Annotated in this window: 58 protein-coding genes and 2 pseudogenes (1 of these 60 only partly in view); 43 read left to right on the top strand and 17 right to left on the bottom strand. The window is 65.3% G+C overall.

Features of this window, described 5'->3' with window-relative positions:
- Positions 1–1,125 carry the 3' portion of an APC family permease gene (locus ACV22Z_RS03650; protein ID WP_448074934.1) on the top strand. The gene continues 531 nt to the left of window position 1, outside the view, so 1,125 of the gene's 1,656 nt are visible here — the last part of the coding sequence; its start codon lies off the left edge, out of view; it ends in the stop codon at positions 1,123–1,125.
- Between the two features lie 151 nt (positions 1,126–1,276).
- Here ACV22Z_RS03650 and purU read toward each other — a convergent pair whose 3' ends face one another.
- Entirely contained in the window at positions 1,277–2,146 is an 870-nt protein-coding gene (purU, locus tag ACV22Z_RS03645) for a formyltetrahydrofolate deformylase (RefSeq protein WP_448074933.1), read from the bottom strand.
- 200 nt (positions 2,147–2,346) lie between these two features.
- Here purU and ACV22Z_RS03640 point away from each other — a divergent pair.
- Positions 2,347–2,484: pseudogene (locus ACV22Z_RS03640) on the top strand (glycine/betaine ABC transporter substrate-binding protein); the annotation flags it as partial.
- A gap of 254 nt (positions 2,485–2,738) precedes the next feature.
- Positions 2,739–3,878 (top strand): porin, encoded by a 1,140-nt coding sequence (locus ACV22Z_RS03635; RefSeq protein ID WP_448074932.1) that lies wholly within the window; start codon positions 2,739–2,741, stop codon positions 3,876–3,878.
- A 94-nt stretch (positions 3,879–3,972) separates the two neighbouring features.
- Here ACV22Z_RS03635 and ACV22Z_RS03630 read toward each other — a convergent pair whose 3' ends face one another.
- Positions 3,973–4,983 (bottom strand): AraC family transcriptional regulator, encoded by a 1,011-nt coding sequence (locus tag ACV22Z_RS03630; protein WP_448074931.1) that lies wholly within the window; start codon positions 4,981–4,983, stop codon positions 3,973–3,975.
- A gap of 147 nt (positions 4,984–5,130) precedes the next feature.
- Between ACV22Z_RS03630 and ACV22Z_RS03625 the strand changes: the two genes are divergently transcribed.
- The 3 genes from ACV22Z_RS03625 (at position 5,131) to ACV22Z_RS03615 (ending at position 8,773) form a co-directional block, all read left to right on the top strand.
- Positions 5,131–6,600: an aldehyde dehydrogenase family protein gene (locus tag ACV22Z_RS03625; protein ID WP_448074930.1), complete on the top strand. Its 1,470-nt coding sequence runs from the start codon at positions 5,131–5,133 to the stop codon at positions 6,598–6,600.
- Positions 6,601–6,687: 87 nt separating this feature from the next.
- Complete coding sequence (locus ACV22Z_RS03620; protein WP_448074929.1) at positions 6,688–7,818, top strand: NAD(P)-dependent alcohol dehydrogenase; 1,131 nt, start codon at positions 6,688–6,690, stop codon at positions 7,816–7,818.
- Positions 7,819–7,945: 127 nt separating this feature from the next.
- Positions 7,946–8,773 (top strand): alpha/beta hydrolase, encoded by an 828-nt coding sequence (locus tag ACV22Z_RS03615; RefSeq protein ID WP_448074928.1) that lies wholly within the window; start codon positions 7,946–7,948, stop codon positions 8,771–8,773.
- Positions 8,774–9,001: 228 nt separating this feature from the next.
- Here ACV22Z_RS03615 and ACV22Z_RS03610 read toward each other — a convergent pair whose 3' ends face one another.
- The 3 genes and pseudogenes from ACV22Z_RS03610 to ACV22Z_RS03600 form a co-directional block, all read right to left on the bottom strand.
- Positions 9,002–9,367, bottom strand: a complete 366-nt coding sequence (locus tag ACV22Z_RS03610) for a YbjQ family protein (protein ID WP_448074927.1) — start codon at positions 9,365–9,367, stop codon at positions 9,002–9,004.
- Between the two features lie 141 nt (positions 9,368–9,508).
- Positions 9,509–10,453 carry a GlxA family transcriptional regulator gene (locus tag ACV22Z_RS03605; protein ID WP_448074926.1) on the bottom strand — a complete coding sequence of 315 codons (945 nt, stop codon included), beginning with the start codon at positions 10,451–10,453 and terminating at the stop codon, positions 9,509–9,511.
- 80 nt (positions 10,454–10,533) lie between these two features.
- Positions 10,534–10,749, bottom strand: a pseudogene (locus ACV22Z_RS03600) (helix-turn-helix domain-containing protein); the annotation flags it as partial.
- A 222-nt stretch (positions 10,750–10,971) separates the two neighbouring features.
- Between ACV22Z_RS03600 and ACV22Z_RS03595 the strand changes: the two are divergent.
- The 5 genes from ACV22Z_RS03595 to ACV22Z_RS03575 all read left to right on the top strand — a co-directional run bounded on the left by ACV22Z_RS03595 (position 10,972) and on the right by ACV22Z_RS03575 (position 15,484).
- On the top strand, positions 10,972–11,925 hold the full coding sequence (locus ACV22Z_RS03595) for a choline ABC transporter substrate-binding protein (protein WP_448074925.1): 954 nt from the start codon (positions 10,972–10,974) through the stop codon (positions 11,923–11,925).
- Between the two features lie 70 nt (positions 11,926–11,995).
- Complete coding sequence (locus tag ACV22Z_RS03590) at positions 11,996–12,925, top strand: 3-keto-5-aminohexanoate cleavage protein (protein WP_448074924.1); 930 nt, start codon at positions 11,996–11,998, stop codon at positions 12,923–12,925.
- A 153-nt stretch (positions 12,926–13,078) separates the two neighbouring features.
- On the top strand, positions 13,079–14,044 hold the full coding sequence (locus ACV22Z_RS03585; protein ID WP_448074923.1) for an L-carnitine dehydrogenase: 966 nt from the start codon (positions 13,079–13,081) through the stop codon (positions 14,042–14,044).
- A 3-nt stretch (positions 14,045–14,047) separates the two neighbouring features.
- Complete coding sequence (locus ACV22Z_RS03580) at positions 14,048–14,539, top strand: thioesterase family protein (RefSeq protein ID WP_448074922.1); 492 nt, start codon at positions 14,048–14,050, stop codon at positions 14,537–14,539.
- 15 nt (positions 14,540–14,554) lie between these two features.
- Entirely contained in the window at positions 14,555–15,484 is a 930-nt protein-coding gene (locus ACV22Z_RS03575) for an alpha/beta hydrolase (protein ID WP_448074921.1), read from the top strand.
- A 220-nt stretch (positions 15,485–15,704) separates the two neighbouring features.
- Here ACV22Z_RS03575 and ACV22Z_RS03570 read toward each other — a convergent pair whose 3' ends face one another.
- The 3 genes from ACV22Z_RS03570 to ACV22Z_RS03560 form a co-directional block, all read right to left on the bottom strand.
- Entirely contained in the window at positions 15,705–16,007 is a 303-nt protein-coding gene (locus tag ACV22Z_RS03570) for a DUF4148 domain-containing protein (protein ID WP_448074920.1), read from the bottom strand.
- 206 nt (positions 16,008–16,213) lie between these two features.
- Positions 16,214–16,480 (bottom strand): hypothetical protein, encoded by a 267-nt coding sequence (locus ACV22Z_RS03565; RefSeq protein WP_448074919.1) that lies wholly within the window; start codon positions 16,478–16,480, stop codon positions 16,214–16,216.
- Between the two features lie 208 nt (positions 16,481–16,688).
- The gene (locus ACV22Z_RS03560; protein ID WP_448074918.1) at positions 16,689–16,979 is read right to left on the bottom strand and encodes a DUF3331 domain-containing protein; all 291 of its coding nucleotides are present in this window, start codon (positions 16,977–16,979) and stop codon (positions 16,689–16,691) included.
- Between the two features lie 586 nt (positions 16,980–17,565).
- On the opposite strand from ACV22Z_RS03560, the gene ACV22Z_RS03555 reads away from it, so the two are divergent.
- The 12 genes from ACV22Z_RS03555 to ACV22Z_RS03500 all read left to right on the top strand — a co-directional run bounded on the left by ACV22Z_RS03555 (position 17,566) and on the right by ACV22Z_RS03500 (position 29,801).
- Positions 17,566–18,339: an SDR family oxidoreductase gene (locus ACV22Z_RS03555; protein WP_448074917.1), complete on the top strand. Its 774-nt coding sequence runs from the start codon at positions 17,566–17,568 to the stop codon at positions 18,337–18,339.
- A gap of 52 nt (positions 18,340–18,391) precedes the next feature.
- Complete coding sequence (locus ACV22Z_RS03550) at positions 18,392–19,234, top strand: ureidoglycolate lyase (RefSeq protein ID WP_448074916.1); 843 nt, start codon at positions 18,392–18,394, stop codon at positions 19,232–19,234.
- 23 nt (positions 19,235–19,257) lie between these two features.
- A complete protein-coding gene (locus ACV22Z_RS03545; protein ID WP_448074915.1) occupies positions 19,258–20,535 on the top strand; it encodes an L-fuconate dehydratase in 1,278 nt (425 codons plus the stop codon).
- A gap of 132 nt (positions 20,536–20,667) precedes the next feature.
- Complete coding sequence (locus ACV22Z_RS03540) at positions 20,668–21,444, top strand: SDR family oxidoreductase (protein WP_448074914.1); 777 nt, start codon at positions 20,668–20,670, stop codon at positions 21,442–21,444.
- A gap of 33 nt (positions 21,445–21,477) precedes the next feature.
- A complete protein-coding gene (locus ACV22Z_RS03535; protein WP_448074913.1) occupies positions 21,478–23,052 on the top strand; it encodes a sugar ABC transporter ATP-binding protein in 1,575 nt (524 codons plus the stop codon).
- A 19-nt stretch (positions 23,053–23,071) separates the two neighbouring features.
- Positions 23,072–24,109 (top strand): ABC transporter permease, encoded by a 1,038-nt coding sequence (locus ACV22Z_RS03530; protein ID WP_448074912.1) that lies wholly within the window; start codon positions 23,072–23,074, stop codon positions 24,107–24,109.
- 79 nt (positions 24,110–24,188) lie between these two features.
- A complete protein-coding gene (locus tag ACV22Z_RS03525; RefSeq protein WP_448074911.1) occupies positions 24,189–25,130 on the top strand; it encodes a substrate-binding domain-containing protein in 942 nt (313 codons plus the stop codon).
- A gap of 263 nt (positions 25,131–25,393) precedes the next feature.
- Positions 25,394–26,266: an amidohydrolase family protein gene (locus ACV22Z_RS03520; RefSeq protein ID WP_448074910.1), complete on the top strand. Its 873-nt coding sequence runs from the start codon at positions 25,394–25,396 to the stop codon at positions 26,264–26,266.
- A gap of 121 nt (positions 26,267–26,387) precedes the next feature.
- Positions 26,388–27,149: a FadR/GntR family transcriptional regulator gene (locus tag ACV22Z_RS03515; protein ID WP_448074909.1), complete on the top strand. Its 762-nt coding sequence runs from the start codon at positions 26,388–26,390 to the stop codon at positions 27,147–27,149.
- A gap of 362 nt (positions 27,150–27,511) precedes the next feature.
- A complete protein-coding gene (locus ACV22Z_RS03510; RefSeq protein WP_448074908.1) occupies positions 27,512–28,408 on the top strand; it encodes a LysR family transcriptional regulator in 897 nt (298 codons plus the stop codon).
- A gap of 126 nt (positions 28,409–28,534) precedes the next feature.
- Entirely contained in the window at positions 28,535–29,167 is a 633-nt protein-coding gene (locus ACV22Z_RS03505) for a LysE family translocator (protein WP_448074907.1), read from the top strand.
- A gap of 382 nt (positions 29,168–29,549) precedes the next feature.
- Positions 29,550–29,801 carry a hypothetical protein gene (locus tag ACV22Z_RS03500; protein ID WP_448074906.1) on the top strand — a complete coding sequence of 84 codons (252 nt, stop codon included), beginning with the start codon at positions 29,550–29,552 and terminating at the stop codon, positions 29,799–29,801.
- Between the two features lie 228 nt (positions 29,802–30,029).
- Here the strand turns inward: ACV22Z_RS03500 and ACV22Z_RS03495 are convergent, their stop codons facing one another.
- Positions 30,030–30,338, bottom strand: a complete 309-nt coding sequence (locus ACV22Z_RS03495; protein WP_448074905.1) for a hypothetical protein — start codon at positions 30,336–30,338, stop codon at positions 30,030–30,032.
- Positions 30,339–30,518: 180 nt separating this feature from the next.
- Positions 30,519–31,820: a PAS domain-containing protein gene (locus ACV22Z_RS03490; RefSeq protein WP_448074904.1), complete on the bottom strand. Its 1,302-nt coding sequence runs from the start codon at positions 31,818–31,820 to the stop codon at positions 30,519–30,521.
- 193 nt (positions 31,821–32,013) lie between these two features.
- On the opposite strand from ACV22Z_RS03490, the gene bufB reads away from it, so the two are divergent.
- Positions 32,014–32,874, top strand: a complete 861-nt coding sequence (gene bufB / locus ACV22Z_RS03485; RefSeq protein WP_448074903.1) for an MNIO family bufferin maturase — start codon at positions 32,014–32,016, stop codon at positions 32,872–32,874.
- Complete coding sequence (locus tag ACV22Z_RS03480) at positions 32,858–33,682, top strand: HvfC/BufC N-terminal domain-containing protein (RefSeq protein WP_448074902.1); 825 nt, start codon at positions 32,858–32,860, stop codon at positions 33,680–33,682. The genes bufB and ACV22Z_RS03480 overlap by 17 nt, the downstream gene beginning before the upstream one ends.
- A gap of 70 nt (positions 33,683–33,752) precedes the next feature.
- On the opposite strand, the gene ACV22Z_RS03475 is transcribed toward ACV22Z_RS03480, so the two are convergent.
- Together ACV22Z_RS03475 and ACV22Z_RS03470 are read right to left on the bottom strand one after the other, a co-directional pair.
- Positions 33,753–34,805, bottom strand: coding sequence for a sensor histidine kinase (locus ACV22Z_RS03475; protein ID WP_448074901.1), 1,053 nt, complete (start codon positions 34,803–34,805; stop codon positions 33,753–33,755).
- A gap of 7 nt (positions 34,806–34,812) precedes the next feature.
- Positions 34,813–35,520 carry a winged helix-turn-helix domain-containing protein gene (locus ACV22Z_RS03470; RefSeq protein WP_448074900.1) on the bottom strand — a complete coding sequence of 236 codons (708 nt, stop codon included), beginning with the start codon at positions 35,518–35,520 and terminating at the stop codon, positions 34,813–34,815.
- A gap of 260 nt (positions 35,521–35,780) precedes the next feature.
- Between ACV22Z_RS03470 and ACV22Z_RS03465 the strand changes: the two genes are divergently transcribed.
- From ACV22Z_RS03465 to ACV22Z_RS03385, 17 genes are all read left to right on the top strand, one after another.
- Positions 35,781–36,107: a BufA1 family periplasmic bufferin-type metallophore gene (locus ACV22Z_RS03465; RefSeq protein WP_448074899.1), complete on the top strand. Its 327-nt coding sequence runs from the start codon at positions 35,781–35,783 to the stop codon at positions 36,105–36,107.
- A 92-nt stretch (positions 36,108–36,199) separates the two neighbouring features.
- Positions 36,200–36,709, top strand: coding sequence for a DoxX family protein (locus tag ACV22Z_RS03460; protein ID WP_448074898.1), 510 nt, complete (start codon positions 36,200–36,202; stop codon positions 36,707–36,709).
- Positions 36,710–36,760: 51 nt separating this feature from the next.
- Positions 36,761–37,543, top strand: a complete 783-nt coding sequence (locus ACV22Z_RS03455) for a 3-hydroxybutyrate dehydrogenase (RefSeq protein WP_448074897.1) — start codon at positions 36,761–36,763, stop codon at positions 37,541–37,543.
- Between the two features lie 10 nt (positions 37,544–37,553).
- Positions 37,554–38,606, top strand: coding sequence for a patatin-like phospholipase family protein (locus tag ACV22Z_RS03450; protein ID WP_448074896.1), 1,053 nt, complete (start codon positions 37,554–37,556; stop codon positions 38,604–38,606).
- A gap of 40 nt (positions 38,607–38,646) precedes the next feature.
- Positions 38,647–38,973, top strand: a complete 327-nt coding sequence (locus tag ACV22Z_RS03445; RefSeq protein WP_448074895.1) for a hypothetical protein — start codon at positions 38,647–38,649, stop codon at positions 38,971–38,973.
- On the top strand, positions 38,970–39,257 hold the full coding sequence (locus ACV22Z_RS03440; RefSeq protein WP_448074894.1) for a BufA1 family periplasmic bufferin-type metallophore: 288 nt from the start codon (positions 38,970–38,972) through the stop codon (positions 39,255–39,257). Before ACV22Z_RS03445 ends, ACV22Z_RS03440 begins: the two co-directional genes overlap by 4 nt.
- A gap of 11 nt (positions 39,258–39,268) precedes the next feature.
- Positions 39,269–40,630, top strand: a complete 1,362-nt coding sequence (locus ACV22Z_RS03435; RefSeq protein WP_448074893.1) for an adenylate/guanylate cyclase domain-containing protein — start codon at positions 39,269–39,271, stop codon at positions 40,628–40,630.
- Positions 40,631–40,735: 105 nt separating this feature from the next.
- Positions 40,736–42,151: an NAD(P)/FAD-dependent oxidoreductase gene (locus tag ACV22Z_RS03430; protein WP_448074892.1), complete on the top strand. Its 1,416-nt coding sequence runs from the start codon at positions 40,736–40,738 to the stop codon at positions 42,149–42,151.
- 49 nt (positions 42,152–42,200) lie between these two features.
- Positions 42,201–42,968: an acetoacetate decarboxylase gene (locus ACV22Z_RS03425; protein WP_448074891.1), complete on the top strand. Its 768-nt coding sequence runs from the start codon at positions 42,201–42,203 to the stop codon at positions 42,966–42,968.
- 274 nt (positions 42,969–43,242) lie between these two features.
- On the top strand, positions 43,243–43,410 hold the full coding sequence (locus ACV22Z_RS03420) for a hypothetical protein (RefSeq protein ID WP_448074890.1): 168 nt from the start codon (positions 43,243–43,245) through the stop codon (positions 43,408–43,410).
- 605 nt (positions 43,411–44,015) lie between these two features.
- The gene (locus tag ACV22Z_RS03415) at positions 44,016–45,137 is read left to right on the top strand and encodes a branched-chain amino acid ABC transporter substrate-binding protein (protein ID WP_448074889.1); all 1,122 of its coding nucleotides are present in this window, start codon (positions 44,016–44,018) and stop codon (positions 45,135–45,137) included.
- 204 nt (positions 45,138–45,341) lie between these two features.
- Positions 45,342–46,268, top strand: a complete 927-nt coding sequence (livH, locus tag ACV22Z_RS03410; protein WP_009687599.1) for a high-affinity branched-chain amino acid ABC transporter permease LivH — start codon at positions 45,342–45,344, stop codon at positions 46,266–46,268.
- An 11-nt stretch (positions 46,269–46,279) separates the two neighbouring features.
- Positions 46,280–47,551, top strand: a complete 1,272-nt coding sequence (locus ACV22Z_RS03405) for a high-affinity branched-chain amino acid ABC transporter permease LivM (protein ID WP_448074888.1) — start codon at positions 46,280–46,282, stop codon at positions 47,549–47,551.
- Positions 47,548–48,321: a high-affinity branched-chain amino acid ABC transporter ATP-binding protein LivG gene (gene livG / locus ACV22Z_RS03400; RefSeq protein ID WP_448074887.1), complete on the top strand. Its 774-nt coding sequence runs from the start codon at positions 47,548–47,550 to the stop codon at positions 48,319–48,321. Before ACV22Z_RS03405 ends, livG begins: the two co-directional genes overlap by 4 nt.
- A complete protein-coding gene (locus tag ACV22Z_RS03395; RefSeq protein ID WP_096501694.1) occupies positions 48,321–49,022 on the top strand; it encodes an ABC transporter ATP-binding protein in 702 nt (233 codons plus the stop codon). Before livG ends, ACV22Z_RS03395 begins: the two co-directional genes overlap by 1 nt.
- A gap of 263 nt (positions 49,023–49,285) precedes the next feature.
- A complete protein-coding gene (locus ACV22Z_RS03390) occupies positions 49,286–49,885 on the top strand; it encodes a nucleotidyltransferase domain-containing protein (RefSeq protein ID WP_448074886.1) in 600 nt (199 codons plus the stop codon).
- Positions 49,857–50,303, top strand: coding sequence for a DNA-binding protein (locus ACV22Z_RS03385; RefSeq protein WP_448074885.1), 447 nt, complete (start codon positions 49,857–49,859; stop codon positions 50,301–50,303). The genes ACV22Z_RS03390 and ACV22Z_RS03385 overlap by 29 nt, the downstream gene beginning before the upstream one ends.
- 150 nt (positions 50,304–50,453) lie before the next feature.
- Here the strand turns inward: ACV22Z_RS03385 and ACV22Z_RS03380 are convergent, their stop codons facing one another.
- On the bottom strand, positions 50,454–50,927 hold the full coding sequence (locus ACV22Z_RS03380; RefSeq protein WP_448074884.1) for a MarR family winged helix-turn-helix transcriptional regulator: 474 nt from the start codon (positions 50,925–50,927) through the stop codon (positions 50,454–50,456).
- Positions 50,928–51,023: 96 nt separating this feature from the next.
- Here ACV22Z_RS03380 and ACV22Z_RS03375 point away from each other — a divergent pair, with 96 nt between their 5' ends.
- Entirely contained in the window at positions 51,024–51,392 is a 369-nt protein-coding gene (locus tag ACV22Z_RS03375) for an antibiotic biosynthesis monooxygenase family protein (protein ID WP_448074883.1), read from the top strand.
- Between the two features lie 161 nt (positions 51,393–51,553).
- Here the strand turns inward: ACV22Z_RS03375 and ACV22Z_RS03370 are convergent, their stop codons facing one another.
- From ACV22Z_RS03370 to ACV22Z_RS03355, 4 genes are all read right to left on the bottom strand, one after another.
- Positions 51,554–52,189 (bottom strand): LysE family translocator, encoded by a 636-nt coding sequence (locus ACV22Z_RS03370; protein WP_448074882.1) that lies wholly within the window; start codon positions 52,187–52,189, stop codon positions 51,554–51,556.
- A gap of 103 nt (positions 52,190–52,292) precedes the next feature.
- Positions 52,293–53,210: a LysR family transcriptional regulator gene (locus ACV22Z_RS03365; RefSeq protein WP_448074881.1), complete on the bottom strand. Its 918-nt coding sequence runs from the start codon at positions 53,208–53,210 to the stop codon at positions 52,293–52,295.
- 138 nt (positions 53,211–53,348) lie between these two features.
- The gene (locus ACV22Z_RS03360) at positions 53,349–54,566 is read right to left on the bottom strand and encodes an MFS transporter (protein ID WP_448074880.1); all 1,218 of its coding nucleotides are present in this window, start codon (positions 54,564–54,566) and stop codon (positions 53,349–53,351) included.
- A gap of 179 nt (positions 54,567–54,745) precedes the next feature.
- Positions 54,746–55,348: a hypothetical protein gene (locus ACV22Z_RS03355; RefSeq protein WP_448074879.1), complete on the bottom strand. Its 603-nt coding sequence runs from the start codon at positions 55,346–55,348 to the stop codon at positions 54,746–54,748.
- Positions 55,349–55,499: the final 151 nt, after the last annotated feature.

Below are 55,499 nucleotides of genomic sequence, written 5' to 3'. Positions count from 1 at the left end.
CTGCTCCTCATCACGTTCAAGCTGCAGCACAGTGGCGCATCGAAGGCCGCGCGCACGCAGCGGATTCTCGGCATCGCGTCGCTCACGCCGCTGTTGATCGTCGGCATCGTGCCGTTCGTGACCGGCGACGTGCCGATGTCGAACCTGCTGCCGTTGCTGCCGCTCGGCCATGACGCGCAAGGCAACCTGACGGCCGCGACGTTCGGCTCGTGGAACGGCCAGGGCGTCGTGATGGCGCTCGGCGCGATGTTCATGGCGGGCTGGGCTTCATACGGCTTCGAGACGGCCGTCTGCTATACGCGCGAATTCCGCGATCCGCGCCGCGACACCGCAAAGGCGATCTTCTGGTCGGGCGCGCTGTGTCTCGTCGTGATGACCCTCGTGCCGATGGCGTTCCAGGGCGCGCTCGGCACGCAGGCGATGCTCGATCCGGCGATCGGCGACGGCACTGGCGTGGCGGCTGCGATGGCGAAGATCGTCGGCGGCGGCGCGTGGGTCGCGAATGCGGTTGTCGTGATGCTGATGCTGTCGATCCTGCTGATCGTGATGACGTCGATGATGGGCTCGTCGCGCACGCTGTACCAGGCGTCGGTCGACGGCTGGCTGCCGAAATACCTGTCGCACGTGAACGAGCACGGTTCGCCGACGCGCGCGATGTGGACCGATCTCGGCTTCAACCTCGTGTTGCTGATGATGTCGGATTACATGACGGTGCTGTCGATCTCGAACGTCTGCTACATGTTGTTCGTGTTCCTGAATTTGCAGTCGGGCTGGATCCACCGGATGGACCGCGGCAACTGGGATCGCCCGTTCCGCTGCCCGACGTGGCTGCTCGTCGCGGGCTCGCTGTGCGGCTATGCGAACCTCGTGTATGTCGGCGCGGGCGCGAACCTGCAGGGCGAGGGCACGCTGCGCAACGGGCTGATCGCGATGCTGCTGATCGTGCCGGTGTTCCTGTATCGGCACTACTGGCAGGACCGCGGCCGCTTCCCCGCGCAGATGCAGCGCGACATGGAGCTCGAGGTGCCCACGCGCAGCACGTGGCTCAATCTGGCGCCGTACGCGGCGTTGATCGGCGCTGCGCTGACGATCTGGCTGTCGTATTACTTTGCGTGGGTAAAGTAAGCGCATAGCGCGCGCAGCGATTCACGTGCCGGGCTCGCATACCGCACACGGGCCCGGCGCACACATCGCTTCTTGCGACAACAGGCCACAGAATGAAGGCCCGACCGGCTTGCGCCGGTCGGGCCTTTGTCGTTGTTACGCGTGCCCGCGCTTACGGAAACACCACCGTCCGATCCCCGTTCAGAAACACCCGCCGCTCGATGAACGCCTTCACCGCACGCGCGAGCGTGATGCACTCGACGTCGCGGCCCACCGCGAGCAGTTGCTCGGGACGCAGCGCATGATCGACGCGCTCGACGACCTGCTCGATGATCGGGCCTTCGTCGAGATCGTCGGTGACGAAGTGCGCGGTTGCGCCGATCAGCTTCACGCCGCGCGTGTGCGCCTGGTGATACGGCTTCGCGCCCTTGAAGCCGGGCAGGAACGAGTGGTGGATGTTGATCGCGCGGTTCGCGAGTTTCGCGCTCGTTTGCTGCGACAGCACCTGCATGTAACGCGCAAGGATCACGAGTTCCGCGCCGCTTGTCTCGAACACGTCGAGCCATTGCGCTTCCTGCTGCGTCTTGGTTTCCGCGGTGATCGGGAAATGGCGGAACGGCAGCCCGTGCTGCGCGGCGAGCGGTTCGAAATCGGGATGGTTCGACACGATGCCGACGATGTCCATCTTCAGCTCGCCCATCCGCCAGCGGAACAGCAGGTCCGCGAGGCAGTGCTCGAGCTTCGACACCATGATCAGCACCTTCGGCCGCGCGTTGACGTCGTGGATCGCCCACTGCATGTCGAAGCCGGCCGCAATCGGCGCGAATTCATGGCGCAGCGCATCGATGTGCAGCGTCTCGTCGGTCGGATGGAACACGCAGCGCACGAAGAAGCGGGCGCTGAGATCGTCGTCGAATACGTTCAGCGCATCGACGTAGCAGCGGTGCCGGTCGAGAAAGCCGACGACGGCGGCGACCTGGCCGGCCGCGCTCGGGCACGACAGCGTCAGGACGAATTGATCGGGGCGTTGAACGTCGCTCATGGGGCTCCTCTGGTCTCGGTAAGCGCGGTGCGGCATCTTGCGGGCAGGGGGCACGATGGCTCGCCGCACGCCGCAACGCGCGATGCTCAAGTAAATCAGTCCAGATTCGGAGCGGATAGAACCGGCCCGCCATGTGGCTGGTATCGGCGCGTCAGTGCGCCGATGGGGGGAGGCCGGGGTGAACGGCGTTCGGCCATGACAAGACGCCGGCCCCGCTCGCCGCGCAGCAGGCGCTGAAGGCCGCCCCGTCGCTCGTCGCGGGCTGGCTGGACGGCGTGACGACGGCCGCCGGCGCGCCCGGGCTGCCGGCCGTGCGCGCGGCGCTGGACAGCCGTTGACGGCCGCTGAAGGCCCGCGCAGCGGGGTCGCCGGTCATCCGTGTTTTCCCGACCAGTCGTAACCAGACCATTTGATGTCGCCTTCAGACGGGTGACTCGAAATATGGGTTTGTATTTTTCGCCAATGGCTCCGCTATTGCGAAAGACGAAATGGCGAAGCCGTCAGACGTACTGAATTCGAATCAAGCGACGCGCGGCGTCGTGAATGAGGTCTGGGGTTCTTTCCATCGAATGGTCAGGGAGGGTGGTCGACAATGAAGAAATCGAATGTTGCCGTGGCAGCCGCGCTTGCATGCGCGGCGTGTATTCCCGCGGTCAGCCATGCGCAGAGCAGCGTGACGCTGTACGGGATCCTCGATGCGGGCATCACGTATGTGAACAACACGGGCGGCTCGCACGTGGTCAAGTTCGACGATGGCGTCTCCTACGGCAACCGCTTCGGGCTCAAAGGCACCGAGGATCTGGGTGGCGGCCTGAAGGCGGTGTTCGTGCTTGAGAGCGGCTTCCACCTCGGCAACGGCCAGCTCGGCTTCAACGGCGCCGAATTCGGGCGGCAGGCATATGTCGGTCTGCAGAACGACTGGGGTACGCTGTCGTTCGGCAACCAGCTCGACATCACCAACGAACTCGTGTCGATCTACAACATCTCGGCGTGGGGTAGCGGCTACGCGATCCACCAGGGCGACTTCGACCGCTTCAACGGCGACCGCCTGCCGAACTCGGTGAAGTTCATGTCGAACGACTACAACGGCTTCAAGGTCGGCGCGATGTATTCGTTCGGCAACGTCGCCGGCAACTTCCACCGCAACAGCGCGTGGAGCGCGGGCGCGAGCTTCACGAAGGGCGACTTCTCGATCGGCGCCGCGTACACGCGCTTGAACAACCCGAACGGCATCTACGCGTTCGATCCGTACGCGATGATCGGCACGCACACGTTCCTTGGCCAGCAGACGGTCACCGTCGATCCGGCGACCGGCGCGCGCACCGACCTGTTCGCGAACACGCCGATGGACGTCGACAGCCAGGGCACGTTCGGCGTCGGTGCGAGCTATGCGATCGGCAACCTGACGCTGGACGCCAACTACTCGTACACGACAATCAAGGGCTTTGGCCAGTCGTCGCACATGCAGGTGTACGAAGGCGGCGGCTCGTACCAGTTCACGCCGGCGTTGAGCCTGATCGCGGGCTACCAGCACACGCGCTTCGAAGGCCATCACTGGAACCAGGGCACGGCGGGGCTGCATTACCTGCTGTCGAAGCGCACCGACGTGTACATCTCGGGCGATTACCTGCGCGCGTCGCAAGGTGTCGATGCGGTGATCGGCTACAGCTTCACGCCGTCGACGACGCAAACCCAGGCCGACGTGCGGATCGGGATGCGGCATTCGTTCTGAGCGAGCAGAACGACGCGGTACTCAGTCTTCAGCGAGGTCTCTCTTGGGCGCGAACTCCGGTTCGCGCTTTTTTTTTGTGGGGCGCGCCGCGTGCTCAGCGTCGCGTGCGCGTGTCGGACGGCCGCTCGCCGAATGCGTTCCGATAGTCCGCGGCGAACTGCCCGAGATGGCCGAAGCCCCAGCGCGTCGCGATCTCCGTGATCGAGGCGGTGTTGTCCGACTCCAGCAGCGCCGCTCTCACGCGTTGCAGGCGGACCTCCTTCAGATAGCGCATCGTGCCGATGTCGCGCCACTGTTGAAACGTGCGCTGCAGCGTGCGCACGCTGCAATGCGCGGCAGCCGCAATGTCGGACAGCGTCAGCGGCCGATCTGCATGTTCGTCGATGAATTCGATCGCGCGCCTCACGCAGGCCGGCGCGATGCTACCGACGGCGGGCGTCGTGTCGGCCAGTTGTTCGCCGATGAGACTGACGATCAGCATTTCTTCTGCCAGCGGCAACTGCATCGCTTTCAAGGCGGGCGGCGTGTCGGGATGCAGCAGCTGCCGGAGCGTCTGCACCGACGCGAGCCAGAGGTCGCGGCGCCGTGCTTCGATCAGCGCGCACGATGGCAGCGCGGACGGCGGCTCGCGCCCGGACATGCGGCGCCAGACTTCTGCAATACGCTGCGCGTCGATGCGCACACCCATCTGTACGTTGTCCTCGCTGTAGCGGAATCTCGACGACTCGTCCGATGCGATGACCACCGTCGAACCGGGCCCGCCCGCGTGCGCGAGCCTGCCGCTGCGGGCGTCCGAATGCCCGGCCAGCGTGGTGAGCACGAGCACGAAATTGCCGAAGACCTCGGGCCTGATGGAGATCTCCGTTCCGTATGCGAACCACGAGAGCGCGACGCTGTCGCCGTCGAGGTTGAACATGGTCGCCGGCATCGTGCGGCGGCGCGCCGCGCTGAACCGATACGGACGGTAGATCCTGCCGATTTCCCGGCACGCATGTTCCAGATCGTCGGACTCGAACAGCATCGCGGTGCGGGGGAGGTCGTGACCGGACAGCAGCGGCGGGAAGGACAGCGGCGGCATGCCGGATCGGGAGAGCAGCGGGTTCAAGTTCGTCCCTCCTTGTGGAAACGGCACGGGGCCGCAGCGTCAAAGAATGGCGCGTTTCAGATGCTGATGGCGCGGAATCGATAGTCGCTCGCACGCGCTCCGGCAATCATGGTTGCGTGTTCAACGGTGAACGGAGCGTGCACAGCCATGAAGCATTCAGCAAGCGGAAATTATACGGCGTACATCAACGGCGGGTTCGCGCGGCCGGGCGGCGCGACCTTCGCCGCGGTCAACCCTGCGACCGGCGAGCATCTCGCGGACATCGCACGATGCGGCGCGGTTGACGTCGCAGCGGCTGTCGAGGCCGCGCAACGGGCGCTGCCCGCGTGGAAGGCGACGAGCTGCGAGACGCGGGCCGCGCTGCTGAACCGGCTCGCCGATGCACTGGAAAGCGCGCTGCCTCGGCTCTCGACGATCGACGCAATGGATATCGGCCGGCGCATTACCGAGACCCGCATCGACCACGAGAAGGCCATTGCTCAGTACCGCTATTTCGCGGGTGCGATCCTGACGCATGAAGGTTACGGAAGGCCGATCCCCGACGGTTATCTCGTCGTGAAGCGCGAACCGGTCGGCGTCGTCGGCCAGATCATTCCGTGGAACGTGCCGGCGCTGATGGTCGCGCTGAAGGTTGCGCCGGCCGTGGCGGCCGGCAACACGGTCGTGCTCAAGCCGGACGAGAACGCGTCGCTGTCGACGCTCGCGTTCGCGGAAATCGCCGGCGGCATTTTCCCGCCGGGCGTCATCAACGTGGTGCCGGGGTTCGGTGACGAGGTCGGCGCCGCGCTGACGTCGCATCCGGGCGTGGCGAAGCTTGCGTTCACGGGCAGCCCGGAGGTCGGCCGCATCATCGGCCGCGCGGGCGCGGACCGGCTGGTGCCGGTATCGCTCGAACTCGGCGGCAAGAGCCCCAACATCGTGTTTCCGGACGTGGAGAACATCGATGCGGTCGTCGATAACGCGCTGTTCGCGGCGATGTACTGCAATGGGCAGTCGTGTCTCGCCGGCACGCGTCTTTTCGTGCACGACGACATTTATGCGCCGTTCGTCGACAAGCTGACGTCGGCAGCCGCAAGAATGAAGGTCGGCGATCCGCTCGACGAGACGGTGCACCTGAGCTGTCTCGTGTCCGCGAAGCAGGGCGAGCGTGTGCTCGACTACATCCGCATCGGCAAGGCCGAGGGCGCGACGGTGCTGTTCGGCGGCGAGCGCGTGAAGGTGCCCGGCTGCGACGCCGGCTACTTCATCCCGCCCACCCTGCTGGAGGCGCGCAACAGCATGCGTGTCGCGCAGGAAGAGATCTTCGGGCCGGTGCTGAGCATCATTCGCTGGAGCGACGTCGATCGGATGCTGAAGGAAGCGAACGACGTTCCGTACGGGCTTGCCGCGGGAATCTACACGTCGAATCTGGACAACGCGATGCGAACGGCCGATGCGCTCGAAGCGGGTTCGGTCTGGATCAACCAGTATTTCAATCTCGCGAGCGGTGTGCCGTTCGGCGGCATCAAGGAGAGCGGCATCGGCGTCGAGCATTGTCATGAAACGCTCAACCTGTATTCGCATCTGAAATCCGTGACGATCCGCAATCGCGTCGGCGATCCCTGGTTCGTCGCGTGACGACTCGCGCGGTGCGCTGACTGCGTCAGGGCATCTGCGTCAACTCAACTGCATCAGGGCTGTGCAATTCGATCCGGAGACACTTCGATGAATCAGACCGAGTTTCGCGACATCGTCGCCGCCGTCACCCGCACAAAGGGGGCGCCGTTCGTGCTGGAACCGGCGCGGCTGCGTGCGCCGGTGGAAGACGAGGTGCAGGTGCGCATCGTCGCTGCCGGCATGTGCCATACCGACCTGATCATCCGCGACCAGTACTATCCGGTGCCACTGCCCGCGGTGCTGGGACATGAAGGCGCCGGCGTCGTCGAAGCCGTCGGCCCTCGTGTCAGGTCGCTGGCGCCCGGCGATCACGTGGTGCTGTCTTACGGACATTGCGGCCATTGCATGACCTGCGCTACGGGTCATACGTCGTACTGCACGGACTTCTATTCGCAGAATTTCGGCGGCAGCGGGCACGACGGGCAATGCGCGATCACGACGCCCGACGGGATGCCGATCCACGATCATTTCTTTTCCCAATCCTCGTTCGCGACATTTGCGCTGACCCGCGAACGCAGCGCGATCAAGGTGCCCAAGCACGCACCGCTGCGGTTGCTGGGGCCGCTCGGATGCGGGATACAGACGGGCGCCGGTGCGGTCATCCATTCGCTGAAAGTGACGCCCGGCAGTCGCTTTCTCGTGCTCGGTGCGGGGGCGGTCGGGATGTCCGCGGTGCTCGCGGCCCGGCTCTCGGGCGCCGCGACCATCATTGCGGTCGACATCGTGCCGGGCCGGCTGGCGCTCGCGCGCGAGATCGGTGCGACGCACGCGCTCGACAGCCGCGAGCCCGGTTGGGTCGAGGCCGTTCGCGACATCACCGGCGGTGGCGTCGGGTTCGCGCTCGAAACGACCGGTCGGCCGGAGATTCTTTCTCAAGGCGTGTCGGCGCTGGCGCCGCTGGGCGTGCTTGGCGTCGTCGGCGCATCACGGCAAGGCACGAAGGCGGCATTCGACCTCAACGACCTGATGATCGCGGGCAAGCGCATTCAAGGGATCTGCGAAGGGGACAGCGTGCCTCGCAGGTTGATTCCCGAGCTGGTGGAACTGCATTTGCAAGGCCGCTTCGCGTTCGACAAGCTGGTGAAGTTCTACCCGTTCGCGGACATCAACCGGGCGGCGGCGGACAGCGAAGCCGGCGCGACGCTGAAGCCGATCCTGCTGATCGACGACCACCCTTGACATCGGCCGGGCGACCGTATGGGCGCCGCGATGGCACGAGACAGCTGCAAGTCGTCGACATCGCGGCCAGCCGTGCTGCCGCCATTCTGGCTAACAACGAAACGACGGCTTTCACAGGAACATCAGCATGACCACGCTCTATCGCGGTATGGATCGCGCAATACTCGACGCCGCTTACGACAACACCAAGGCCGTTCCGGACTTTCCGGCCGTGCTGGCCGATTTTCAGGCCCGTAGCGCGGCACTTTATGCGGCAGCGTCGGCACGACGCGATCTCCGCTACGGCGACCGTCCTCGCGAACGCTACGACTGGATCGCATGCCGCAAACCCGATGCGCCGACCTTCGTGTTCATCCACGGCGGCTATTGGCAGGCCTGCGCGAAGGAGGATTTCGCATTCATCGCAAGCGGGCCGCTTGCGAAGGGTTTCAACGTCGCGCTGGCCGAGTACACGCTGGCGCCCGACGCGTCGATGACGCAGATCGTCGGCGAGATCGGCCGGCTGCTCGACCATCTGGCGGCAGACCGCGATGGTCTCGGTGTCGCGGGCAGGCCGCTCGTGCTGAGCGGGCATTCGGCGGGCGGGCACCTGACGGCGATGTATCGCGCGCATCGGGCCGTGACGGCCGCGCTGCCGATCAGCGCGCTCGTTGATCTGGAGCCGATCGCACTGTCGTGGCTCGACGACAAGCTGAAACTCTCCGTGCAGGAAATCGACGCGTATAGCCCGCTGCGGCATGTCGGCAAAGGTGCGCCGACGGTTGTTGCGGTCGGCGGCTCGGAGCTGCCGGAACTCGTGCGTCATTCGGACGACTATGTGGCGGCGTGCGTCGCGGCCGGCGAGCCGGTCGAGCTGGTTCACGTGCCGGATTGCACGCACTTTTCGGTGCTCGATGATCTGGCGCGTGCCGACGGCATGCTGTTGCAGTCGCTGTCGACGCTCACGGGGCGCTGAAGGGGCGCACTGCGTTCTGCTTCGCCGGCGCTCCTTGCCCAGGTTGCCGGCGCGAGCGCAACGCGCGGCCGCGCCGCGTGCTTCGCGTGCCGTGTCCAGCAATCATTGCCGAAACGCCGCCAGTTTCGGTCGGTGTAGCGCGCTGCTGCGGCACGAGACGAAGTGCGCTCCCGTCCGGGCGCCGCCGTATCGAGAATCAGCGGCCACACAATGCGCGATTACCGGGCCTCACGCCGGTTCACGTGTCACGCGCACTGCCGTCCCGTAGCAGATCACTTCCGTGACCCCCGCCCCGATCTCGGTCGAGTCGTAGCGCATCGCGACGACCGCGTTCGCGCCGAGCTTGCGTGCGTCGGCGAGCATCTTGTCGAACGCCTGCTGGCGTGCCTTCTCGCACAGCGACGTGTAGAGCGTGATGTTGCCGCCGAACAGCGTCTGCAGCGATGCGCCGAACGAGCCGACGATCGAGCGCGAGCGGACCACGATGCCTTGCGCGACGCCGAGCGAGCGGACGGTCGGGTGGCCGGGCAAGTCGAACGCGGTCGTGACGCGGTCCGGCGTGAGGTCGTCGAGAGAGCGGGTGGAGTCTTGCATCGGATGAAGGCGCGCGGCGGCGCGAGGTGATCGAGCGACGATTCTAGCCGGACGCACGGTATGCCGTGCGGCAACGTTGCCGGATCGTGTCATGCTCCGCTGCTTTGTGCGCAGATTTAACGACTGCGTGTGTGGCGCGTGTCAGCGCAGCACACGGCGATCGCTGCGCGGGCTGATGCCGAAGCGCGTGCGATACGTGCGCGAGAAATGCGACGGCGATTCGAAGCCGCACGCGACGCAGATATCGGTGATCGTCATGTCCGTCTGCTGCAGCAGTTCGCGCGCGCGGTCGAGCCGCAGGTTCAGGTAGAAGCGTGTCGGCGTGTCGTTCAGCATCGCGCTGAACAGCCGTTCGAGCTGGCGCCGCGTGATCGCGACTTCGTCGGCGAGCGCGTCGGGCCCGAGCGGATTCTCCATGTGCCGCTGCATCGTGCCGATCACCTGGATCAGCTTGCGGTTGTGCACGCCGTAGCGCGCGGCGATCTCGAGCCGCTGGCTGTCCGAGCGCTGGCGGATCCGGCTGACGACGAACTGCTCCGAAATCGCGGCCGCGAGATCCGCGCCGTGCCGCCGGCCGATCAGGTCCAGCATCATGTCGATCGATGCGGTGCCGCCCGCGCACGTGATGCGCCGCTCGCCGATCTCGAACAGCTCCTGCGTTGCCTTCAGGTCCGGATAGCGCTCGCGGAATGCGGCGAGCGCTTCCCAGTGCAGCGTGAGCGTGTCCGACGGACCGAACAGCCCGGCCTCGGCCAGCACGAAGCTGCCGGTATCGATCCCGCCGAGCGTCGCGCCGTGCCGGTGCTGCCGCCGCAGCCAGTCGCCGAGCCCGCGTGTGTAGCAGTCGAGCGGATCGAATCCGGCGACGACGAACACCGTGCCGACGTGCTCGACGTCCGCATACGCGGCTTCCGCAGCGAGCGGGATGCCGTTGCTCGCGGGCACCGGTGCGCCGTCCGCACTGAGCACGTGCCACCGGTAGAGTTCGGTGCGAAAGCGGTTCGCGACGCGCAGCGGTTCAAGCGCGGACATGAAGCCGAGCGCGGAGAAGCCGGGCAACAGCAGGAAATGGAAATCCTCGGGCATGGGGGCGGGGCTGGATCAGATGCGTGTGTGGCTTGCGAGCGGAGCGGTTGTGAGGCTTTGTGTGGCTTCGGGGTGTCGTATCAGGGCTGCTCCGGCGCAAACGCCTGGCGTTTGCGATATTCGGCAGGCGTTATCCCGACATGCTTCGAAAACGAGCGTCGCAGGGTGTCGACATTGGCGAAGCCGCATTTTGCGGCGACCTGCTTCGGCGTATCGTGCCCATTTTCGAGCAGTTTGCGGGCCGTGGCTATGCGGGTTGTCTCGACCAATGCTGCGGGCGGCACCCCGATTGCCGCGGCGCAACGAGACAAGCAAAAACGATCCCCAATAACCCGCCAGGCCCTGCCCCGCAAGGGATCCACAAGATCTAGTGGTTTTTACGCATAGTCGCACCCGGTCAAGAACAGGTCGCCGGCGGTCGCTTTGCCGCGAATATGGCTCGTTACTTTTGATGCCACGATGCAGGCCGGGACGCATCCCGCCAACCACCTGCTCGCTCCATCGAACCGGGAGGAACCATGAAGTCGAGAAAGTTTGCCGCGCTGGGCGCGGTGTGGCTGGCGGCCTGTGCGTGGTCGACCGCGTCGCTCGCCGGGCAGGATTCCGAGAGCTGCCGCAACGTGCGCTTCGCGGACATTGGCTGGACCGACATCACGTCGACCACCGCGATGGCGTCGACGGTGTTCGAGGCGCTCGGCTACAAGCCGACCACGACGATTTCGTCGGTGCCGATCTCGTTCGCGGGGCTCAAGAGCAAGCAGCTCGACGTTTCGCTCGGCTACTGGTGGCCCGTGCAGCAGAAGCAGCTCCAGCCGTTCCTCGACAGCAAGTCGATCAACGTCGTCGAGACGCCGAACCTGTCCGGCGCGAAGGCGACCCTCGCAGTGCCGAGCTATGAATACCAGGCAGGCCTGAAGACCTTCGAAGACATCGCGAAGCACCGCGCGGAACTTGACGGCAAGATCTACGGGATCGAGCCGGGCAGCAGCGCGAACGCGACGATCCAGAAGATGATCGACACGAACCAGTACGGGCTCGGCGGCTTCAAGCTCGTCGAATCGAGCGAAGCGGGGATGCTCGTCACCGTCGATCGCGCGATCCGCGACAAGAAGTGGGTCGTGTTTCTCGGCTGGGAGCCCCATCCGATGAACATCCAGATCAGCATGAATTACCTGTCGGGCGGCGACGCATCGTTCGGGCCGAACTACGGCGAAGCGCGCGTGTACACGCTCACCGCGCCCGACTTCATCGCGCGCTGCCCGAATGCCGGCAAGCTCGTCACGAACCTGCGCTTCACGACGCAGCTCGAGAACCAGCTGATGCAGTCGGTGATGAACAAGACGAAACCGTCCGAGGCCGCGAAGGCGTACCTGAAGAAGAACCCGCAGGTGCTCGATCCGTGGCTCGCGGGCGTGAAGACGTTCGACGGCAAGGACGGCCTGCCGGCAGTGAAGGCATATCTCGGCCTGTGACGACGATGGGCACCGTGATCCGGTGTCCTGACGATCCACGAAGCAACCAGAACCCAACGAGGCAATCAGCATGAACCACGAAGTCATCGTGACGTGCGCCGTGACTGGCGCGGGCGATACGGTCGGCAAGCATCCGTCGATTCCGGTCACGCCGAAGGAGATCGCGGCCGCCGCGATCGAGGCGGCCAAGGCAGGCGCGACTGTTGCGCACTGCCATGTGCGCGATCCGCAGACGGGGCGCGGCAGCCGCGACCCGAACCTGTACCGCGAGGTGGTCGACCGGATCCGCTCGGCCGACGTCGACGTGATCATCAACCTGACGGCCGGCATGGGCGGCGATCTCGAGATCGGCGCGGGCGAGGACCCGATGCGCTTCGGCAAGGGCACCGACCTCGTCGGCGGCCTCACGCGCCTCGTGCACGTCGAGGAGCTGCTGCCGGAAATCTGCACGCTCGATTGCGGCACGCTGAATTTCGGCGACGGCGACTACATCTACGTGTCGACGCCCGCGCAACTGCGCGCCGGCGCGAAGCGCATCCAGGAACTTGGCGTGAAGCCGGAGCTGGAGATCTTCGACACGGGGCACCTGTGGTTCGCGAAGCAGTTGCTGAAGGAAGGCCTGCTCGACGATCCGCCGCTGTTCCAGCTGTGCCTCGGCATTCCGTGGGGCGCGCCGGCCGACACCGGCACGATGAAGGCAATGGTCGACAACCTGCCGCCGGGCGCGCACTGGGCCGGTTTCGGCATCGGCCGGATGCAGATGCCGATGGTCGCGCAGGCGATGCTGCTCGGCGGCCACGTGCGCGTCGGCCTCGAGGACAACCTGTGGCTCGATCGCGGCGTGCCTGCGTCGAACGGCTCGCTCGTCGAGCGTGCGCGCGAAATCGTCGAGCGTCTAGGCGGCCGTGTGCTGACGCCGGCCGAAGGTCGCCGCAAGCTCGGCCTGCCGGCGCGCGGCGAGCGTCCGCTCGAACGCCGCGCGATCGCCGAATTTGCCTGAGGTCCGAATGCAGCACGGCGGCTGCATGGATGCGGCCGCCGCCCGAATGCAGCACGGCGACTGCCTGGATGCGGCCGCCGCCCGAATACAGCACGGCGGCTGCATGGATGCGGTCGCCGCCCGATTCCACTCGATTTGAAGGATGCGTTTGTCATGGCTGTGATTACCGACATCAAGACGTTCGCCGCAATCGGCACCGGCGTGATCGGCAGCGGTTGGGTTGCCCGCGCGCTCGCCCACGGTCTCGACGTGGTGGTATGGGATCCCGCGCCCGGCGCGGAAAAGCAACTGCGCGCGAACATCGCGAATGCGTGGCCCGCGCTCGAACGCGTCGGCCTCGCGCCGGGCGCCGATCCCGCGCGCCTGCGCTTCGTTTCGACGATCGACGAATGCGTCGCCGGCGCGGACTTCATCCAGGAAAGCGCGCCCGAGCGCGAAGCGCTGAAGCTGGAACTGCACGAGCAGATCAGCCGCGCGGCGAAGCCGGACGCGATCATCGCGTCGTCGACGTCGGGGCTCCTTCCGACCGATTTCTATGCGCGCGCGACGCATCCGGAGCGCTGCGTGGTCGGCCATCCGTTCAATCCCGTGTACCTGCTGCCGCTCGTCGAGGTGCTCGGCGGCAAGCGCACTGCGCCCGAAGCGGTGGAAGCGGCGATGCAGATCTATCGCCGTCTCGGCATGCGGCCGCTGCACGTGCGCAAGGAGGTGCCGGGCTTCATCGCGGACCGGCTGCTCGAGGCGCTGTGGCGCGAGGCGCTGCATCTCGTCAACGAAGGCGTCGCGACGACGGGCGAGATCGACGACGCGATCCGCTTCGGCGCGGGCATCCGCTGGTCGTTCATGGGCACGTTCCTGACCTACACGCTCGCCGGCGGCGACGCAGGCATGCGACACTTCATGCAGCAATTCGGCCCGGCGCTCGAGCTGCCGTGGACGAAGCTCGTCGCGCCGCAACTGACCGACGCATTGATCGACAGCGTCGTCGACGGCACGACCGAGCAGCAGGGCACGCGCAGCATCAAGGAACTCGAGCGCTATCGCGACGAGTGCATTACCGAGGTGCTGCGCGCGATCGCCGCGGTGAAGGCGCGGCATGGCATGCGATTCGAGGACTAAGCAATGACGGGCGATACCCCGCTGACGATATACCGCGACGTCGTGCGGCCCGAATGGGTCGACTACAACGGGCACCTGCGCGATGCGTTCTACCTGCTGATCTTCAGCTTCGCGACCGATGCGCTGCTGGACCGCATCGGTCTGGACGACGCGGCGCGCAAGTCGCGGGGACGCTCGGTCTACACGCTCGAGACGCACATCAACTACCTGCACGAGATCAAGGAGGGGCGGCGCGTGCGGGTCGACGCGCGCGTGCTCGCGCACGACGCGAAGCGGCTGCACGTGTATCTGGAGCTGTTCGCGGACGGGCTCGACGAGCCTGTGTCCGCGAGCGAGCAGATGATGCTGCATGTCGATACGCGCGACGGCGCGAAGTCGGCGCCGTTCGATGCCGATGTCGCCGAGCAGGTCGCGGCGCTGCACGCGTTGCAGCGCGAGTGCCCGCCGCCTGCCTATGCGGGGCGCGTGATCGGCCTGCCGCCGTCACGCCGCTGACGCCGGACGCGAACGATGCTCGAAGCGGAAATCGCGGCGTTCGTCGCGGCAGTCGGCAAGTGGTATCCGGCGGATGCGGCGACGCGTTCGCCGGCGGAGCAGCGCCGCGTGTACGAGCGCTTTGCGGCCGCGTGGACGCCGGCGTCGCTGCCGCCGGGCATCGTGCAGGACGACCGCGCGTATTGCGCGCCGGACGGCCGCGTGATTCCGCTGCGCCGCTACCGGCCCGCGCACGGTGCGTCGCGCGGCACCGTGCTGTTCTTTCATGGCGGCGGCTTCGTCGTCGGATCGCTCGACAGTCATGCGCTGATCACGGCGCGCCTCGCAGCCGATTCGGGGCTGGAGGTCATCGCGGTCGATTACCGTCTTGCGCCCGAGCATCCGGCGCCGGCTGCGCTCGACGATTGCGTGGCCGTCGCCCGCGCGGCGCTGGCCGCGCAATTGCCGTTCGGGCCGTGCACGCGGCCGTTGACACTCGCAGGCGACAGCGCGGGCGGCATGCTCGCGGCGGCCGTCGCGACGACGCTGCGCGACGCGGGGGAGAACGGGATCGACGGCATCGCGCTCGTCTATCCGATGCTCGGCAGCGAGCCGCAGCGGCCGGCGCGCGACACCGAAGCGCACGCGCCGATGCTGACGCTCGACGACGTCCATCGCTATCGCGCGCTGTATTGGGGGGATCGTTCGCCGCCGCGCGTAGCGGTGCCGCTCGACGCCGCACGCTTCGACGGCTTGCCGCCGGTGCTCGCGATCGGCGCGGAGCACGATCCGCTGCGGGACGATGCGCGCGTGTACGCCGAACGGATCCGCGACGCGGGCGGCGTCGCGCGTTTCTGGCTTGGGGAAGGGCTCGTGCACGGCTGCTGGCGCGCGCTCGATACGAGTCCGCAGGCGGCGCGGATGCATCGCGAGATCGCGGCGTTCCTCGTCGCGCCGCGCGCGTGATCCGTCGCGCGCAACGGCGGGCGGTCGCACGCACGAACCGGTGACATCGGTAAATTCGCTGCACCCAGCGAAAAAGCGCCCGGACGCCAGGCGCCCGGGCGAAGCCGCCCCTTGCGGAGCGGCGGAGGTTTGCGGTTCACAAAAAAAGACGAGCCCGACAGAAGGGCTCGTCCGGATACTGGGTGCGCGATGCGCGGCGCCCGCAACGGGCGCGTGATGCTTATTGGCCGAAGAAGATCGAGTCGCGCGGGTTCGACTTCGTCTCGGCAGCCGGGCTGCCTGCGCGAACGACCGGCGCGGCTTGTGCGCCGTAGCCGCTCGTGTCGTCACCATGCACGCGCGCTTGTGCAGCCTGGATGTCTTGCGGGTAGTACGGGCTCGACACACCCGGCTTGTAACCGGCCTTCTCGAGCTGGACCAGTTCGTTGCGCACTTGCGCGCGGGTCACGGTGCTTTGCGCGAATGCGCCGAACGAAGCGGACAAAGCGGTAGCGGCAACGACTGCATAAACGAGCGATTTCATGATGACCTCCGATGTTTTATTGAGTTCGCTGTCGACACCACGTCTTAAGCGATTGACGAAATCTTAGACACCGGGGTCTTCAGGGTAAACGCCGATTTTGATTAAAGATTGTTTCCTGATTGGTAAAAATACGGCGTTGAATCAGTCTTTCATTATGCTTTCGTTTCGCGCTGCGCAATAAGCGTGAAGCGTTGGCGAGCGGCCGATCAGCGGACGTCCGGTGCGGCGGCAGTGGCGCCATACGGTCTGGCCGCCATGCAATCCGCTGCAACGCCCAAGTCGAGATAACGCCCGCCCGTCGCGGCTTGCGAAGCTTTTCGCAGCAGCGCTGCGCGGCCGGCGTCACGCGCGGCGCGCGGCACGCTTGCGGCCGCCGGCAGCCCGCGCGTCTCGAACCAGCCCGACGGGCCGATGGTCGAGGTGCGGGCCAGATCGGGCGGCGTGGCTGCAAAGATCGCGGGCAACGCGCCCATGCCGGCCGGTTGCGCCAGATAGCGAGCGGTTCGCAATTCGCATCAGCGTGGCGCGCACGGCCGCGCGATCCATCTCTGGGCCGGCGGCGAATTGCAGGCCGGTCGCCGCCGCGTAGCCGCGGTGCGCAAGAGACGGACAAGCGATGGCGATAGACGGGCGCTTCCAGGATCTGTCATGGCGAGAACAGGCCCTGTCGACGGATCGGTATTACTTGCCGCCCGACAGGCCGAGCACTTCGGCGGCGGAGATCATCGCGGCCGCGTTCGCCGGCGCCGGGCGTTCGGCGGGGCGGAACACTTCGTCGCCGCGCTCGATGATCTGGCGCGACAGCGCGCAGGTGCCGGTGCGCTGCGCGAAGCGGCGGCGCCAGCGCTGTTCACCGTAGTGACAGCGGCCGGGTTCGACCCAGCGGACGACGAGCAGCGTATCGGAACGTTCGAGGATTTCGACGTGGACGTCGGCGGGATCGAGCGCAGGCAGGGAATTGGAGGCCTTCATTTTGCCGTTTCCTAAAGCTCGTGCGGAACCGGCCCGGCCAGTGGATCTCACTGCCCGATGGCGATTCCGTAGCGGTTTCCATGAGTGGTCCGCTAAATGTAAGCGTCTGTGACCGGAAAAAACATCCTGTCTGGCTCAAATTACCTTTTGCCGAATCAGAAACAATCCACGCTTACTTTCTTCGAAAACCGTAGACAAAAGCGCCCCGGACGGGACGCGTCCGGGGCGACAAAACAGGCCGCGCCGTCGTGCCCTCTCGCCAGGGCACGGGGACGCCGCGCAGGACGGAGTGCCCGCCGGGATCGGAGGCGGGCGGGTGCGGCGTCACCATCGGCGGGCCATGCAGGTCATGATGGCGGGAGCAGACCGTTGGGACGCTGACGCGAAGATGACTTCCCTGTCAGATCCGTCCAAGGCCAAGCGGCGCGGGCCTGGCACCGCCCTCCGACTCCCTCCGGCCTCGTCCGATTCCCGATTTCCACGCTCGGGAAAACACTGAATCCCATTTCCGTGACAAGTCGAAATCCGTTTCCTAACATTGGTTGGACCTTTGGGCCTTTAAGCCAATCCGACAGGAGTGGAACCCATGAGACTGCAGGGCAAGCGCGCGCTCGTCACGGCGGCCGGACAGGGCATCGGCCGCGCCACCGCATTGCGCTTCGCACGCGAGGGCGCCGACGTGCTCGCGACGGATATCAACGACGCGACACTCGCGCGGCTCGCGGCCGATGCAGCGGATGCGCGGGACGCGGGCGGCCGGCTGACGACGCGGCGTCTCGATGTGACCAGCGCGCACGACGTGACGGAGCTGGCCGCCACCGAGGCCGCGTTCGACGTGCTGTTCAACTGCGCCGGCTACGTGCACCACGGCACGATCCTCGATTGCGACGACGACGCGTGGGCGTTCTCGTGGCACCTGAACGTGACGTCGATGGTCCGGCTGATCCGCGCGCTGTTGCCCGCGATGATCGCCGCGGGCGGCGCGTCGATCGTCAACATGGCGTCGGCCGCGTCGAGCGTGAAGGGCGTGCCGAACCGCTTCGTGTACGGCACGACCAAGGCCGCGGTGATCGGCCTGACGAAATCGGTCGCCGCGGATTTCGTCGAGCAGCGGATCCGCTGCAACGCGATCTGTCCGGGCACGATCGAATCGCCGTCGCTGGAGGTGCGGATCGCCGAGCAGGCGCGTGTGTGCGGCGTGTCGACGGATGTCGTGCGGCAGGGCTTCATCGCGCGCCAGCCGATGGGGCGGATCGGCACCGCGGACGAAGTGGCCGCGCTCGCGCTGTACCTGGCGTCGGACGAATCGTCGTTTACGACCGGCGCCATTCATTTGATCGACGGCGGCTGGTCGAACTGACGCCGACAGCGCGCCGCGTTCTCCATCCGTTGCTTTCTTCTTTACCAACGACATGAAACTGCTGAGATACGGCCCGCAGCACCACGAAAAGCCCGGCCTGCTCGACGCGCAAGGCCGGATCCGCGACCTGTCCGGCGTGGTCGACGACATCGCCGGCGACGTGCTGACCCCGGCGTCGCTCGCGCGCCTGTCGCGCATCGCGCCGTCCGACCTGCCGTTCGTCGACGGCACGCCGCGGCTCGGCGCGTGCGTCGGCCGGGTCGGCAAGTTCATCTGCATCGGGCTCAATTACTCCGATCACGCGGCCGAATCCGGCATGGAAGTGCCCAAGGAGCCGGTCGTGTTCGGCAAATGGACGAGCGCGATCTGCGGACCGAACGACGACGTCGAGATTCCGCGCAGCTCCGAAAAGACCGACTGGGAAGTCGAACTCGGCGTCGTGATCGGCGCAGGCGGCCGCTACATCGCCGAAGCCGACGCGCTGTCGCACGTCGCCGGCTATTGCGTCGTCAACGACGTGTCGGAGCGCGAGTACCAGCTCGAGCTCGGCGGCACGTGGGACAAGGGCAAGGGTTGCGACACGTTCGGCCCGCTCGGGCCGTGGCTCGTGACGGCCGACGAGGTGCCCGATCCGCATGCGCTGCGGCTGTGGCTCGACGTCGACGGCCGGCGCTACCAGGACGGCACCACCGCGACGATGATCTTCCGCGTGCCGTTCCTCGTCAGCTACCTGAGCCGCTTCATGAGCCTGCAGCCGGGCGACGTGATCTCGACCGGCACGCCGCCTGGCGTCGGCCTCGGGCAGAAGCCGCCCGTCTATCTGCGCGCGGGCCAGACGATGTCGCTCGGCATCACGGGGCTCGGCGAGCAGCGCCAGCGCACCGTGCAGGGCTGATTTCCTTTATCGGACGATTCGTCATGCATATCATTCGATCGATGCGCGTCCTCGACGTGCGCTTTCCGACCTCGCGCCAGCTCGACGGCTCCGACGCGATGAATCCGGACCCCGATTACTCGGCGGCCTACGTGATTCTCGAAACGGACCGCGACGGGCTCGAGGGTCACGGGCTTACGTTCACGATCGGGCGCGGCAACGAGATCTGCTGCGCGGCGATCGACGCGCTGCGCCCGCTCGTCGTCGGCCTCGATCTCGACTGGATCAGCGAGGACATGGGCCGGTTCTGGCGACACATGACGTCGGACAGCCAGCTGCGCTGGATCGGGCCGGACAAGGGCGCGATCCATCTGGCGACCGGCGCCGTCGTCAACGCGGTGTGGGACCTGTGGGCGAAGGCCGAGCGCAAGCCGCTGTGGCGGCTCGTTGCGGACCTGTCGCCGGAGGCGTTCGTGCGCGCGATCGATTTCCGCTACCTGCGCGACTGCCTGACCGAGGAAGAAGCGCTCGGGATCCTGCGGCGGCAGGCGCCGGGCAAGGCCGAACGCATCGCGGTGCTGGAGCGCGACGGCTACCCGTGCTACACGACGTCGGCGGGCTGGCTCGGCTACGCGGACGACAAGCTGCGGCGCCTGTGCCAGGAGGCGGTCGACGCGGGGTTCGATCACGTGAAGCTGAAGGTCGGCGCGAACCTCGAGGACGACATCCGCCGCGTGACGATCGCGCGCGACGTGATCGGCCCCGAGCGCAAGTTGATGATCGACGCGAACCAGGTGTGGGAAGTGGACGAGGCGATCGACTGGGTACGCGAGCTGGCGTTTGCACGGCCGTGGTTCATCGAGGAACCGACGAGCCCCGACGACATCGAAGGACATCGCAAGATCCGCGAGGCGATCGCGCCGGTGCAGGTCGCGACGGGCGAGATGTGCCAGAACCGCGTGATGTTCAAGCAGTTCATCGCGCGCGGCGCGATCGACGTCGTGCAGATCGATGCGTGCCGGATCGGCGGCGTCAATGAGATTCTCGGCGTGATGCTGATGGCCGCGAAATACGGGCTGCCGGTCTGCCCGCATGCCGGTGGCGTCGGGCTGTGCGAATACGTGCAGCATCTGTCGATGATCGATTACGTGTGCATCTCGGGAACAAAGGAGGGACGCGTGACCGAGTATGTCGATCATCTGCACGAACATTTCGTCACGCCGTGCGTCGTGCGCGGCGCGGCGTACATGCCGCCGACGGCGCCCGGCTTCTCGATCGAGATGAAGCGGGAGTCGCTCGAACGGTATCGCTTCCAGGGCTAGGGCCTGTTCACGGCAGTGCGGGGCTTGCGTTGCGCGCCGGAAGGGCCGAGCGCAAGGAGTGGGACGCAGTGAATGAAGCCGCAAGCACCGCGACGCGGGATACGGCCATATCAGGAACGACGGAGACGTAACTTGGATTTACACCTGCAACACAAGGTCGTGATCGTGACGGGCGGCGCGTCCGGCATCGGGGCCGCGATTTCGCTGCGGCTCGCTGACGAAGGCGCGATTCCGGTGGTGTTTGCGCGCCACGCACCGGATGACGCGTTCTGGCGCGAACTGCAGCAGCGGCAGCCGCGCGCGGCATTTTTCGAAGTCGAGCTGCAGGACGACGCGCGGTGCCGCGATGCGGTCGCGCAGACTGTCGCGCAATTCGGCCGGCTCGACGGCCTCGTCAACAACGCGGGGATCAACGACGGCGTCGGCCTCGATGCGGGCCGGGACGCGTTCGTCGCGTCGCTCGAGCGCAACCTGATCCATTATTACGTGATGGCGCATTACTGCGTGCCGCACCTGAAGGCGGTGCGCGGCGCGATCGTCAACGTGTCGTCGAAGACGGCCGTCACCGGGCAGGGCAACACGAGCGGCTATTGCGCGGCGAAGGGCGCGCAACTCTCTTTGACGCGCGAATGGGCAGCGGCGCTGCGCGAGGACGGCGTGCGCGTGAACGCGGTGATTCCCGCGGAAGTGATGACGCCGCTCTATAGCAAATGGATCGCCGGTTTCGACGACCCCGACGCGAAGCTGGCCGAGATCGCCGGCAAGGTGCCGCTCGGCCGGCGCTTCACGACCGCCGACGAGATTGCCGACACGGCGGTGTTCCTGCTGTCCGAACGCGCGTCGCATACGACGGGGCAATGGGTGTTCGTCGACGGCGGGTACACACATCTCGACCGTGCGCTTGGCTGATCCGCGCGACCGCACTCCGATCGAGGACCGCTCATGCCACCCGACCCGACTCCGCAGCCGACTCCGCCGGCAGACCCGCACCGCGCGGCGGCCGGGCGTGCGCCGCTGCTCGCGCTGAGCGGCGTCAGCAAGCGCTTCCCGGGCGTGCAGGCGCTCGACGATTGCCGCTTCGACCTGCTGCCGGGCGAAGTGCATGCGTTGATGGGCGAGAACGGCGCCGGCAAGTCGACGCTGATGAAGATCGTCGCGGGCGTCTACCAGAAGGATAGCGGCGAGATCCTGCTGGACGGCCGTGCGGTCGATATCGCCGATCCGCGCGCCGCGCAGGCGCTCGGCATCGGCATCATCCATCAGGAACTGAACCTGATGAATCACCTGAGCGTCGCGCAGAACATCTTCATCGGCCGCGAGCCGCGCGGCCGGCTCGGCGTGTTCATCGACGAGGAGCGCCTGAACCGCGACGCGGCCGCGATCTTCGCGCGCATGCGGCTCGCGCTCGACCCGCGCACGCCGGTCGGACGGCTGACGGTCGCGCGCCAGCAGATGGTCGAGATCGCGAAGGCGCTGTCGTTCGATTCGCGCGTGCTGATCATGGACGAGCCGACCGCCGCGCTGAACGACGCGGAGATCGCCGAGCTGTTCCGCATCATCCGCGACCTGCGCGCGCACGGCGTGGGCATCGTCTACATCTCGCACAAGATGGACGAGCTGCGCCAGATCGCCGACCGCGTGACCGTGATGCGCGACGGCAAGTATGTTGCGACCGTGCCGATGGCAGGCACGTCGATGGAGTCGATCATCGCGATGATGGTCGGCCGCCAGCTCGATGCGCAACACCGCGCGCCGCCCGACACGTCCGCGAACGACATCGCGCTCGAAGTGCGTGGCCTGACGCGCGGCCGGACGATCCGCGACGTCGGCTTCACGCTGCGGCGCGGCGAGATCCTCGGCTTCGCGGGGCTGATGGGCGCGGGCCGCACTGAGGTCGCGCGGGCGATCTTCGGCGCCGATCCGGTCGATGCGGGCGAGATCCGCGTGCACGGCGCGAAGGTCACGATTCGCACGCCGGCCGACGCGGTCGCACACGGCATCGGCTACCTGTCCGAAGACCGCAAGCATTTCGGGCTCGCGGTCGGCATGGACGTGCAGAACAACATCGCGCTGTCGAGCATGCGCCGTTTCGTGCGCCGCGGCGCGTTCCTCGATGCGCGCGCGATGCGCGACACCGCGCACGGGTACGTGCGGCAGCTGGCGATCCGCACGCCGTCGGTCGCGCAGCCGGTGCGGCTGCTGTCGGGCGGCAACCAGCAGAAGATCGTGATCGCGAAGTGGCTGCTGCGCGACTGCGACATCCTGTTCTTCGACGAGCCGACGCGCGGCATCGACGTCGGCGCGAAGAGCGAGATCTACAAGCTGCTCGATGCGCTCGCAGCCGACGGCAAGGCGATCGTGATGATCTCGTCCGAGCTGCCGGAAGTGCTGCGCATGAGCCATCGCATCGTCGTGATGTGCGAAGGCCGCGTCACCGGCGAGCTGAGCGCGGCCGACGCCACGCAGGAAAAGATCATGCACCTTGCCACGCTGCGCGATTCGTCCGCAGCAAGCTGATTCCGACGCCGACACGATCATGTCCAACGATACGCATCCCGTTCCGCCCATGGCTTCCAGCGACACGCCGGCCGGCGCCTCCGGCTTCCGGGCGCGCTTCTTCAATCCGGCCGCGCGGCAGAAGCTGCTCGCGTTCGCGAGCCTGCTGCTGCTGATCGTGTTCTTCAGCATCGCGTCGCCGAACTTCCTCGAGGTCGACAACCTCGTCGCGATCCTGCAGGCGACCGCCGTCAACGGCGTGCTGGCCGTTGCGTGCACGTACGTGATCATCACGTCGGGCATCGACCTGTCGGTCGGCACGCTGATGACGTTCTGCGCGGTGATGGCCGGCGTCGTGCTGACCAACTGGGGGATGCCGCTGCCGGTCGGCATCGTCGCGGCACTCGGCTTCGGCGCGCTGTCCGGCTGCGTGTCGGGCATCGTGATCGCGAAGATGAAGGTGCCGCCGTTCATCGCGACGCTCGGCATGATGATGCTGTTGAAGGGCCTGTCGCTCGTGATCTCCGGCACGCGGCCGATCTATTTCAACGACACGCCGGGCTTCACGTCGATTGCGCAGGATTCGCTGATCGGCAACGTGATTCCGGCGCTGCCGATTCCGAACGCGGTGCTGATCCTGTTCCTCGTCGCGATCGGCGCGTCGATCGTGCTGAACCGGACGATCTTCGGCCGCTACACGTTCGCGCTCGGCAGCAACGAGGAAGCGCTGCGGCTGTCGGGCGTCAACGTCGACGCGTGGAAGATCGCGGTGTACACGTTCAGCGGTGCCGTGTGCGGGATCGCCGGCCTGCTGATCGCGTCGCGCCTGAACTCCGCGCAACCCGCGCTTGGTCAGGGCTACGAACTGGATGCGATCGCCGCGGTCGTGATCGGCGGCACGTCGCTGTCGGGCGGCGCGGGCAGCATCCTCGGCACCATCATCGGCGCGTTCATCATGAGCGTGCTGACCAACGGCCTGCGCATCATGTCGGTCGCGCAGGAGTGGCAGACGGTCGTGACGGGCGTGATCATCATCCTGGCCGTCTACATGGACATCCTGCGCCGGCGCCGCCGCTGAGGCGGCGTGCGGCACGGATGGCGTTCTCTCGCGGCCGCGCGCCGCGTTCATCCCGGTCGATAGAACAAGGAGACACGAAGTGATCAGGAACAGGTTGCTCGGCATCGCGCTCGGCCTGTCGCTCGCGCTCGGCGCATCCGCCGCCGCGTACGCGCAGGAAACCTACATCCCGCTGATTTCGAAGGGCTTCCAGCACCAGTTCTGGCAGGCCGTGAAGTCGGGCGCGATGCGGGCCGCGAAGGATTACCACGTGAAGGTCACGTTCGAAGGCCCGGAAACCGAGGCGATGGTCGACAAGCAGATCGACATGCTGTCGGCCGCGATCGCGAAGAAGCCGGCGGCGCTCGGCTTCGCAGCGCTCGACAGCAAGGCCGCGCTGCCGCTGCTGAAGAAGGCGCAGGCGGAGAAGATCCCGGTGATCGCGTTCGACTCCGGCGTCGACAGCGACATTCCGGTGACGACGGCGGCGACTGATAACAAGGCCGCCGCCGCGCTCGCCGCCGACAAGCTGGCCGCCGCGATCGGCGGCGAAGGGGAGGTCGCGGTGGTCGCGCACGACCAGACGAGCCGCACCGGGATCGATCGACGTGATGGTTTTCTCGAGCGGATGAAGAGTGCGCATCCGAAGGTCAGGGTGGTGACTGTGCAGTATGGGGAAGGCGATCAGTTGAAGTCGACTGAAGTGACGAAGTCGATCCTGCAGGCCTATCCGAACCTGAAGGGCATCTTCGGCACGAACGAGGGCTCGGCGATCGGCGTTGTCAACGGCGTGCGAGAGATGAAGCGCAAGGTCGTGATCGTCGGCTATGACTCCGGCAAGCTGCAGAAGGACGCGATCCGCAGTGGATTGATGCTCGGCGCGATCACGCAGAATCCTGTCGGGATCGGCTACAAGACCGTCGAGGCAGGCGTGAAGGCGATCAAGGGTGAGAAACTGCCGAAGATCATCGATACGGGCTTTTACTGGTATGACAAGACCAACATCGACGATCCGAAGGTGGCGGCGGCGCTGTACGATTGAGCGTTGCGTGCCGAGTGCCGAGTGCCGAGTGCCGAGTGCCGAGTGCCGAGTGCCGAGTGCCGAGTGCCGAGTGCCGAGTGCCGAGTGCCGAGTGCCGAGTGCCGAGTGCCGCGTGCCGCGTGCCGCGTGCCGCGTGCCGCGTGCCGCGTGCGTCGCGACAGTGACTGCGGTCCCAGGTTGCGACGATCGGATCGCTACGGCATGGTGACGCATTTGACACCGGAACACGAGACTGGCGTGCGACGCTTGAACACGAGGACAGTATGAGCGCACCGCGCATCGATTCCCACCAGCACTTCTGGCGCTATCGCGCGGACGATTACCCGTGGATCGGCGCGGGCATGGACATGCTCGCGCGCGATCGCCTGCCGGACGAATCGTGGCCGCTGATGCGCGCGCAGGCGCTGAGTGCGTCGATCGCGGTGCAGGCGCGCGCGGGACGCGAGGAGACGCGATTTCTGCTCGATCTCGCGCGCGACGATGCGCGCATCGCCGGTGTGGTCGGTTGGGAGGATCTCGGTTCGCCGCGACTCGCGGAGCGCATCGCCGAATGGAGCAGCCCGAAACTGCGCGGCTTTCGCCATCAGGTGCAGGACGAACCCGACGTCGCGTCGTTCGTCGCGCATCCGGATTTCAATCGCGGTGTCGCGTGGCTGCAGGCGCATGGTTATGTGTATGACGTGCTGGTGTTTCAGCGTCAGTTGCCGGACGTGCGCGATTTCTGTGCGCGGCACGACGCGCACTGGCTCGTGCTCGACCATCTCGGCAAGCCCGCGCTCGTCGATTTCGATCGCGACGATACGGCGTACGCGCGCTGGCGGGATGCGTTGCAGGCGCTTGGCGCGTTGCCGCACGTCGCGTGCAAGCTGTCCGGGCTCGTCACCGAAACGGACTGGCGGCGCGGTTTGCGGGCGCAGGATATCCGGCACATCGAGCGATGTCTGGACACGGCGCTGGAGATCTTCGGTCCGCAGCGGCTGATGTTCGGCTCGGATTGGCCGGTCTGCCTGCTTGCCGCGTCGTATGACGAGGTCGCGTCGCTGGTCGAGCGATGGGCGGCGAGCCGCCTGTCGGCGGGCGAGCAGCGGGCAATGTGGGGCGGCACCACAATGCGTTGTTATGGATTGCCTGTATGAAACAGTGGAATCGATCCGGCGAGACCGGCAGATAAAATAGCGCGGACGGTTTGCCAAATGCCGCAAGGCTGCAGGCCGTTCCCACCGAAACCGATCACCTCCGCACGTCAAGCATTAACGTATGTCCATCCAGCCGATTCAGAACCGCCGCCTCTACCAGCAGATCGCCGACCGGCTCAGCGCGATGATCGCGTCCGGCGATTTTCCGCCGGGCAGTTACCTGCCGCCCGAACGCGAGCTGGCCGAGCAGTTCGGCGTGTCCCGCACGTCGGTGCGCGAGGCGCTGATCGCGCTCGAGGTGAGCGGGCTCGTCAGCGTGCGCGTTGGGGATGGCGTAAAGGTTCGGCAACCGGAGGCGGCTGCGGCGCCGGCGGTCGAACGCAGCGCGAAAGCACGCACGCTCGCGGTGGTCGAGATCGATCCCGAACTCGGCATCGAACTTGATCTCGATACGGAAATCCCGCCATTCGCGCTGCTTCAGGCGCGCCGGCTGATCGAGCCGGAAGCCGCGGCGCTCGCGGCGGTGCACGGGTCGGACGCGCAGATCGCGGGGATCCATGACGCGTTTTTGCGCAACCAGGAGGACAACCGCGGCGGCTCGCGCACGCATCCGGGTGATCGGCTGTTTCATATTCGTATTGCCGAGGCGAGCGATAACCCGGCCTATGCGTTGATGATCAAGCAGCTGCTCGCGCACAAGTACGATCCGATGTTCCAGCGTCTGCAGTCGTTGTATACGCCGAGTGATATGCCGCACCGGTCGGAACTCGAGCATCGCGCGATTCTTGATGCGATTCGTGCGCGGGATCCGGAAGCTGCGCGGCGAGCGATGGCCGAGCATCTGGATGAGGTGATTCGGATTTTCGGCCGGGCCTGTGATTGATATGACGGTTCCGTCTTCGACGTGACCCGCTCCGCGCGATCTCGACGCCGGTCGTCAGGCGCAGCCCGCGCTGCATCGGTGCGACCACGTAACCGGAGCACGGGAACATGCTTGCAGGGGACGTCCTGTTTCTGCATCTCAGCAGACCGCAATCAACCCACATCAGCCAGTCAGCCTTCGCGATAACGGACCTTCACAGCGGACCTTCAATTCCCACGTGCGCCGTTTTCCAGAGCACATGCACGGCGCCAATTCTCTCGGGTGCGGAGCGGCTTCCTGTACCGGGGCGTCCGATCAATATAATTCATGACGTTTCTGCATTTCATGCATGACATACGTGTGCACCGCTACAAGGAGTTCAGATGACGCTTGCCCAGTTGCAGGCACTCGCCGCCGTGGTCGAACTCGGCTCGCTTACGGCTGCCGCCGACAGGCTCAGTCGCAGTCAATCTGCGATCAGTCATGCTTTGACCGAACTGGAGGACATCACGCAGGTCAAGCTGCTTATGCGTGACCGGCAGCCGGTCGTGTTGACTGCAGCCGGCGAACGTCTATGGCCGTACATCCGAAATGTGGTGCGAGAAGCGCAAACGCTGCGCCAGCAGTTCAGCCTGTCGCGCGGCAAGCTTGAAGGGCGGCTAGTGGTCGCCTCGCTGCCGAGCGTATCCCTGGCGTTCGTCGTGCCCGCACTCGAGGAGTTGAAAGAGATGCATCCGGGGGTAACGGCGGTGCTGCTCGAAGGCACGGATACGGAAGTCGAAGGGTGGATCGAGGACGGTACCGCCGACGTCGGCGTTGTGGCGGGCACGAAAGCGTTCACGAATAATTTTCTGCTGCTTGATGAGAATTTTGTTGCGGTAGCGGCGACCGGTACGTTCGACGGCCGCAAGAGTGTGTCGGCAAAACAGTTGTCTGCGTTGCCATTTATTTTCTCGAAGGCAGGTTGCGGGCCATTGATCGCAGACTACTTCGCGCGTAGTAGCACGCAACTTCGTGCCGCTTTCAATGTGGTCGAGATGCGCACCATTCTTTCAATGGCGGAGGCGGGCATGGGCGTGTCAATCGTCCCGCGCATCACGCTGACTTACACGCCGTTCGGGGGCCAAGTGCTGGAGCTATCACCGAGATTGCATCGCTCTGTACGGCTGTCGTGGAACACGACTGACAACGTAGTGACCAGTGAATTTGTCAGGCTCGCCGCAGCACAACGTGTCAGAGCAGGAAACGCGACCAAAACGCGGGCGAAAAAGGCAAAGTAACGAGTCGCAGGCGCGATGAAACGCGCTCATATGTAGCTTGCAGTTTATTCACACTGAAGGCGGTCGATATGCAATACATTGCACGGAACTCGTCAACCTGACTTCTCTGCCTCGAAGGAGACCGCCGTGCCGGCCTTGCCCACTCTGTTTGCTTTCGGACTCCTGTCGCTCGGCATGGTTCTGACGCCCGGCCCGAATATGATCTACCTGATTTCGCGTTCGATCTGCCAAGGCCGCCGTGCCGGTCTGCTGTCGCTCGGCGGCATTGCACTGGGGTTCGTGTTCTATATGTTTTGTGCGGCGCTAGGCATTACCGCGCTTGTGCTGACCGTGCCGTACGTGTACGACGCGTTGCGATTCTCTGGCGCGCTGTACCTGTCGTACCTCGCTTGGCAGGCGCTCAAGCCGGGCGGTCGCTCGGCATTTCAGATCCGGCAGTTGCCGCACGACAGCCGCCGCAAGCTCTTCACGATGGGCTTCGTCACGAACCTCGCGAATCCGAAGATCGCGGTGATGTATCTGTCACTACTGCCGCAGTTCATTTCACCGGGACATGGTAGCGTGCTCGCGCAATCACTGGCACTCGGCTGCGTGCAGATCGCGGTAAGCGTTAGTGTCAACGCTCTGATCGCGAGCATGGCCGGTTCCATTGCTGTATTTCTCGCCGGCCGGCCGGCTTGGGCATTGGTTCAGCGCTGGTTGATGGGCACTGTGTTGGCCGGATTGGCGATGCGTATCGCACTGGAATCGCGAAACTAGAAAATGGCGAGAGGCGAGATCGGCTGACGATTCGCGCGCCTTGTCGTCCACATAACAGTAAGTCGTAATCTCCGGCAATTCAGATGGGTCAGGTTTCTATTCCGCAGCCGACAGCCGCCAGACGTGGGCGGCAGCACCCAACCCGTTCGAGCCGTCCTGGCAACATGCGCCACCGTCCGCTTATGTCGACATGAACCAATCGACAGCGGCACCTCGAAGGTGGATCAACCGGGCACGCCGTCTCGGCGCGCTCGTCCCGATGAGACAAAGACGTGACCGATGCTTGACCGGCGCGTTAATTTCATCAGCCACACTACCGTCCAGCAGTACGGATTCCTTTAAGAATCCACAGCATGTTGTGGGGAAAACGACGGAGAAAATCATGAGCACCGATCGGCAGTCCTTGCGCTCCCTAATCGACAAATGGCTTGCGCCGACTGCGGCCATGCCGGCTCGCGTCACCCGGTTCAGCCGCATCACGTCGAATCACCAGCGCTGCGTTTATGTCGAAACGGCGCGTCAATCCGGCACGTTGGCGATCTATTTCTTCCGGCACGATGATGGCTGGTATGTGTTCCCGCAAAGCGCGCCCAGGCCGACCCTGGGTGGCCGTGTTCCCGCATTGGCCTGCTAGGGCCCGTATACGTCGCGGGACAGACGAACATCTTCCGGTAGTGTTCGGAAGCGTGACGACACCTGAACCGCCACGCTCAACCCGTTGCGTACCGTGTCGATCGACGTCGGCTGGCGGCACTTTGCAGTACCGCCAGTGACGATCGCAGCCGCCGACAGATTCCGGCTCGCACTGTTGCCGCATCGCCATCCACCTGACGAAATTGCCGCAGACACGGGCCAGCTGCTGTCAATGCCCTCGATAGAACTCGCGCCACCGCTTCTGCATTTCCGTCGAGGACTGCATGAAGTCGTTATCCATTTTTGCCCCGGACTGCTCGTGCGCCGTAGAGGAGGTCTGCATCATCTCGCTCCGGACCGGGATCGCGTCGTTGCTCTGCTGCGGCGTCAGCGTGTCCATCGCCGTCTTGACGGGACCATCCCACCTCGGCCCGTAGCTCCCGTTGTGTCCGATACCTTGACCCTGTGCGTGTGCTGCGCCCACCGTGCACACCAGAGGCACGAGAGCGCTGAGGATTGCCATGCGAACGGTTTTCATGTCTGCTCCATCGAGAAAGTACGCCGCCAGGCTGGCGGCCACATCGCTTCGAGGTGCAGCACTGGATCTGCTGCCATGGCTTTATCCCGCACATGGACAGACTTCGCACGCTGAGCGATCCGGTCTGAACCTCTGCGAGCAATTCTCGCGGCCAGACTTCACGCGCCCATCAACGGAAAGTCACATATTCGTCACGGGCGGGCCGGCGTGCGTCGCGTCGCCTGCGGCATCCGGACGTGGAAGGTCGGGGACATTGAAGCGAGTCAGACGGTCGAGCGCGGCCTTGCGCTCGATTTCGGCGGCCGCGCGCGCCGTGAAAATCTGGTACACGGCATCGGTCAGCAGATCCTCCTGCTTCATTTCCTTGTCGTTGAAGAACGCCATGTGCCCGATCACCTCGCCCCGGCTGCCGAAGATCGGTATGCCGTAGTAGCTCTCGTAGTCCTTGTCGCGAGGAAACATCTCGCCGACGCGCGATGCATGAAAGACAGGGCGCCCGTTGCTGAAAACCGCCTCGCACGGTGTACCGGCCAGGTCGAACTCGATGTTGTCGAGGAACTCGTTGCGCAGCCAGTAGGCCAGCGTCTGGACGCTTTTCGGCGGCCAGCCGGTACATTCTGCGATGAACGCGCACGGCACGTCGAGCGCCGCAGCGAAGTTGCGCACGAGCGCACGAAAGAACGCTTCGCCGCCCTTGCCCGACGTCCCTTCGACGATGTGCTGCAGTACGCTCTCGATATGCTTGACACGCGTAACATCTGTATCCAGCCCGATGATGCGTACCGCTTTGCCGTTCGCATGACGGATGATCGTGCCAAGCGAGCTCACCCATCGGTACCTTCCGTCCTTATGCAGTAGCCTGAACTGATGCTCGAAGCGGGCTACCTGCGCTTCGAGGCGACAGTTCAACGTGGTCTCGACGGCGGCGACGTCAAGCGGATGCACGTGCTCGCGCCACGCGGCACGCGAATTGGGGAACTCGTCGTCGCAGTAGCCGAGCATGCTTTTCCAGCGCGGCGACAGCACGAATTCATCCGTTTGCAGGTTCCATTCCCACGGGCCGTCGTCTGATATGCGCATCGCGAGCACGTAGCGCTCTTCGCTGTACTGCAGCGCGGCTTCGAGTTCCCTGCGCTGGTCGTCGCCCTTTGCCACTACCTTGCCCAGCGCGTCGATCGTGCCGCGCAGGCTGTCGAGCGTATGCCGCACCGCTTCCAGGTCTTCCTTGTCCGCGTCGGCGCGGTTATCTTCCGCGCCGGACCCATAGGTCTGCAGAATCGCGTCGAGCGGCCGACTCAGAAAAACATCGATCGCCCGGCTCGCCGCGACAAGCAGTATCGCAAGGCCCGCCGCTACGAGTGCCAGCAACCCGATGCGCGCATGTCCAGCGGGCACGCCCGGCACCCATCCCGCGGCCAGCCATGCAAGCAGCAGCATTGCGCAAACGGCGGCCGGCAGGATCAGCTTCGATTTGAGGCTCATACGAAATGCTCCAACACGGTGCGTCGGTGCATCGGCGAGTCGAACGGCTTTGCTCTTCCCCAAAGATAGGCGATCGTTCCGCGCCGCACCAGCCGCCCGTCAAACGAGAAGGATATTCAACACAATCGTGACGGGCGCGTGATCTTTGCTGGCCAGACTGAAGTTCATCCGTCACTCCGCCGACGAGCGTCCCATGCATACTCCGCCCACCTGCTTCGCAGCGCCTCAGTCCATCCCCGTCCAGGCAGGCGTGGGATTGCGCCCCGTGCACTACCAGCAGATCCTGACGGAACGGCCCGCCGTCGGATGGTTTGAAGTGCATAGCGAAAACTACTTCGGTGCCGGCGGCCAGCCGCTTTACTACCTCGAGCGGGTTCGTGACGGGTATCCGCTGAGCCTGCACGGCGTCGGTCTGTGCCTCGGTTCAACGGGCGAACTCGATCGGATCCATCTGCAGCACCTTGACGAACTCGTGCGCCGCATAGAGCCGGGGCTGGTGTCCGAGCACCTTAGCTGGGGACGCGCTGGCCGCAGGTTCCTGAACGATCTGCTGCCGCTGCCCTATACGGAAGAGGCATTCGCCGTCGTATGCGATCACATCGACGAAGTGCAGGAGCGGCTGCGCAGACCAATCCTGATCGAGAATATCTCGAGCTACGTCCGCTTCCGTCATTCGACGATGCCGGAAAGCGAATTCATCGCCAGGCTCGTACGGCGCACCGGTTGCGGAATATTGCTGGATATCAACAACCTGTACGTGAACGAAGCGAACCATGGCATCGAACCGCGGGCCTACCTCGATGCATTGCCGGCTGACGCGGTGTGGGAAATTCATCTGGCGGGCCACGACCGTGCCGGCGGCCTGCTGATCGACACCCACGGCACACGCGTCGCGGAGCCCGTATGGGCGCTTTTTAGGCAGGCGGTGGAGCGCTTCGGCCCAATCGCCACGTTGATCGAGTGGGACGCCGACATCCCGGCCTTCGAGGTGCTGCTGGAAGAAGCCGGCAAAGCCACGACGATCATGAGGAACCACGATGCCTTCGCTGCATGATGTCCAGGAAGCGTTTGCGGCCGCGATCGTCGAGCAGGACGCGGCGCGCGTCGAAGCGCTGGTTGCCGGCGCCGATGCCGGCGCGCGGCTTGCCGTCTACGTCAATAACGTCCATCAGAACCTGCTCGAAGCGCTGCGAGCCGTCTATCCGGTCGTAGAACGACTGGTCGGCGCGCGCTTCTTCGCTCATGCCGCGAGCCGGTACATTCACGACCACCCGTCGGCGAGCGGAGACATACAACGTTTCGGCAGCACGCTGCCGGCTTTTCTTGCACACTTCGCACCGGCCGCATCGCTCCCTTATCTGGCCGACACCGCGGCACTCGAATGGCTCCTGCATGAGGTCTTCCATGCCGCCGACCATGCACCGCTCGCGTTGTCCCGGCTTACCAGCCTGCTCGGGATGGATTGCTCGGCCCTGCGATTCAGGCTTCATCCTGCATGCCGTCTGTTCGCGTCGGACTCCCCCGTTCTGAAAATCTGGCAGATCAACCAGCCCGGTGCCGATCCGAACGAGACCGTCGATGCGGGCGCGGGCGGCGACCTTCTGCTGATCCGGCGCGTGGGCTTCGCGGTCGATCTCGAGCCGCTCGGGCAGGGCGAGTTTGCGATGCTGCATGCCCTGCGCGAAGGCAAGCCCGTCGACGACGCCTATGAGCTCGCGCTGCTGGCCGATCGCGATTTCAAGCTTGGCGAGTTCATCCAGCGCCGCATTAGCGACGCGACCCTCGTCGACTTCATCGCCTGCCCGCGTACAAACGATGCCGGGGGCTTGCGCAGCGGAATGCGCGGAGGCGCTTCACGATGAAGCCGACCGTCGTGGGATGTCGCGGCGCGGGAGCGTATTCGAGCTCTGAACAAGATCGCCGCACTGCCGTTCACGCCGCCGACAGCTCGATGGTGAATGTCGTCCCCCGGCCCAGCGTGCTCTCCACACGGATCTGCCCGCCGTGCAACTCGACGATGCGTCGCGCGATCGCGAGGCCGAGGCCGGCGTTGCCCGTGTCGCCGGACTCGCCGCGATCAACGCGATAGTAGCGGTCGAAGACGCTGCCCAGATCGTCCTCCCGGATGCCTTGCCCGGTGTCGCTCACCGCGACTTCGATCCGCAAGCCGGCCGGACGCACGCCGACGCTGATCCTGCCGCCTGCGGGCGTATAGCGCATCGCGTTCTCGATCAGGTTTTCAAGCACGCGCTCAATCATGCCGATGTCGGCGCGAACCGGCGGGCAATCGGTATCGACGTCTGCGCACAGCGCCAGGCCGCGCTTTTGCGCGCTCAGCGCGAATTTCTGCACGACGTCCTGCGCAAGTTCGCCGATCGGGAATGCCTCGACCTGTGGCTTGACCTCGTTGGCTTCCAGCTTCGTCAGCTCGAACAGATCGCGCACGAGACGGCCGAGCCGCTCGCAGTGCTTGACCGCGATCTGAAGATAGCGATAGCGTTCTTCGGGCGACAGTCCGTCCGCCCTGATCAGCATCGTCTCGAGATAGCCCTGCATCGCCGTCAGCGGGGTCCTGAGATCGTGCGACACGTTGGCAAGCAGCTCGCGGCGCTGCCGGTCCACTTGCTCGAGCTGCGCGAGCTGTGTCGCAATCCGTTCGGACATCTCCTGGAATGCCGCGACGAGCTGCCCAATCTCGTCATCGGACGCGCCGGCGGGGTCGATCCGCACGGGACTTGTAAAGCCGCTCGCGCGAAACGCTTCGACGGCGGCGGCGAGCCGGCGCAGCCGCAGCGTCAAGAAGCGGAACACGACGAGCGCGGCGATCAGGCTGAACAGCACGGTGCCGACGACGAGGTCGGTCGCGAGCTCGAACAGACGCTGCGTCTCGAGCATCCGCTGCGAGGCGAGGATCATGATTGCGCCGATCGCGACGAATACCGCCATCAGCACGGCGGCAAGACGGCCGTAGAGGGTCGTGAGCATGCGCGGGTCAGTCGCTGGATGCATTGCGGAACTTGTAGCCGACACCCCATACGGTCTGAATGTATTCAGGCGAGTTCGGGTCGATTTCGATCTTCGCGCGCAGACGGTTGATGTGCGAGTTGACCGTATGCTCATAGCCACTGTGGCTGTAGCCCCAAACCTGATCGAGCAACTGGCCCCGTGTATAGACGCGCCCCGGATTGAGCGCGAAATGCAACAGCAGCTGGAATTCCTTCGCGGTCAGCATGATCGACGCACCGCGCACAGTCACTTCCCGCTTCTCCACGTCGATTTTCAGATCTTTCGATTCGATCAGCGTGCGCTCGCCCGAAGCCGGGTTCGCCAGCATATCGACGATCCGGAAGATCGCCTTTACGCGCGCGACGAGCTCGAGGACGCTGAATGGCTTGGCGAGATAGTCGTCCGCGCCCATCTCGAGCCCCAGCACGCGATCGAGTTCAGTCGAGCGCGCGGTCAGCATCAGGATCGGCGTGTAGCGGCGCTCCGCGCGCAGGCGCCTGCAGATTTCGAGGCCGTCGATGCCGGGCAGCATCAGGTCGAGGATCACCAGGTTGTAGGGCTTCGCGAGGGCCTCGGCAAGACCGGCCCGGCCGTCGTTGACGACGATCGTCTCGCAGGCCAGGCCGGCCAGCTGCATGCGGACCAGTTGCGCGATGTCGTTATCGTCTTCGATGACCAGCACGTTTCTTGACATGGCTCCCACCCTCGCAACCGACATGCGCCGAATCCGCTGCGTCTCGTCGACACAACGAATGTATCGCGTTCAACCATTCTAGGTCGCGGCGCGCGCGTGTCCAGCACGCCCCCCGCGTGCGCAAGGCCCCAGCGCATCGAACGCGTGCCGTGACGAAAATTTGATCTCCGGGCGACAAAGCCGTGAGCTGATTTTCGCAAACTTCATTCCGGGCGACAGGCAATAGCGCCGGTCCTCACCACCATTCTGGAGGAAGCATCATGAACAGCGAACGAATCATTCAAGGCGCGATCGCGGGCCTCTTGGCCCTGGGCGTCGCGGCGGCAAGCACCAGCGCGCTCGCCGCAGGCGACTTCGAAAAATGCGCGGGGATCGCCAAAGCGGGCAAGAACGACTGCGGCACGAGCAAGAGCTCATGCGCGGCCAGCGTGAAGATCGATCATGACGCCGAGGCCTGGGTCCTGTTGCCGAAAGGCACCTGCGACAAGATCGCCGGCGGACATCTGCAGTTGTCCGAATTCGCGAAACCCGGCGGCAAGTCCGGCATCCTCAGCCCGGCAGCCAAGGCGGCGATGGCGGCTGGCTGACGCCAACGGTACGAGTCCGGGCGCCGCACCGCGATGCGGCGCCGAACGCAACTGCATGTCCAAACGACGGAACGACCCAAGGAGGTTCGCTCATGAAGCCCTCATCCCGACTTTCGCCGGTGCGCGCCGATGCGCCGGCCAACCTGCTGCAGAAGGCGATCGAGCTGCACCGTGCCGCGCGCAAGGCACTCGACTTCGTCACGCCCGCGCTCGATCTCGGCGTGCGCGTCCTGATCGGCCTCGTGTTCTTCCAGTCCGGACTCACGAAGATCGCGAGCTGGTCCACGACGCTCGTGCTCTTCCAGAGCGAGTACACGGTGCCGTTGCTGCCGCCCGCCGTCGCCGCGTATCTGGGCGCGGCCGCGGAGCTCGGCTTTCCGATCTTCCTCGTCCTCGGCCTCGGCACCCGCTACGCCGCATTCGGGTTGTTCGTCTTCAACATCGTCGCGGTGATCTCGTATCCGGGGCTCGGCGAAGTCGGACTGATGGACCACAAGTATTGGGGCCTTTTCCTGCTCGTCACGCTGCTGCACGGCCCGGGCAGGCTGTCACTCGATTACCTGATCGGCCGCTGGCTCGGGCGCGGCACGTCGCACGGCTAGCCGCACGGGGCGGCGCGCGCCCTTACCTGCTCACGCAAACAGGAGACTTTCATGCTCAAAGGAAAAGCAGCCATCGTCACCGGATCGACGAGCGGCATCGGCCTCGGGATCGCGACGGCATTCGCCGCACACGGCGCGAACGTGATGTTGAACGGTTTCGGCGATGCCGGCCAGATCGAAACGACACGCGTTCGGCTCGAGCGCGAGCACGGTGTGCGCGTGCGCTACAGCGCCGCCGACATGGGCGTGCCGGACCAGATCCGCCACATGGCGCAGCTCGCACGTGATGCATTCGGCAACGTCGACATCGTCGTGAACAACGCCGGCATCCAGCACGTAGCGCCCATCGACGAGCAGCCGGACGAGCGCTGGGACGCGATCATCGCGATCAACCTGTCGTCGGCGTTCCATCTGATCAAGGCGGTGCTGCCGGGCATGAAGGCGCGCGGCTGGGGGCGCGTGATCAACGTCGCGTCGGCGCACGGGCTCGTCGCTTCGCCGTTCAAGGCGCCGTACGTCGCGGCCAAGCACGGCCTGCTTGGCCTGTCGAAGACTGTCGCGATCGAGGCCGCCGAGCACGGCGTCACGAGCAACACGATCTGCCCGGGCTACGTGAAGACACCGCTCGTCGACAAGCAGATCGCCGATCAGGCGAAGGCACACGGCATTTCTCCGGAGAACGTGATACGCGACGTGATGCTCGTGCACCAGGCGCGCAAGGCGTTCGTCACGGTCGACGAAATCGCCGCGCTCGCGCTGTTCCTGAGTTCCGACGCCGCCGCGTCGATCACGGCGACCGCACTCGCGGTGGACGGTGGCTGGACGCAACATTGAGAGGCCGACGATGAACGCAACGAACACCGGCGCACCGGCGCAAGACGGCACGAAGCCGGTCGTGCTGGCATTGCAGGGCGGTGGCGCACACGGCGCCTTCGCATGGGGCGTGATCGACCGTCTGCTCGAAGACGGCCGGATCGCGATCGAGGGCGTGAGCGCCACCAGTGCCGGTGCGATGAACGCCGCCGTGCTCGGCTACGGGCTGCAGCGCGGCGGACCGGACGGCGCACGCGCGGCGCTGCACGACTTCTGGCGCGACATTGCGCGCACGGCGCAGTATACGAGCCCGTTTCGCAAGCTGCCGTGGGAAACGTACCTGCACAACGGCCATACGCTCGAAAACTCGCCGCTGTACTTGATGACCGATCTGATGCTGCGGGTGTTCTCGCCGTATCAGCTCAACCCGATGAACCTCAATCCGCTGCGCGACGTGCTCGAGCGGCACGTCGACTTCGACGCACTGCGTGCCGGCTGCCCGATTCACATGTACCTGTGCGCAACCAATGTCGAGAGCGGCAAGGTGCGCGTGTTCAGCGGCAACGAAATGAGCGCGAACGCGGTGCTCGCATCGGCCTGCCTGCCGTTCCTGTTCCAGGCCGTCGAAATCGACGGCGAGCACTACTGGGACGGCGGCTACATGGGCAACCCCGCGATCTTTCCGCTCATCTACAACTGCGGCACGCGCGACGTCGTGATCGTGCACATCAATCCGATCGTTCGGCGCGGCGTGCCGCGGACCGCGGCGGAGATCATGAACCGCATCAACGAGATCAGCTTCAATTCGTCGCTGATGCGCGAGCTGCGCGCGATCGCCTTCGTCACATCGCTGATTCGCGACAGCAAGATCGACGCTGCGGACATGAAGGAGATGCTGATTCACTCGATCCGCTCCGACGAGACAATGGCTGCGCTGGGCGTTTCGAGCAAGCTCAACGCCGACTGGACGTTTCTGTGCTTTCTGCGCGATGCGGGCCGCGCACAGGCCGACGCATGGCTGCGCGACAACTATCAGACGATCGGCGTGCGATCGAGCATCGATATCCGCAAGGAGTTCCTGTAGCACCCGTGAGGCGCGCGCCGCCACGCGAATCGAGCGAGCCATGATGAACACGATGCCCTCCGCCTTTTCCGCGCCCGTCGCCGCGCTGTGCGCGCTGGCGATGGGCTTCGCGATCCAGCGCGGTGCACCGGTGAAGCTTGCCGGGCTGGCCCGGTGCCTTGGCGGCGGCGCGCTGATGGGGTGGGCGAGCCTGATGATTCCCGGCGGCAATGACACGCTCGTGCTCGTCGCCATGCCGCTGCTGCGGCCTTATGCATGGGTCGCGTTCGCCGCGACGTGCATCGCGACAGGCACCGTGTCTGTCGCAGGCAGGCGGCTGCGCGCATGGCGGGAACGGGCGCGCTGCACTTCAAAGGAGGCGGCATGAACCATCGCATCACCAACGCTTTCGTGCTCGTCGGCGCGCTCGGCGCGATCGCGCTCGCGGTCCAGCGCAACACCCACCTGATGCCGCACGCAGCAGCGACATTCGAGTTCGATCGTGAACGCTGCTTCGGCATCGCGCGCGCCGGCAGGAACGATTGCGGAACGGCCAGGCACGCATGTGCCGGCCGCGCGCCACACGACGCCTCTGGCGATGAATGGCTGTCGCTGCCGGCGGGCACCTGCGCAAAGATCGCCGGCGGCACCGTCAAATCCGTATCCGGATAGCGAGCCCTCCGATGTCCACGCTCATGCAAACGCTCGCCTCGATGCTGAACCGTCAGCCGCGCGAGACGGACTGGCCGTCGCGCGTGCAACGCGAACTCGTGCGCGAGCAGTATCGCAGCGAGCTGCTTGTCACGGCAGTCCAGCTGCTCATCGCGGTGGTGCTCGCGGCGCTCTATGCGATCACGCCGCCGGGCTTCGCACCCGATGCGCCGATCCGCGCCGTGCCGCTCGGCCTCACGCTCTTCGTCGTCACGGCGCTCGTGCGGCTCTATCTCGCCGTTACCGGCCAGCTCGCGCGGTGGATGGTCGGCGCGACCGTCGTGATCGAGATGGCCGTGCTGATGTTCGTCATCTGGGCGTATCACCTGCAATACGAGCAGCCGGCGCCGTTCTATCTGAAATGCACCGAGTATGCGTACGTGTTCATCCTGATCGCGTTGCGTGCGCTTCGCTTCGAGCCGGTGTGGGTCGCGCTGTCGGGGCTGACCGCCGCGACCGGATGGCTGCTGCTGCTCGGCTATGCGTTGACCCACGGCACCGGCAATCCGGTGACATGGGACTACGTGACGTCACTCCGCTCGACGCAGATTCACTACGGGGGCGAGTTCGACAAAGTGCTGGCGATCGTCGTGACGACCGCCGTACTGGTCGTGGCGCTGGCCCGCGCACGCAGCTTCGTGGTCAGGGCCGTGTCGGGTCAGCAGGCGGTCGCCGACCTGTCGATGTTCTTCGACGACTCGGTCGCGCATCGGATCACTCGCTCGGAGATGGCCGCAATGCCGGGACAGGCGGACCTGCGCGACGCGACCATCGTGTTCTTCGACATGCGCGGCTTTACGGGCGCGTCGCGCGCGCTGTCCGCGACCGCGCTGATCGAGCTGCTTCGCGAGTACCAGCGTCTCGTCGTGCCGATCGTCCGCTCGCACCACGGAAGCATCGACAAGTTCCTCGGCGACGGCATTCTCGCGAGCTTCGGCGCGGTCGCGCCCGATCAGCATCATGCCGCGCATGCGCTGCGCGCGGTCGATGCGGTGATGTGCGCAGTGGACGGCTGGCGTGCGGCGCGCACGGCATCGAACCGGGCGGCCCCGGACGTCGGCGCCGGCATCGCGAGCGGGCAGGTGCTGTTCGGCATCGTCGGCGACGGCCGGCGCCTCGAATACACGGTGATCGGCGACGCCGTCAATCTGGCCGCGAAGCTTGAAAAGCACAACAAGGTCGAAGGCACGCGCGCACTCGCATCGCAGGTCACGTACGAGCAAGCGTCGGCGCAAGGCTACGCAGGCACGAAATCAATCCGCGCGGCACGGTGTGTCGCTGGCGTGGCCGAGCCGCTCGATCTCGTCGTTGCAAGCGAGGCAAGCGGGCCGTGACGAAAAATTGATCATTGGGCGACGCGCGCGTGAGCGGCGCTTCGCACACTGGATGACAGATCCGCGCAGGCCATTCCGGCCGGCCGCGATGCACAAGGAGTCGACATGGATACCGAACGGAACATTGTGATCGTCGGTGGAGGCTTTGCGGGCACGACGCTCGCGCAGGCGCTCGAAAAGGGGATGCCCGCTCCGTACCGCGTGGTGCTGGTCAGCGACGAGAGCTTCACGACTTTCAATCCGATGCTTGCCGAGGTGGTGGGCGCGTCGGTGTTTCCCGAGCAGGTCATCGTGCCGATCCGTCAGATGCTGCGGCATGCGCGCTTCATCATGGCGACCGTTCAGGACATCGACTACGCGCATCGCGTGGTGCATGGCGCGACGCTCGCCGGTCCCCGTGCGATTGCGTTCGAGCATCTGATATTCGCGTTCGGCACCCGCGCGAACCTCGATCTCGTGCCGGGCATGGCGAAACATGCCATACCGCTGAAGCTCGTCGGTGATGCGATGTTCATCCGCAATCAGGTGCTGCGCCGGCTCGCGTGCATCGAGCTGGAATCCGATCCGGCGGTGCGGCGGCGCCTCGGCCACTTCGTCGTGATCGGTGGCGGGTTCTCGGGCGTCGAGGTGGCCGGGGAGCTGGCCGACTACCTTCATAGCGTGCGGCACTACTACAAGCTCGTGCGCGACGACGAGCTCGCCGTCACGATCTTGCAGGACGCGAACCGCCTGTTGCTGGAAATGCCGGAGGCGCTCGGTCTGATCGCCGCGCAACGGATGACGGGCCGCGGCATCGATGTCCGCCTCGGGGCGCGCGCGGCACGGGTCGACGCCGACGGCGTCGCGCTAGAGAGCGGCGAGTTCATCGCCGCGTCGACGGTAATCTGCACGATCGGCACGAAACCCAATCCGCTCGTCGAACGCCTCGCCGCGCGGCTCTCCATGCGGACCCAGCGCGGGCGCATCGAAACCGGCGCCGACATGAGCGTGCCCGGCATGCCAGGCGTCTGGGCGATCGGCGACTGCGCGCTGGTGCGCAACGCCGCAACCGGCCAGCCGTCGCCGCCGACGGCGCAGCATGCGGTCGCGCAGGCGCGCCAGCTCGCGGACAACCTGCTGCGCCAGCTTCGCGGGCATCACACGCGCCCGTTCTCGTACGTCGCACGGGGAATGATGGCGACCATCGGCCACATGAAGGGCGTCGCGCTGATCTACGGCGTACGTCTGACCGGCCTGCCCGCATGGCTGCTGTGGCGGGCCTTCTATCTCGCGCGGATCCCGACGCTTGGCCGCAAGCTGCGGATTTTCGTCGAATGGAGCTGGGGCATGTTCTTTTCGACCGACATCACGCATTTGCGCTTCACGCGCTCGAACGAAGCCGATGACGCGAACCGCGACGCCCCTGCGGCGGCGACACGTAGCGCGGCGCAGTCCAACGGCGAACTTACCGGCCCGCCGGACGTGGCTCGGGCCGACGCGCGGACGCAGGATGCCGTGCGCGGCGCCGGTATTCACAGCTGACACGCCGTCCTTTCCCCGTCTATGTGCACACGCACGCCCGGAGCCTGCCATGAAACTCGAAGACATCCTGAGCCTGCCGTCGATGCCGGCCGCATCGCCGTCCTACCCACGCGGACCCTATCGGTTCATCGATCGCGAGTACCTGATCATCACGTACGAGACCGACGCCGAAGCCCTGCGCGACGCCTTGCCGGAACCGCTCGAACCCGACGGCAGCAACACCGTGCTCTATGAGTTCATCCGGATGCCGGATTCGGCGGGGTTCGGCGACTATACGGAATCCGGGGTCGTGATTCCGGCGATGCTGCTCGGCGAGCACGTCAACTTCACCGCGCAGATGTATCTTGACGACGAACCGCCTATCGCGGGCGGCCGCGAAATCTGGGGATTCCCGAAGAAGCACGCAAAGCCGAAGCTCGCGGTCGTGCAGGACACGCTGACAGGAACGCTCGAATACGCCGGCATCCAGGTCGCGGTTGGCACGATGGGCTACAAGCATCAACACCTGCTGTACGACGTAGAAGGCAGGCGCGCATGCTCGGCGGATTCAATCATGTCGAAGATGGGCACGACGCAGGTCAATCTGAAGATCGTGCCCGGCGTCGATGGATCGCCTGCCATTGCGCAACTGGTCGGCTACAACCTGACGGACATCCAGGTCAAGGGCGCATGGTCGGGGCCGGCACGACTGAGTCTGCAGCCGCACGTCAACGCGCCCGTGGCCGACCTGCCGGTCAGGCGCGTCGTCGGTGCTGTCCATTTCATTGCCGATCTGACATTGCCCTACGGACACGTCTTGCACGACTACAAGCGATAACATGCATTGCATGCGAGCCCACGGGCCGAACGGCTCCACACCCACCGGGCCCGTGCTCTCCTGAATGACCCGCGCCCCATCGTAACGTCGCGGGGCGCCGCTGATTTCTTCATGGTCTTATGGCCGGAACGGGCCAATGAGACGCCATTCCCCCGCACGGCGAGAATGTCTGTTCCTGGGACTCGGCGTAGATAAGGAGAGGGCGCAGGCGAGCGCGGCGGCGGGGGTGAAACGAAGGGTGTGGTTCATCGACGATTCAGGCAGGCGATATCCAATGAAGAAAAGCAGATCACTGGCTGGCGGCTGCGCGCCGGGAGGCGCCGCAAGCGGTGCGGCGCATGACGGCGCTGACGCGAATCGCGATGAAAGCTGGCTGGATTGCAGGACTGAATTCGTATTATTTCATAAACATAACTACGACCTTTCTTTGATGACGATCTAGTCGGTAAATCGAATGGTTGGCCAGTTCCGCATGATGCACGGTTGTGGTGCCTAGTCATGACCACGTTCGCACGCCGCTCATGGTCGATGCGTCCCTTTAAATCAGACGACTGCAGCGGAGAGCAGCCGCGATGCGTGAAAGCATTGTCCAGCAAGGCACGGCGCCGAAACCCGAACCACCATCGCAACCCGATTGCACTCTCCGCAAACGTTCCCTTTTAAATCAGGTTGCACTGCAATCGCCACCACCCCTCTCAACAGTCCTACGTGTTTTCCCTTGGTTGGCCGGCATTTTTGACAGACGAAAGAAAAACCCTCATATAATTTCGACTGCCTTGCCAACGGCTGTCGGACCATCCATCCGACGTGCGGTTCGGCAAGCGGGGCAGGCGAAAAGCTTGCGCAATGCAAGACGCATCACGATGTCTTTCCGAACCAAACATCCCCTTCGGGGATGGTAAGAGCCGGGCCCCGCACAAGTCTCATTCCGCACAAGGTCCGTCTCCGCGTCTCGGGCGTGTCCCATGTCCTCGCCCCGGGTGCTGTTCGATTGCGCAAGTCATGCCGCCTTTGCCCGTATGACTAAACAACATCGAGGAGCTCCAGATGACGCTGTCCCGTCTTACGTCCATTTCCGTCGCCGCCGTGCTGTTCGCCGCCGGCGCCGCCACCGCGCAAGCGGAAACCGTGAAGATCGCCATCGCTGGCCCGATGAGCGGCTCGGTCGCGCAGTATGGCGACATGGTGAAGGCCGGCGCGCTGACCGCGATCGAGCAGATCAACGCGGCAGGCGGTGCGGGCGGCAACAAGTTCGAAGCGGTGATGATGGACGACGCTTGCGAGCCGAAGCAGGCCGTCGCGGTCGCGAACAAGATCGTCAGCCAGAAGATCAAGTACGTGATCGGCCACGTGTGCTCGGGTTCGACGATTCCGGCGTCCGACATCTACGAGAACGAAGGCATCGTGATGGTCACGCCGTCGGCCACCGCGCCGCAGCTGACCGAGAACAAGAAGCGCAAGTTCATCTTCCGCACGATCGGCCGTGACGACCAGCAAGGCCCGGCAGCCGCGAAGTACATCATCAACAACGTGAAGCCGAAGAAGGTCGCGGTGCTGCACGACAAGCAGTCGTACGGCCAGGGCATCGCGTCGTCGGTGAAGAAGGACCTCGAAGCGGCGAAGATCCCGGTCGTGGTGTTCGAAGGCATCAACGCCGGCGATTCGGACTACTCCGCAATCATCACGAAGCTGAAGTCGCAAGGCGTCGACTTCGTCTACTTCGGCGGCTATCACCCGGAAATGGGCCTGCTGATGCGCCAGGCGCGCGAGCAGGGCGTGAAGGCGACCTTCATGGGGCCTGAGGGCGTCGGCAACAAGGACGTGACGGCGATCGCCGGCCCGTCGTCGGAAGGCATGCTCGTCACGCTGCCGGCCGACTTCACGGCCGACCCGGCCAACGCGTCTCTCGTGAAGGCATTCGCCGACAAGAAGCGCGATGCGAACGGCCCGTTCCAGATGCCTGCATACGCAGCGGTGAAGATCATCGCCGATGCGATCGCCGGCGCGAAGACGACCGATCCGACCAAGGTCGCCGCGTACATGCACCAGCACCCGTTCGACACGCCGATCGGCAAGGTCGCGTACGACCCGCAGGGCGACCTGAAGGCGTTCAAGTTCGTCGTCTATACGTGGCACAAGGACGCGACCAAGACCGTCGCCGCCAACTGATCGGAGTACACCCGCCCGCACACCCGCCCCGCTCGCGACCCGAGCGGGGCGGGTGCGTATTGGCTGCGCATTGCCCCATTGCGCGGCCGCCGGGCGGTTCGTGACGACACCGTGCCGACATCGTGCCGACATCGTGCGTTGGGCGCGGCCGCGCCGTGATCCGGCTGCGGCACTTGGCGCGGCGCTACCGGGAGCTTCCCGCACATGACTGATTTCTTTCCGCAATTCGCCCAGCAGCTGGTCAACGGCCTGACGCTGGGCGCGATCTATGCGTTGATCGCCATCGGCTATTCGATGGTCTACGGCATCATCGGCATGATCAACTTCGCCCACGGCGAGATCTACATGATCGGCGCATACGTGGGCCTCGTGACCCTCACCGCAATCGGCGTGTCCGCCGGCTATCCGCTGCCGCTCGTGCTCGGCGCGGCGCTGATCGTGTCGGTGATCGTCACCGGGCTGTACGGCTTCGCCGTCGAGCGCGTCGCGTACCGGCCGCTGCGCGGCGGGCCGCGCCTCGTGCCGCTGATCTCCGCGATCGGCATGTCGATCTTCCTGCAGAACTACGTGCAGATCGGCCAGGGCGCGCGCGACGTGTCCGTGCCGGTGCTGATCTCCGGCGCGTTCGACATCCATCTCGGCGGCGACTTCGACGTGACGGTTCCGTATGCGCGTCTGCTGATCGTCTGCGTGACGATCGTGCTGATGATCGCGCTCACGCTGTTCATCTCGCATTCGCGGATGGGCCGTGCGTGCCGCGCGTGCGCCGAGGACATGAAGATGGCGAACCTGCTCGGCATCGACACGAACCGCGTGATCTCGTTCACGTTCGTGCTCGGCGCGATGCTGGCCGCCGTCGGCGGCGTGCTGATCGGCCTGACGATCGGCAAGCTGAATCCTTACATCGGCTTCGTCGCGGGCATCAAGGCGTTCACCGCCGCGGTGCTCGGCGGGATCGGCAGCATTCCGGGCGCGATGCTCGGCGGCGTGCTGCTCGGGCTGGCCGAAACGTTCGCAGCGGGCTACATGCCGGCCGAGTACAAGGACGTCGTCGCGTTCGGCCTGCTCGTGCTGATCCTGCTCTTCCGCCCGACCGGCCTGCTCGGCAAGTCGGACATCGAGAAAGTTTGAGGGAGGCGCAGATGAGTCAAGTCATTTCCGTCCGCCGGCCGGCTGCCGGCGTCTCGTTCGGCGATACGCTGAAGAACGCCGTGGCCGCCGCGATCCTGACGGCGATCCTCACGGTGCCCGTGCTCGGCCTGCAACTGAAGCTCGACGGCTACCAGGTCGTGCTCGAGGCGCACTGGCGTCCGGTGTGGATCGCGGTCGCGGCCGTGTTCCTGTTCCAGCTGTTCAAGCCGTCGCTCACGCGCGCGAAAGCCGCGGTGAAGCTGCCGGCGATGCCCGCGATGGGCGCGCAGCAGCAGCGCGTGATCATCTGGGTGCTGCTCGCGGTCGGGCTCGTGTGGCCGTTCTTCGGCTCGCGCGGCGCGGTCGACATCGCGACGCTCGCGCTGATCTACGTGATCCTCGGCCTCGGGCTGAACATCGTGGTCGGGTTCGCTGGCCTGCTCGATCTCGGCTATGTCGGCTTCTATGCGGTCGGCGGCTACACGTACGCGATGCTGAACCAGTACTTCGGGCTCACGTTCTGGGAATGCCTGCCGCTCGCCGCGATCGCATCGGCGACGTTCGGTTTCCTGCTCGGCTTCCCGGTGCTGCGGCTGCGCGGCGACTATCTCGCGATCGTCACGCTCGGCTTCGGCGAGATCATTCGTCTGCTCGCGAACAACCTGACGAGCCTCACGGGCGGCCCGGATGGCATTTCGAGTATTCCGAAGCCGACCGTGTTCGGCTTCGAGATGGCGCGCTCGGCGAGCGTTGAAGGCGCGAAGACGTTCCATGAGCTGATCGGCCTCGAATACAGCGGCGACCACGTGGTTATCTTCCTGTACCTGCTCGCGCTCGTGCTCGTCTGCTTCACGCTGTTCGTGACGAGCCGGCTGATCCGCATGCCGATGGGCCGCGCTTGGGAAGCGCTGCGCGACGACGAGATCGCATGCCGTTCGCTGGGCCTCAACCCGACCCGCATCAAGCTGTCGGCGTTCACGCTCGGCGCGTCGTTCGCGGGCATCGGTGGCGCGTTCTTCGCGGCGCGCCAGGGCCTCGTGAATCCGGAATCGTTCACCTTCATCGAGTCGGCGCTGATCCTCGCGATCGTCGTGCTCGGCGGCATGGGCTCGCAGCTCGGCGTGATCCTCGCGGCGATCCTGCTGACCGTGCTGCCGGAAGTCGCGCGCGGTTTCGCCGAGTACCGGATGCTGATCTTCGGCCTGGTGATGGTGTTGATGATGATGTGGCGTCCGCAGGGCCTGCTGCCCGCGAGCCGCCCCCACGTGGAGCTGCCGCAATGAGCGCGAATGCTGAACTGTTGAAGGTCGCCGGTTTGCAGATGCGCTTCGGCGGGCTGCTCGCCGTCGACGGCATCGATTTCGACGTGCGCCGCGACGAGGTGTTCGCGATCATCGGGCCGAACGGCGCGGGCAAGACTACCGTGTTCAACTGCGTCGGCGGCTTCTACAAGCCGACCGGGGGCAACGTCGTGCTCGACGGCCACCCGATCGCGGGGCTCGCGAGCCACCAGATCGCGGTGAAGGGCCTCGTGCGGACGTTCCAGAACATCCGGCTGTTCAAGTCGCTGACGGTCGTCGAGAACCTGCTCGTCGCGCAGCACCGCAAGGTGAAGTCGGGGCTGCTGCATGGCCTGTTCGCGACGCCGGCGTACCGGCGCGCGGAGAAGGAAGCGCTCGAACGCGCGGCGGTGTGGCTCGAACGGATGAACCTGACGTCGGTCGCCAACCGGCCGGCGGGCACGCTGTCGTACGGCCACCAGCGCCGGCTCGAGATCGCACGTTGCATGATCACCGAGCCGCGCCTGTTGATGCTCGACGAGCCGGCGGCGGGCCTCAACCCGCAGGAGAAGATCGAGCTGCAACACCTGATCGACAAGCTGCGCCGCGAGTTCGGCGTGTCGGTGCTGCTGATCGAGCACGACATGAGCCTCGTGATGGGCGTGTCGGACCGCATCCTCGTGATGGAGCACGGCCGGCCGATCGTGATCGGCACGCCGGAAGCAGTCCGCAACGACCCGCGCGTGATCAAGGCGTATCTGGGGGAAGAGTGATGCTGAAGCTGGAACAGGTCCATACGCACTATGGCGCGGTCGAGGCGCTCGCGGGCGTGTCGATCGAGGTGAACAAGGGCGAGATCGTTACGCTGATCGGCAGCAACGGCGCCGGCAAGACGACGCTGATGATGACCGTGTGCGGCACGCCGCGCGCGTCGTCGGGCCGCGTGCTGTTCGAGGGCAACGACATCACCGGGATGTCGACGCACCAGATCATGCGGCAGGGGATGGCGATCTCGCCGGAAGGGCGGCGCGTGTTCCCGAGCCTGACGGTGCTCGAGAACCTGAAGATGGGCGGGTTCTTCGCGAGCCGCCACGAGATCGACGACGGCATCGAGCACGTGTTCAAGCTCTTTCCGCGCCTGAAGGAACGCGCGACGCAGCGTGCCGGGACGATGTCGGGCGGCGAGCAGCAGATGCTCGCGATCGGCCGCGCGCTGATGAGCAAGCCGCGTCTGCTGCTGCTCGACGAGCCGACGCTTGGCCTCGCGCCGCTCGTGATCGCGCAGATCTTCGACATCATCCGGGCGATCCGCGATGAGGGCGTGACGGTGTTCCTCGTCGAGCAGAACGCGAACAAGGCGCTGGGAGTGGCCGATCGCGGGTACGTGCTGGAGACGGGACGCGTGGTGCTCGCGGATACGGGCGCGAACCTGCTTGCCAACGACCGGATCAAGCAGGCTTATCTGGGCGGGTGATGGCAGACGCCGCCGGTCCGGACAGGATCGGCGGTGTCGCTATGACGTGTTTGCCGGAATCCGCTCAACGGCGTGCCGACACAGCAGGCGGTACGCCGGCCTGCCGCACATTCGTAGTCGATACGGCTACGATCGTAGTCGAAATGGCTACACTTTGACGACCCGAATCCCGATGTTCCCTCCGGGCTGATGTCCCAACCTGCGCGAAAGCGCTGCTTCGGGACTATGCCTTGTAGCCAATTCGGCTACAATCCTAGCCAATCATGCTACGATCCATTGCCTCGACCCTATTTAGTGACTACCGGCGCCGCGTGCTGGGCCTGCTTCTGTTGCGGCCGGATCAGGCGTTGCACGTCCGCGAAATCGCCCGTTTGACGGGCACGACGCCGGGCACGCTGCACAAGGAGCTGAGCAAGCTGGCCGAAGCCGGCATCCTGAGCCGCGATCGGCAGGGCAATCAGGTGGTCTATCGCGCGAATCGAAGCTGTCCGATCTACGAGGAACTGGCGGCGATCATGCGCAAGACCTCGGGCCTTGCCGACGTGCTGGCCGAAGCGCTGCTGCCGTGCGCCGAGCAAATCAGCGCGGCGTTCGTCTTCGGCTCGGTGGCACGCGGCCAGGAAACGGCGGACAGTGACGTCGACGTGATGGTGATCGGCACGGTCGGTTTTGCGACGGTGGTCCGGCTGCTTTACAACGCGCAGGCCACACTGGGACGGGACATCAACCCCAAGGTGCTGTCGCCCGACGAATGGCGCGACGGTATCGAAGGGCAGGACGCATTCTTGCGGGATGTGCTTGGAAAACCCAAGATCTTCTTGATCGGTAGCGACGATGACCTTGCAGAACTTGCTCGGCGTTAGCCTCGACGCCGTACAACCGGACCGGGAACAAGTCGCGCGGCTGCTGGCCGCTGCAGAGCGAAATCTGGCGGATGCGCAACTCGACGGATTGAGCAACGAAAACCGCTTCGACGCAGCCTACAAGGCAATCATGCAACTGGCGATGCTGGCGTTGCACGCGAACGGTTTTCGCACGTTGACGAGCCGGCCGGGACATCACCAGACCGCGATCCAGACGCTTCCGCAGACGATCGGCCTGCCGGTCGATCGCATGATCGTGCTGGATGCGCTGCGCAAGCAACGCAATCTGTCCGACTATTCCGGCGATGTCGTTCAGATGTCCGCGGTGCGCGAATGTTTTGCCAGCGCGACTGCGCTGATGATCGACGTGAGGGCCTGGCTGACGGCGAACACGCCTCAGTTGCTCGACGCGCGTTAGCCCGCTGCGGCGCGCTCGAGCCGCAGCCGCATCCGGCATGTCGGCGGCGGTGTGCCGCAACGCACGGTCATCAATCCTGACGTGCGATCAGTCCACGGCAAGCGACAACGGCGCGGGCCCTGATGACCGGTGCCACCGGCTGGCGCTACGCTAAGCCGAATCGCCGCCGTCGATCTCGTCCAGGTTCCTGCGCAACCCCGCAACGACGCGTCGCATCGCTTCAAGATCGTCCACCGACAACCCGTTCGAGAGCTGATTGGCCCACGCGGTCTGCAAGTCCATCGCCGCATCGAACGCCTGCTTTCCGTTATCCGTCAGCACGACGAGCTGCGCGCGCCGATGGTGCGGATTCACGTCGAACCTGACCAAACCTTCCGTTTCCAGATCGTTGACGATCCGCTGGACGTTCTGGCGATTCGCGCCGAGATCGCGCGCAATCCACGCAACCGGTTGCGGCTGCCCGGCAGCGACGATTGCGCCGAGAATCTGCCAGCGCGCGCTCGTCAGCCCGAGCCCGGCGACCAGCCGATCGCCGGACGCCAGCATGCGGCTGTTGAGCCGGAAAAAATCGAGAATGAAATCGGTCAGGATCTGACCGGCCGGGGTTCGCTTTACTTTGCCCATCTGTCACCATCAATCTAAATTGACACCATGATGTCAATTAACTATATATGCGTCATGTCGAATTGACATCATGCAACCAAATTGATGGAGCCGATCATGCCACAGTTTCGCCCTCTCGACCCTGAATTCCCGATCGACCGCCAGCTCGCCGAGGACGCCGCCCCGGTCGTGCTCGTGAACCTCTTCATGCTGGAACCGGAAGACGAGTCGACGTTCCTGAAGGTCTGGCAGGACGATGCCGCGTTCATGAAGCGGCAGCCGGGCTTTGTCTCGACGCAACTGCATCGTGCGATCGGCGAGCGTCCGACGTATCTGAACTATGCGGTGTGGGAGTCCACCGCGCATTTCCGTGCGGCGTTCTCGCATCCGGATTTCCGCGCGAAGCTGTCAGACTATCCGGCGTCGGCGGTCGCGTCGCCGCACCTGTTCAAGAAAGTGGCGGTGGCGGGGATTTGTGTCGCGTGAGCTGCGTCGTGGGGCCGCGTGTGGCGATCGCTATCTGTCGTGCGTGACGGCACCGGCCTGCATTGGGCCATCCCGGAGATCGGTGGGGCGGTTGACGGACGAGCGCGCGATGGCGCTGCCGCGGCCGGTGCCGAAATCGCCGGTTATTGAGGCTATTGCGGTCATTGCCGCGCCGCGAGCAGCTTGATCCCCAACCCGACGAACAGCAGCCCGCTGCCGCGCTTGATTGCCTCGACCCAGCGGCTCATGCGGAAGCCGCGATGCAATCTGTGTACGCCGGCTGAATAGATGCTGTGAACGACCACCACCGTGCAAGCGATCGTTGCGTACATCACGACGAACTGCATCGCCAGCGGGCGGTCGTGCGCGATGAACTGCGGCATGAACGCGGACAGGAAGATCAGCGTCTTCGGGTTGCTCCCGGAGACGAGCAGTGATTCGCGGAACAGCTTCTTCCGGTCCGGCGCGACTGCGGCCGCGGCCGTGTCGCCGGCAGACGCATCTGGCCGCGCTCGCGGGCCGCGCAACTGCTTGACGCCCAGAATCATCAGATAAGCCGCGCCGGCCACCTTCATCGCGACGAACAGCGGCGGCATCGCGGCGAGCACCGCGCCGACGCCCAGCGCAACGAGCACGACGACGACCCCTTGCGCGGTGAGATTGCCGGCAATGGTCGCGGCCGTGCCTTGGCGGCCATATCGGACGGTGTTCCGGACGACGAGGAGCACGTTGGGCCCCGGAATCAGCGTGGTGGCGAGATAGGCTGCGGCAAAGAGAAACCAGGTCTGAACGGACATTCGTCGCTCCGCGAGGTCGATATGGGGCGTCTGGGATCAGGCATGATGCCATGCCGGCATCGAGGATGCGTCGGACACGTCCCTTTCCGTCGCGATGTGCGGTTCAGTCTTCCGCGCAGGCGGCGCGCAACGCGCGATCCAGGAAGTCCAGCATCGCGCCGACCTTTGGCAAGCGTTCCCGATGACGTGGCCAGATCAGACTGATGGGCAATCCCGTCGTCGCGAATGCGGGCAGCACGTCGACCAGTTCGCCGTTGCGAAGCGCATCGCGGATCATCCAGGTCGCCAGTTGCGCGACCCCGTACCCGGCCTTTACCGCCTGGATCTGCGCTTCGCCGCTGCCGACGACGATCCGGCCGTTCATGGTCCGGCGTTCGGCCTGTCCATCCGGCCCGGCCACGATCCACGGACTCACGCTGCCGTCCGCGCGGCCGTAGGTCACGCAATCGTGCTGCTCGAGATCCGCCACGTCGCGAATCGCCGGACGTTGCTTCAGATAACGCGGCGCCGCACAGAAGACCACGCGCTCCTGACCAATGGTCCGATGCGCAAGCAGGCCTGAGGGTGGGGCGACACTGCCGATCCGCACGGCGAGATCGATGCCTTCCTCGACCGGATCGATGAAGCGGTCGGTGAACGACGTGTGCAGCTTCACGCGCGGATGACGCTCGGCGAAATCGAGCAGCAGCGGCAACACGTGCAGGTGGCCGAACGTCACCGGCACGTCGACGCGCAGGCGGCCCGCCGGTTCGGTGTGCTCGGCGGCGAGATCGATTTCGGCTGTTTCGAGGTCCGCCAGGATGCGCGTGCAGGTGCGATGGAACGCTTCGCCCGCGCCGGTGAGGGCAAGGCGTCGCGTCGTGCGCTCGAAGAGCCGGGCGCCGAGCCGCGCCTCCAGTCGCGCGATGCTCTTGCTGACCGCCGAGGTCGTGAGATGGAGCCGTTCCGCAGCGGCCGTGAAGCTCCCGGCTTCGGCAATGGCGACGAAGACTTCGATGCCTTTGAGACGCTCTGTCGACATTGACACTGGCGATAGGGTGAACGAGGGCTCAATTGTCCATGCAATTCCCGCCGTTCTGTGAAAATGCATTTCGAAAGAGGCTCGGCGCGTCCGAGGCCATCTGCCCGTAGTACGATGACGCGCGCAGGGGGCGTGGCGCTACTGCCCGGCAACGCCCGGCGAGCCGAGGCCGGCATCGAAGCGCGCCTGCCGGCGGCGGCCGATGATGACGGCGAGCAACGTGGCGGACAGCGTGGCGAACAGCGCGATTGCAGCGGCGACGTATCCGATGTCGGCGAGCGTGCTGCGTTCGATCGTGTATCCGCCGACGATCGCGCCGAGGCCGATGCCCGCGTTGGCGGCGGACACGTTCAGCGTGCCGGCCAGCGCTTGCGCATGCGAGGCGGCTTTCATTACGCGCACCTGGCAGACCGGGTAGAGCGCCGTATACGCGACGCCCCATACGGCCATCGCCGCGCCGAGCCAACCGGGTGCGGACGCGAGCGACACACTCGCAGCCATGCCGATTGCCAGCAGCAGCGAGAAGACGGCGGTTGCGCCGGCCGGATGGCGATCGACGAAACGCCCGCCGAGCCAGTTGCCCGCGAGCCCGACCGCGCCGAAGCCCATCAGCCACCATCCGACCTGCGCGGGCGGCACGTGCGCGACGCGTTCCAGCAGATCCGCGAGATAGGTGTAGGCGGTGAACATGGCGGCAAACACGACGACCGACAACGCGACGTTCGCGACGAAATGCCGATCGCAGAGAATGCCGAGCTGGGTCGCGATGCGCATTCTTTCCGGCCGCGCGAGCGCGGGCGTGAACGCCGCGAGGGACGCGGCCATCACGAGCGACAGCACCGCGAGTCCGCCGAACGCGCCGCGCCACCCGATCGCGTTTGCCGCAACGGTGCCGAGCGGGATGCCGAACAGCGTGGCCGCGGCAATCCCGAGATAGACCTGCGACACCGCGCGCCCGGCCCGCTCGGCGCCGGCCAACTGGCTCGCCGTTTCGCTCGCGGTGCCCCAGAACACGGGCAGCAGCAACGCCGGGATGAAGCGGGCGATGGCGAGCACCCACGGATTCGGCGCCAGCGCGGCGAGCAGGTTGGCAGCGGCGAAGACGAACAGGATCGTGACGAACAGGCGCTTGCGCTTGACATGCGACAGTGCCGCAGTCAGCAACGGGCCGAACAGCATCACCGTGAACGCGAACAGCGTGACGAGCTGTCCGGCAGTTGAAATCGAAATGCGGAGGTCGCGCGCGAGCGCGGGAAGCAAGCCGACGATCAGGAATTCGGTGGTGACGATGACGAATGCGGAAATCGCCAGCAGCGCGATGGACAGGGTGCGGGGCGGAGCAGCGAGGTCGGGCATGGGATACGGGCTCGTGAGGCGGGAGGGCCTCATAGCGTATTCACTGCCCGGAGTCTTATCTTGGGTGAATATTCATCGCTGTGTTGACGGCGAGGAAACAATCGCACAAGCCGAAGCGCGGCTTGTGCGACAACGGGATGCGTACTGCTGCGGGCAGTACGCATCCCCGGTGTCGGCGATCAATAGGCCGCGACCTCTTCGGTATTGTGACGTTCAACGGGCTTCCTGGATTTCGCCAGCGCCGTGATGAACAACATGGCGGCGATTCCGCCAGCAATCAGTGCCGGGTAGGCTGCCAGGATCTGGAACAACGAATACTTCCAGCTCAACGGGCGCCCAACGCCCAGCATTGCCGCGTAGAACCACGAGACTGCGGAAACCACGCCCAGGAAAATGGCAACCATGCGTCGTTCAAAGGAAAGCTTCAGCAGGGATCCTGCTTTCTGCAGTGCCGGGAGGACCGTGGAGTGCAAAGCGATACCGTTGAAAGTCAGCAAGGCGACGATGGCAATCTTGGCCTGCAGTTTGGGATTGTGGAGATACGTGAGCCCTTGAGTCCGCATATCGAACGCAATGATCGCAATGCCGGTGACCCAAAGCACCATCAGCGCCAGCGTGATGGTGCGCTGCAGACTGGGCAGGTGGACCTGGGCAAGATCGGCGGGCGCGTCAGAATCCAAAAGCCGTTTGACCATCGCAATATCACTGGTCAGCACGAGACCAATCGAGACACAGCAGGCGATGAGGTGAACAAAGACGATTCCCATCCGTACGAATTCCATTTTCTGTCCTCTTTCCTTTCGCGCGTTGCGCAAAGTTGATTGATACCGATCGAAAGTCGGGTTGAGTCTCCCAAATGTATTGATAGGAGTGCGATACAAATAACTTGATTCGACCGTGTCCAACCCAGTCACGCGGGCGTCAGTCCGGCAT

The sequence above is a fragment of the Burkholderia sp. PU8-34 genome (genome assembly GCF_053427725.1).
This window is presented reverse-complemented; position numbering and strand designations above follow the sequence as displayed.

Bases quoted from the DNA above. Each gene is read 5' to 3' on its own strand.
- ACV22Z_RS03435 (WP_448074893.1), top strand. From the start codon at position 39,269: ATGTCCACGCTCATGCAAACGCTCGCCTCGATGCTGAACCGTCAGCCG.
- ACV22Z_RS03390 (WP_448074886.1), top strand. From the start codon at position 49,286: ATGCTACGATCCATTGCCTCGACCCTATTTAGTGACTACCGGCGCCGC.
- livH (WP_009687599.1), top strand. From the start codon at position 45,342: ATGACTGATTTCTTTCCGCAATTCGCCCAGCAGCTGGTCAACGGCCTG.
- ACV22Z_RS03545 (WP_448074915.1), top strand. From the start codon at position 19,258: ATGCATATCATTCGATCGATGCGCGTCCTCGACGTGCGCTTTCCGACC.
- ACV22Z_RS03595 (WP_448074925.1), top strand. From the start codon at position 10,972: ATGAAGTCGAGAAAGTTTGCCGCGCTGGGCGCGGTGTGGCTGGCGGCC.
- ACV22Z_RS03570 (WP_448074920.1), bottom strand. From the start codon at position 16,007: ATGAAATCGCTCGTTTATGCAGTCGTTGCCGCTACCGCTTTGTCCGCT.
- ACV22Z_RS03565 (WP_448074919.1), bottom strand. From the start codon at position 16,480: ATGGGCGCGTTGCCCGCGATCTTTGCAGCCACGCCGCCCGATCTGGCC.
- ACV22Z_RS03465 (WP_448074899.1), top strand. From the start codon at position 35,781: ATGAACAGCGAACGAATCATTCAAGGCGCGATCGCGGGCCTCTTGGCC.
- ACV22Z_RS03425 (WP_448074891.1), top strand. From the start codon at position 42,201: ATGAAACTCGAAGACATCCTGAGCCTGCCGTCGATGCCGGCCGCATCG.
- ACV22Z_RS03475 (WP_448074901.1), bottom strand. From the start codon at position 34,805: ATGCTCACGACCCTCTACGGCCGTCTTGCCGCCGTGCTGATGGCGGTA.
- ACV22Z_RS03560 (WP_448074918.1), bottom strand. From the start codon at position 16,979: ATGAAGGCCTCCAATTCCCTGCCTGCGCTCGATCCCGCCGACGTCCAC.
- ACV22Z_RS03605 (WP_448074926.1), bottom strand. From the start codon at position 10,453: ATGCCCGAGGATTTCCATTTCCTGCTGTTGCCCGGCTTCTCCGCGCTC.
- ACV22Z_RS03515 (WP_448074909.1), top strand. From the start codon at position 26,388: ATGTCCATCCAGCCGATTCAGAACCGCCGCCTCTACCAGCAGATCGCC.
- ACV22Z_RS03625 (WP_448074930.1), top strand. From the start codon at position 5,131: ATGAAGCATTCAGCAAGCGGAAATTATACGGCGTACATCAACGGCGGG.
- ACV22Z_RS03520 (WP_448074910.1), top strand. From the start codon at position 25,394: ATGAGCGCACCGCGCATCGATTCCCACCAGCACTTCTGGCGCTATCGC.
- ACV22Z_RS03460 (WP_448074898.1), top strand. From the start codon at position 36,200: ATGAAGCCCTCATCCCGACTTTCGCCGGTGCGCGCCGATGCGCCGGCC.
- ACV22Z_RS03615 (WP_448074928.1), top strand. From the start codon at position 7,946: ATGACCACGCTCTATCGCGGTATGGATCGCGCAATACTCGACGCCGCT.
- ACV22Z_RS03495 (WP_448074905.1), bottom strand. From the start codon at position 30,338: ATGAAAACCGTTCGCATGGCAATCCTCAGCGCTCTCGTGCCTCTGGTG.
- ACV22Z_RS03470 (WP_448074900.1), bottom strand. From the start codon at position 35,520: ATGTCAAGAAACGTGCTGGTCATCGAAGACGATAACGACATCGCGCAA.
- ACV22Z_RS03480 (WP_448074902.1), top strand. From the start codon at position 32,858: ATGCCTTCGCTGCATGATGTCCAGGAAGCGTTTGCGGCCGCGATCGTC.
- ACV22Z_RS03610 (WP_448074927.1), bottom strand. From the start codon at position 9,367: ATGCAAGACTCCACCCGCTCTCTCGACGACCTCACGCCGGACCGCGTC.
- ACV22Z_RS03450 (WP_448074896.1), top strand. From the start codon at position 37,554: ATGAACGCAACGAACACCGGCGCACCGGCGCAAGACGGCACGAAGCCG.
- ACV22Z_RS03455 (WP_448074897.1), top strand. From the start codon at position 36,761: ATGCTCAAAGGAAAAGCAGCCATCGTCACCGGATCGACGAGCGGCATC.
- ACV22Z_RS03405 (WP_448074888.1), top strand. From the start codon at position 46,280: ATGAGTCAAGTCATTTCCGTCCGCCGGCCGGCTGCCGGCGTCTCGTTC.
- ACV22Z_RS03580 (WP_448074922.1), top strand. From the start codon at position 14,048: ATGACGGGCGATACCCCGCTGACGATATACCGCGACGTCGTGCGGCCC.
- livG (WP_448074887.1), top strand. From the start codon at position 47,548: ATGAGCGCGAATGCTGAACTGTTGAAGGTCGCCGGTTTGCAGATGCGC.
- purU (WP_448074933.1), bottom strand. From the start codon at position 2,146: ATGAGCGACGTTCAACGCCCCGATCAATTCGTCCTGACGCTGTCGTGC.
- ACV22Z_RS03510 (WP_448074908.1), top strand. From the start codon at position 27,512: ATGACGCTTGCCCAGTTGCAGGCACTCGCCGCCGTGGTCGAACTCGGC.
- ACV22Z_RS03620 (WP_448074929.1), top strand. From the start codon at position 6,688: ATGAATCAGACCGAGTTTCGCGACATCGTCGCCGCCGTCACCCGCACA.
- ACV22Z_RS03500 (WP_448074906.1), top strand. From the start codon at position 29,550: ATGAGCACCGATCGGCAGTCCTTGCGCTCCCTAATCGACAAATGGCTT.
- ACV22Z_RS03380 (WP_448074884.1), bottom strand. From the start codon at position 50,927: ATGGGCAAAGTAAAGCGAACCCCGGCCGGTCAGATCCTGACCGATTTC.
- bufB (WP_448074903.1), top strand. From the start codon at position 32,014: ATGCATACTCCGCCCACCTGCTTCGCAGCGCCTCAGTCCATCCCCGTC.
- ACV22Z_RS03360 (WP_448074880.1), bottom strand. From the start codon at position 54,566: ATGCCCGACCTCGCTGCTCCGCCCCGCACCCTGTCCATCGCGCTGCTG.
- ACV22Z_RS03395 (WP_096501694.1), top strand. From the start codon at position 48,321: ATGCTGAAGCTGGAACAGGTCCATACGCACTATGGCGCGGTCGAGGCG.
- ACV22Z_RS03445 (WP_448074895.1), top strand. From the start codon at position 38,647: ATGATGAACACGATGCCCTCCGCCTTTTCCGCGCCCGTCGCCGCGCTG.
- ACV22Z_RS03535 (WP_448074913.1), top strand. From the start codon at position 21,478: ATGCCACCCGACCCGACTCCGCAGCCGACTCCGCCGGCAGACCCGCAC.
- ACV22Z_RS03575 (WP_448074921.1), top strand. From the start codon at position 14,555: ATGCTCGAAGCGGAAATCGCGGCGTTCGTCGCGGCAGTCGGCAAGTGG.
- ACV22Z_RS03530 (WP_448074912.1), top strand. From the start codon at position 23,072: ATGTCCAACGATACGCATCCCGTTCCGCCCATGGCTTCCAGCGACACG.
- ACV22Z_RS03555 (WP_448074917.1), top strand. From the start codon at position 17,566: ATGAGACTGCAGGGCAAGCGCGCGCTCGTCACGGCGGCCGGACAGGGC.
- ACV22Z_RS03490 (WP_448074904.1), bottom strand. From the start codon at position 31,820: ATGAGCCTCAAATCGAAGCTGATCCTGCCGGCCGCCGTTTGCGCAATG.
- ACV22Z_RS03585 (WP_448074923.1), top strand. From the start codon at position 13,079: ATGGCTGTGATTACCGACATCAAGACGTTCGCCGCAATCGGCACCGGC.
- ACV22Z_RS03415 (WP_448074889.1), top strand. From the start codon at position 44,016: ATGACGCTGTCCCGTCTTACGTCCATTTCCGTCGCCGCCGTGCTGTTC.
- ACV22Z_RS03430 (WP_448074892.1), top strand. From the start codon at position 40,736: ATGGATACCGAACGGAACATTGTGATCGTCGGTGGAGGCTTTGCGGGC.
- ACV22Z_RS03355 (WP_448074879.1), bottom strand. From the start codon at position 55,348: ATGGAATTCGTACGGATGGGAATCGTCTTTGTTCACCTCATCGCCTGC.
- ACV22Z_RS03440 (WP_448074894.1), top strand. From the start codon at position 38,970: ATGAACCATCGCATCACCAACGCTTTCGTGCTCGTCGGCGCGCTCGGC.
- ACV22Z_RS03550 (WP_448074916.1), top strand. From the start codon at position 18,392: ATGAAACTGCTGAGATACGGCCCGCAGCACCACGAAAAGCCCGGCCTG.
- ACV22Z_RS03370 (WP_448074882.1), bottom strand. From the start codon at position 52,189: ATGTCCGTTCAGACCTGGTTTCTCTTTGCCGCAGCCTATCTCGCCACC.
- ACV22Z_RS03420 (WP_448074890.1), top strand. From the start codon at position 43,243: ATGAAGAAAAGCAGATCACTGGCTGGCGGCTGCGCGCCGGGAGGCGCC.
- ACV22Z_RS03385 (WP_448074885.1), top strand. From the start codon at position 49,857: ATGACCTTGCAGAACTTGCTCGGCGTTAGCCTCGACGCCGTACAACCG.
- ACV22Z_RS03590 (WP_448074924.1), top strand. From the start codon at position 11,996: ATGAACCACGAAGTCATCGTGACGTGCGCCGTGACTGGCGCGGGCGAT.
- ACV22Z_RS03635 (WP_448074932.1), top strand. From the start codon at position 2,739: ATGAAGAAATCGAATGTTGCCGTGGCAGCCGCGCTTGCATGCGCGGCG.
- ACV22Z_RS03365 (WP_448074881.1), bottom strand. From the start codon at position 53,210: ATGTCGACAGAGCGTCTCAAAGGCATCGAAGTCTTCGTCGCCATTGCC.
- ACV22Z_RS03375 (WP_448074883.1), top strand. From the start codon at position 51,024: ATGCCACAGTTTCGCCCTCTCGACCCTGAATTCCCGATCGACCGCCAG.